The following is a 42061-nucleotide window of genomic DNA, read 5'->3' as shown; positions in this document are numbered from 1 at the left end:
CGCGCGGTGACTTCACCGCGCGGGCTCACGCCACCGACGACCCGGCCGACGTCGGCCCGGTCGACTTCGTCTTCCTGGGTCTGAAGGCGCATTCGTACGCGGCGTGCGGGCCGCTGATCGAACCGCTGCTGCACGAGCGGACGGCCGTGATCGCCGCCCAGAACGGCATCCCGTGGTGGTACTTCCACCGGCACGGCGGCCCCCACGACGGGCACCGGGTCGAGAGCGTGGACCCCGACGGCACGGTCAGTGCGGTGCTCGCGCCCGAACGGGCCATCGGCTGTGTCGTCTACGCCGCCACCGAACTCGAAGGCCCCGGAGTGGTGCGGCACTTGGAGGGCACCCGGTTCTCCATCGGGGAGCCCGACCGCAGTGTCTCGCCACGCTGTCAGGACTTCAGCGAGGCAATGCGGGCCGGTGGCCTGAAGTGCCCGGTCGAGCCGGACCTGCGCAACGACATCTGGCTCAAGCTGCTCGGCAACATCTCCTTCAATCCGATCAGCGCCCTGGCCCGGGCCACGATGCGGCAGATGTGCCTGCACGGCGGCACCCGGCGGGTCATCGAGATCATGATGCAGGAGACCCTCTCCGTGGCCGAGGCCCTCGGCTGCGAGGTCGGGGTCTCCATCGAACGCCGGCTCGCGGGTGCGGAGCGCGTCGGCGACCACCGCACGTCCACGCTCCAGGACCTGGAGCGCGGCAAACCGCTCGAACTGGACGTGCTGCTCGCGGCCGTCGTCGAGCTGGCGGAGATCACCGACGTGGACGTGCCCACCCTGCGCACCGTGCACGCGATCTCGGACCTGCTGGCGCTGCGGAGCGCCGCGTGAGCGCACGGCTACCGAGCGCCTCCTCCCGGCTCGCCCACCCGCTTGTCCGTGACTGGCGCGACCGGCGCGACCGGCGTGACTGGCGCGACCGGCGCGGCGGGCCGACGCGGCGGGCGGGCTGGGAGGAGGCGCCGGCGCGCGCCGCCCCGGGTCGCCCCGGGCCCGCCCGCGGCGACCCGGCCGAGGACGGTGTGCGCGTACTGCCGGGTAGGCCACGACGCCGCCCCGCGCGTGCAGGACAATGAGGCCGTGAAGGTCACCTCGCCGTACGACAGCCGGTGATCCACGGGAACCTCCGCATCAAGGGCCGTCTCGGCCGCCAGCACGTACAGAACCGGGGCTGATCACATGGGACGAGTCACGGAACGACGCAAGGTGATCCGGATCCGCGAGGGAGCCGTCTCCACCCGGCCGGACACCCTGGTCGCCGAGGAACCGATGGAGATCAGGCTCAACGGCAGACCGCTCGCCATCACCATGCGCACGCCCGGCGACGACTTCGCGCTGGCCGCCGGTTTCCTGGTGAGCGAGGGGGTGCTGGCCAGCGCCGCCGACGTGCAGAACATCGTGTACTGCGCGGGCGCCACGGACGGGGGCGCCGACCCGTCCGCGGCAGGCCCGGGACTTCGGGGAGGGTCCAACACCTACAACGTGGTGGACGTGAAGACCGCGCCCGGCGTCGTCCTGCCCGACATCACGTTGGAGCGGAACGTGTACACGACCTCCTCGTGCGGACTGTGCGGCAAGGCCAGCCTGGACGCGGTGCGTACGACGGCCCACTGGCCGATCGCCGACACTCCCCCGGTCCGGGTGGACCCCGATCTGCTCGCCTGCCTCCCCGACCGGCTGCGGGCGGCCCAGCGGGTGTTCGACCGGACCGGGGGTCTGCACGCCGCCGCCCTGTTCACCGAGGAAGGGGAACTGCTGGACATACGGGAGGACGTGGGCCGGCACAACGCGGTCGACAAACTGGTCGGCCGGGCGCTCCAGGACGGAACCCTGCCGCTGTCCCGCTCGATCCTGCTAGTCTCCGGCCGGGCCTCGTTCGAGCTGGCGCAGAAGGCCGTGATGGCGGGCATTCCGGTGCTCGCGGCGGTCTCGGCCCCGTCGTCGCTGGCGGTGGACCTGGCCGCCGAGACGGGCCTGACCCTCGTGGGTTTCCTGCGGGGCAGGTCCATGAACGTGTACGCGGGTGAGGCCCGGGTCGCCCTGCGGGCCGCGGCCGCCAAGGGCTGACCGGTTCCCCGCGGCACGGCGGCGGGGCCCCCGGCGGGGAGCGCCCCCTGCGCCGACGGGGCCCCGCCGCACCTGGACACCCGGCCGTCTCAGACCTGCCGCGCCACCCGGGCGAAGTCGGTGATCAGGGGCGCGCGACGGCTCGCCGCCCAGGCGAGGAACACCTGGTCCGGCTCGGCGTCACGTACGGGCACGTAGGTGATGTCGGGGCGCGAGTACTGCTCGGCGACCGAGGTGGGCACGAGGGTGATGCCGGCGCCGCCCGCCACGCACTCGAACTTCTCCTCGACGGTGCGGATCGGCAGGTCGCCGGGGAGCGGATCGGCGTAGCGCAGCCGGCGCTCGCCCGCCAGGTCGGCGAGGGCGAGGTCCTGCTTGCCGGCGAGCCGGTGGTGCGCGGGCAGCATCGCCACCCTCTCCTCCGTGTACAGCGGCACGAGGGTGAGCCCGCGCTCGTCGATCGGGCGGCGCACGTAGGCCAGGTCGACCGTCCCGTCCAGGATCAGCCGCTCCTGGTCGTCCCATTCGACGCGCCGGGCATGCACCTCAACGCCGGGGTGGGCGGCGCCGAAGACCCGCAGGGCGCGGGTGACCACCACCCCCGCCCGGAAGCCGACGACCAGCCGCCGCGGTCCGCGCGCGGCCCTGCGCACCCGGCGCCGGGTGGCGTCCGCCGCGGCGAGCAACTGCCGTGCGTCGTCGAGGAGTTGACGGCCCGCGGGAGTGAGGGTCACCCCGTGGCTGTCCCGTTCGAGGAGGGTGGCGTCCAGGTCCTTCTCCAAGGCCCGGACCTGGCGGCTCAGCACGGGCTGGGCGATGTGCAGGCTCTCGGCCGCCCGCCCGAAGTGCAGCTGCTCGGCGACGGCCGTGAAGTAGCGGACCTTCCGCAGGTCGAGGTCCATGTCCGTCCCTTCCGCCGATGCGGTGGCGATGCCTTCAGGGTATCGCCACGCCCGGAAGAGGTCTTGGACCACGAGGTGCCCGCGGGCGCAGGCTGGAACACATCGGACCGGCACGGAAGGAATGACGGGATGAGACTGCACGGACAGCGGGTCGTGGTCGTCGGGGGCACGTCGGGCATCGGCCTCGCGGTCGCGGAGGCCGCGGCCCGGGACGGAGCCGGCGTCGTGGTCGCCTCCCGGCGGCGGCAGAGCGTGGACACCGCGCTGGAACGGCTTCCGCGGGGCACCGAGGGACATGTCCTCGACGCCACGGACGAGACGGCGGTGCGCGCCTTCTTCGACCGGCTCGGCGCCTTCGACCACCTGGTCTACACCGCCGGGGAGGCACTGCTCATGGAGGGCCTGGCGGAGTCGGACCCGGCTCGGGCCAAGCGGTTCCTGGACACCCGGCTGTGGGGCGCGTACACGGCCGTCAAGTACGGCGCGCCCAAGATCCGCGAGGGCGGTTCCATCGTGCTGACGACCGGGACCGCGGGACGCAGACCGCTGCCGGGTACGAGCGTCGCCGCGAGCCTGTGCGGCGCGATGGAGTCGCTCACCCGGGCACTGGCCCTGGAGCTGGCCCCGCTCCGGGTGAACGTGGTCTCCCCCGGCCTGGTGCGCACCGAACTGTGGCGGGAGCTGTCCGAAAAGGACCGCACCGGCCTGTTCGAGGCCGGCGCCGCCTCGCTGCCCGTCGGCCGGGTGGGCACCCCGGAGGATGTGGCGGAGGCGTACCTGTATCTGATGCGCGGCGGGTACAGCACCGGTTCGGTGGTGGTCGTGGACGGGGGCGGACTGCTGGTCTGAGACCGGGCGGCACGCCGGGCCACCTGAGTGGGTCGGCCCGGCACCGGTATCCGGTTCAACAGGTCCGCGCGCGGGTCGCGTTCGGCGCTCACCGGCAGGGGCCGACGGCGTACGCCCTGCGTTCACCCCCCGAATGGCCGCACCGTTCTTGTGACCCGGTGCCGACGCCAACTAACGTCTGGGATGGGCACGTTGGACGTCGGATGTCCGAATGTCCCGATGCCCGTACGGCTCGACGCAGGAAGGGCAGGCCGCACATGCCGCCAAGAACCGGTGCACTCCCCCTGGTCCTCCGGCTCCGCAGGGGCAGGGGACATCGCGCGAGATCCGCTCTGGCCGCCGTCCTCACGGCGGCCACACTGTTGCTGCTGCCCCATCCCGCGAGCGCCCGGACGGCACCCGCCGGGGCGGCGCACGATCAGACCGCACCGGCCCGCACGGCACAGAACCGGGCGGCGCGGGTCCAGACGGCCCCCGGGTCCAGCGGCTTCGACCAGCAGGTCCTCTTCAAGGCGTCCCAGGACCCGGGGTACGCCTGCTTCCGCATCCCGGCGATGGTCCGGACGGCCGCCGGCACGCTGCTCGCGTTCGCCGAGGGCCGGGTCCTCAACTGCGGTGACGCGGCGGACATCGACATCGTGCTGAAGCGGTCCACCGACGGCGGCCGCACCTGGGGCCCGCTCCGGGTGGTCAACCGGGGTGCGGGCGACACCCACGGCAACCCGGCGCCGATCGTGGACCGCAGGACGGGGCGGGTCCTGCTCGCGGAGACGTACAACACGGGCCGCAAGGACGCCGGGAGCTGCTCCGTCCCCTGCGACCGCACCCCGCACCTGCAGCACAGCGACGACGACGGCCTGACCTGGTCGGCGCCGCGCGACCTGAGCCCCGAGATCCTGCCCGGGAACTGGAACTCCTGGTACGCGACCGGTCCCGTGCACGGTCTCCAGCTCAGCCGCGGCCGGTACGCCGGACGGCTCGTCTTCGGCGTCAACACCGAGACGTGGAACGGCAGCCGGGTCACCGCCAACCACGCGGCGCTCATCGTCAGCGACGACGGCGGCGACCACTGGCGGATCGGCGCCACGGACAGCTGGCCGATCGCCACCGACGGCACCTTCCGGCAGAAGCCGTCCGAGATGGCGCTCGCCGAACGCGCCGACGGCTCGATCCTGGTCAGCGGCCGGGAGCAGGACGGCACCGACCTCGGCCACCGTACCCAGGCGGTCAGCGGCGACGGCGGCACCGGCTTCACCGCCCCCTTCCGGAGCCTCCCGGACCTGTACGCGCCCCAGGTGCAGTGCTCGACGCTGCGGCTCGGCGGCCGGCTGCTGCTGGCCTGCCCCGGCGACCCGGACCGGCGCCGCACGATGATGATCCGCTCCTCCTACGACGGCGGCCGCACCTGGGACAGCGTGGACCGCGGCACGGTCGTCACCACCGACTGGTCCGGCTACTCCGACCTGGCCGCCGTCGCACCCGGCACGGTGGGGCTGCTGTACGAGGGCGGGGCGGCCGACGCCCGCGACGAGATCCGCTTCGCCCGCTTCGCCGAGGACCGGCTGCGTCCGCGCCGCGGCCCCGACCCCACCACCCCCGACCTCGCCCCCCGGGCCGCGCGCGCCGCGGTACTGGGCGGCGCGACCCGGACGGCCGGCGTGACGGGCGGCGCCCTGAAGTTCGACGGCGTCGACGACGCCGTACGCCTGCCGTACGACGGCCGGCTCCCGCTCGGCACCCGGGACTTCACCGCGTCGCTGTGGTTTCGCACCACGGCGGCCGGCGGCGAGCAGCCGCTGCTGTGGATGGGCGGCATCGGCACCGGCCAGCCGCAGGTGTGGCTGCGCGGCGAGCCCGACAGCGACCGGGTGCGCGGGCTGATCACGGTACGGGCGGGCGCGACGACGGTCCGGACGGCGGCGGTCGCCGCGTCCGGCGCCCACAACGACGGCCGCTGGCACCACCTGGTGCTGCGCCGCGGCGGCGGGCGGCTGACCCTCGTCCTCGACGGCGCGGCGTCCTCCGTCGCCGACGTGCCCGGCTCGGTGAGCCGCAACTCGCCGTTCGGTGTGCACATCGGCCAGCGCATGGACGGCCGGGCCTTCTTCTCCGGCGCGATCGACGACGTCCACGTCTGGGACCGTGCGCTGTCCGACGCCGAGCTGTCCGACCCGCGGGTGCTGCGCTCCACCCGGGACACCGTGCTGTGGCTGCCCCTGGACCAGGTGGCCGCTGGCGCTCCCTGAGGCCCCGGGCGGCGGGCGTCAGCCCGAACGCGTCCCCGTGCCGACCCCGGCGGGTGCCGCCGAGGCCGGCACGGCCTCCGCCGTGAGTGCCGCCTCGGGGTCGCGCGCCCGGCGCTTGGCGATGACCGCGCAGACCATGAGCTGCATCTGGTGGAACAGCATCAGGGGCAGCACGGCCAGCGAGGCGTGCGCGCCGAACAGGACGCTCGCCATGGGCAGCCCGGAGGCGAGGGACTTCTTCGAACCGGCGAACTGGATCGCGATCCGGTCCGCGCGTCCGAACCGCAGCGCCTTGCCGCCGTACCAGGTCAGCACGAGCATCACGGCGAGCAGGGCGGCCTCGACGACCAGCAGGCCGCCCAGCCGGGCGGGGCTCACCTGGTGCCAGATCCCCTGGACCACGCCCTCGCTGAACGCGGCGTAGACGACCAGGAGGATCGAGCCGCGGTCGAAGACGGCGAGCACCTTCTTGTGCCGGGTGACGAAGCCGCCGACCCAGGGGCGCAGCAGTTGTCCGGCGAGGAAGGGCACCAGCAACTGGAGCACGATCTGCAACAGCGAGTCGGCGGAGAACCCGCCGCCGCTGTTGCCGAGCAGCGCCGCCGCGAGCAGCGGGGTGAGCACGATGCCGACCAGCGAGGAGAAGGAACCGGCACAGATCGCGGCGGGCACGTTGCCGCGGGCGATCGAGGTGAACGCGATGGACGACTGGATCGTCGACGGCACCAGGGTGAGGAACAGCAGTCCCTGGTAGAGCGAGGAGCTCAGCAGCACCGGCACCAGTCCGCGGGCGGCCAGGCCGAGCACCGGGAAGAGGACGAAGGTGCAGGCCAGGACGGTGACGTGGAGCCGCCAGTGGCGGAGCCCGTCGATCGCCTCACGGGTGGACAGGCGGGCGCCGTAGAGGAAGAAGAGGAAGGCGATCGCGGTGGTGGCGGCGCCGGAGGCCACGTCGGCGCCGGTTCCCCGGGCGGGCAGTATGGCCGCGAGCCCCACGGTCCCGAGCAGCAGCAGGATGAACTTGTCGATCGGCATCCAACTCGGCCAGTGCAGGCGTCTCACGGTGCTCCACTTGCTGTGCGTCAGGGCGGTGATCAAGGGTCGCAGGACCCCTCTCCATCGTCCTCCCCGGAACGGCGATCGGGAATCCGGCATACCGCTCTCACTGTCATCATGTACCGCGATATCCTGACGCCGTGTACGAGCCCTCCCACCTTCGGACCTTCCTCGCTGTGGCGCAGACGCTCAGCTTCACGCAGGCCGCCAGGCGGCAGGGGCTGCGCCAGTCCACCGTCAGCCAGCACGTGCGGCGGCTGGAGGACGCCACCGGACGCCAGCTGTTCACCCGCGACACCCACTCCGTGGAGCTGACCGAGGACGGCGAGGCGATGCTCGGCTTCGCCCGCCGGATCCTGGAGGTGCACGAGCAGGCGACGACCTTCTTCACGGGGACGCGGGTGCGCGGCCGGCTGCGCTTCGGCGCGTCGGAGGACTTCGTGCTGACCCGGCTGCCGGAGATCCTGGAGGGCTTCCGGTACGACCATCCGGAGGTCGACCTGGAGCTGACGGTCGAGCTGTCCGGCACGCTGCACGAGCAGCTGGCCGCCGGGAAGCTGGACCTGGTGCTGGCCAAGCGGCGGCCGGACGATCCGCGGGGCGAACCGGTCTGGCACGACGACCTGGTGTGGATCGGCGCGGAGCGGCTGCGGCTGGACCCGGACCGGCCGGTGCCGCTCATCGTGTTCCCGCCGCCGGGCATCACCCGTGCCCAGGCGCTGGAGGCGCTGGAGCGGCAGGGCCGTCCGTGGCGCATCGTGTGCACCAGCGGCAGCCTCAACGGCCTCATCGCGGCGGCGCGGGCCGGGCTCGGTGTGATGGCGCACTCACGGGGCCTGGTCCCGCCCGGACTGTTCCGGGTGCCGGACCGGGCGGGCCTGCCGGAGCTGGGCAGGGTCGACTTCGTCCTGCTCCACGGCCGCCACCGCACCCCGGCGCGGAGCGCGGCGGACGCGCTCGCGTCGGCGATCCTGAGCGGCGGGGAACGCCTGCACCGGCGCGGCGCCTGAACGCTCCGCCCGCGAGAAGCCGCGGCCCCGGACCACCGGACGCCCGCGGTTGACTTCAAGCGCTTGAGGTGTGTTCTGCTGCCCGGCATGACAACCTTCACCATTCAGGACATGTCCCGGCGCAGCGGGCTGAGCGAGCCGACGCTGCGCTACTACGAGGACGTCGGGCTGGTCGGCCCGATCGACCGCGACGAGCACAGCGGGCACCGCCGCTACGGTCCGCGGGACCTCGATGTGATCGAGGCGCTGGCCTGCCTGCGCGCGGTCGGCGTCGGCATCGAGGACATGCGTACCTATCTGGCGAACCGGGCCCGTGGGCGGGCGGCGGCGGCCGAGCAGCGCGATCTGCTGCTGCGGCACGCCGAGCGCGTCGAGGAGGAGATCGCGGCCCAGCGCGCGCGGCTCGGCTATCTGCGGGAGAAGGCGGCGCTGTGGGACGCCCGTGAGCGCGGGGACGCCGCCGCGGAGGCCGGGGCGATGGAGCGACTGGCGGGCGCGATCGGCCGCCTGGGGGTGTTGCGATGAGCCCGGTCCTGGTCACCGGTGGATCCGGCTACCTGGCGACGTGGCTGATCGCCGCCCTGCTGCGGGCCGGCCGCCCGGTGCGCACCACGGTGCGTTCGACGGCCCGCGAGGCCGGCGTGCGCGCGGCCGTGCGCCGCGGGCACGCCGACGACGGCGGCCTGGAGGTCGTCGCCGCCGACCTGACCGCCGATGACGGCTGGGCCGCCGCGGCGGCCGGCTGCGCCGAGGTCCACCACGTCGCCTCGCCCTTCCCGGTCACGGATCCGGCGGATCCCGACGAGCTGATCGTCCCGGCCCGCGAGGGCACGCTGCGGGTGGTGCGGGCCGCGCGCGACGCGGGTGCCCGGCGGGTGGTGCTCACCTCCTCCTTCGCCGCGGTCGGATACTCGCCCAAGCCGGGCGCCGAGTTCACCGAGGCCGACTGGACCGATCCGGACACGCCGGGACTCGCGCCCTACCCCCGGTCCAAGGCGATCGCCGAGCGTGCCGCGTGGGACCTCATGGAGCGCGACGGCGGCGGCACCGAACTCGTCGTCGTCAACCCGACATTCATCCTCGGGCCCACCCTCAGCACCGGCCTGCACTCCTCGACACAGCTGGTCAAGGCGATGCTGGAGGGGACGATGCCCGTCGCACCCCGCCGGCGCTTCGGCGTCGTGGACGTCCGGGACGTGGCCGACCTGCACCTGCGCGCCATGGCCGCGCCGGAGGCCGCCGGCCGGCGCTACCTGGCCGTCGCCGACGGCCCGACGCTGAGTTTCCTGGAGGTCGCCGACGTCCTGCGCCGACGGCTCGGCCCGCCGGCCGCGCGGGTGCCCACGACGGAGGCTGCGGGGGACGGCCCGCCGCGTCCGGTCATCCACAACGACCGGGCCCGCGCGGAACTCGGCTGGCGTCCGCGACCGGCCGGCACGACGATCGTGGAGACGGCCGAGAGCCTGCGCGACCTCGGTCTGCTGGAGTCGGCAGGGTGAGGGCCGCCGGGGCTTCGCGCCGGGCACCGGGCCGAGCCGGGAACGGCGCCCGGCCGTCCGGGTGATACCGCGGGCCCGACGGCGGTTTCCGGACTCGACGCTTGCGGACCGCCCGACGGCGGTTTCCGGACTCGACGCTTCCGTCCCGCCCGACGGCGGTTTCCGGACTCGACGCTTGCGTCCCACCCGGCGCCGGCGCCCGCCTCGGCCGCCCCGGACGACCGCTGCGCGCCCTGCGCGACGGCGGACGCCCGAGCCCTCAAACCCCCGTAATCGGGCCGTACAGATTCAGTGGAGATTACGCCACCGAAACTTACTCAACCGTAAGTAATCTGTCCGCCCCTTCCCCGTGTGAGCGTTTTCTCCCGGGCGCGACCATGCGGTACGGGCGCATTGGCCGTTTTCGCACCCCCTCCCATCCGGCCAAACGGTGGGGTAGCTTTCACGGCGCTGTGCGGAGCGCCACCGAAGGAGCGGGAGCGGGGTTTGCGCGAGTTCACCAACCCTCCGTCGGCGTCGGCGCCACCGGTGGGTGGTCTGGCCGACGTCGTCTTCGAGCATGCCGTCCGGGACCCCCTCCATGTGGCGCTCGGCCGCAAGGACGAGTCGGGGCAGTGGCGGGACGTGACCTCCGCGGAGTTCCGTGACGAGGTCCTCGCCCTCGCCAAGGGGCTGCTCACCCGTGGTGTCCGCTTCGGCGACCGGGTCGCCATCATGTCCCGCACCCGCTACGAGTGGACCCTCTTCGACTACGCGCTGTGGGCGATCGGCGCCCAGGTGGTGCCGGTCTACCCCACTTCCTCGGCCGAGCAGTGCTTCTGGATGCTGTACGACTCGGAGGTGTCCGCGGCGATCGTCGAGCACGAGGACCACGCGATGACGATCGCCACCGTCATCGACCGGCTGCCACGGCTGCGCCAGCTGTGGCAGCTGGACTCGGGCGCCGTGCAGGAGCTGTACGACGCGGGCGCGCACCTCGACGACGAGATGGTGCACCGGCACCGCCGCGCGGTCACCCCGGACTCGGTCGCCACGATCATCTACACCTCGGGGACGACGGGCCGGCCCAAGGGCTGTGTCATCACGCACGGCAACTTCGCGTTCGAGGCGGAGACCGTCATCGAGCGCTGGGAGCCGGTGTTCCACTCGAAGAAGGGCGACGAGGCGGCCACCCTGCTGTTCCTGCCGCTCGCGCACGTCTTCGGACGGATGGTGGAGATCGCGGCGATCCGCGGCGGGGTGCGCTTCGGGCACCAGCCGCAGCTCAACGCGGCCGCCCTGCTGCCCGATCTGCAGGCGTTCAGGCCGACGTTCATCCTCGCGGTGCCGTACATCTTCGAGAAGGTGTTCAACGCCTCGCGGCGCAAGGCCGAGAAGGAGGGAAAGGCCGGGCCGTTCGAGAAGGCGGTCGAGATCGCGGTGCGGTACGCGGACGCGGTGGAGGCGAAGGCATGGGGCGCCGGTCCCGGCCCCTCGGCCTCGTTGCGCGTGCAGCACCAGATCTTCGACAAGCTCGTCTACGCCAAGGTCCGTGCGGCCATGGGCGGCCGGATCCGGAACGCGATGTCGGGCGGCTCGGGCATGGACCGCAGGCTCGGGCTCTTCTTCGCGGGCGCGGGCGTGCAGGTCTACGAGGGCTACGGCCTCACCGAGTCGACGGCCGCCGCCACCGCCAACCCACCCGAGCGCACCCGCTACGGCACCGTCGGCCAGCCCATCCCGGGCGTGAGCGTGCACATCGCGGACGACGGGGAGATCTGGCTGCACGGCGACAACGTCTTCAAGGGCTACCTCAACAACCAGAAGGCCACCGACGGGACCCTGCACGACGGCTGGCTGGCCACCGGCGACCTGGGATCGTTGGACGAGGACGGCTATCTGACCATCACCGGCCGCAAGAAGGAGATCCTGGTGACCTCCGGCGGCAAGAGCGTCTCGCCCGGGGCGCTGGAGGAGCGCGTCCGCGACCATCCGCTGGTCAACCAGTGCATCGTCGTCGGCAACGACCGCCCGTACGTCGCCGCTCTGGTCACCCTCGACCACGAGGCGATCGAGCACTGGCTGTCGATGCGCGGCAAGCCGCGGCTCTCGCCCGCGCAACTGGTCCGCGACCCGGATCTGGAGACCGAGGTGCGGCGCGCGGTGGTGGCCGCCAACACCCTTGTCTCGCAGGCGGAGTCGATCCGTACCTTCCGGATCCTGGGCCAGCCGTTCACCGAGGAACACGGCCTGCTGACGCCGTCGATGAAGCTGAAGCGCAAGGCGATCGAGAACGCGTACGCGAACGAGGTGGAGGCGCTGTACCGGGCGTGAGCGGGCACAGCGCCCCCGAAAGCGGGCCGCGGTGGTCAGCGCGGCGAGCCGCAGGGCGGACAGCGGGTCGCCGCGACGGTGCCCGGTCTCCTGCTCACGAGGCCAGTCCCGCAACCGTAGAGGTAGAGCCCGACCGGGTACGACCAGCCGCCGATGGTGCTAGGCGTGTAGCGGGCCATGGTGGAGTCGACCACGGCCGTGGACCAGTCGGGGGCGGCCGGCCGGGCCGTGGCCGCGGGGGCGGCCGTGGGCAGTGCGACCAGTGCGGTGGCGGTGAGCGCGACGGCCGTCAGTGCCGGACGGCTGCCGCCCCAGGAGTGCGGGACGGCCGGTGATCGTTCACGATGGAAGCAGCACCCGTCGGCAACCGAAGGGGCGAGCACCCGTGAGCAGCAAGGTTCCCCCGGTCGTCCTCAACAACGGCGTCGAGATGCCTCAGCTGGGTTTCGGCGTCTGGCAGGTACCCGACGACGAGGCCGAGCGGGCCGTCGCGACGGCCTTGGAAGCCGGGTACCGCAGCATCGACACGGCGGCGGTCTACGGCAACGAGGCGGGCACCGGCCGCGCCGTCACCGCCTCCGGTCTGCCCCGCGAGGACGTCTTCGTCACCACCAAGCTCTGGAACGCCGACCACGGGTACGACGCGGCGCTGCGCGCCTACGACGTCAGCCTGGCGAAACTGGGCCTGGACTACGTCGACCTGTACCTCATCCACTGGCCGCTGGCGCAGCGGGACACGTTCGTCCCGACGTACAAGGCGCTGGAGCGGTTGTACGCCGACGGCCGCGTGCGGGCCATCGGCGTCTCCAACTTCCTGCCCGAACACCTGGAGCGGCTGACCGCCGAGACGTCGGTCATCCCCGCGGTCGACCAGATCGAACTCCACCCCCGGCTCCAGCAGCACGCGGCCCGCGAACGCCACGCCGAACTGGGCATCACCACCGAGGCGTGGTCGCCGCTCGGCCAGGGCAAGGGCCTGCTGGAGGTGCCGGCGATCGTCGCCGTCGCGCAGAAGCACAACCGCACTCCGGCCCAGGTCGTACTGCGCTGGCACGTCCAGCTGGGCAACATCGCCATCCCCAAGTCCGTGACGCCGTCCCGGATCAGGGAGAACATCGAGGTCTTCGACTTCAGCCTGGACACCGAGGACCTCGCGGCGATCGGCGCGCTGAACGAGAACCGCCGGCTGGGCCCGGACCCGGCGACGTTCGGCATCTGAGCCCGCGCGCGCCGCGCCCGCCGCTCAGTCGGCGCGCACGTCCGCGTACACGACCTCGAACTCCTCCAGCCCGGTCACGGTCGCATGCGCCTTCGCCACCCCTTCGTGCCGCACCGCCGCCATGACCGCGCGGGACGCGGCCAGCGACTCGCGGTCGACGAAGAGGAGGCCGGACCTGGCGCGTCCGCGCTCCCGGTCCACGAACAGGGACGCGCCGGCGATGCCGCGCAGCGTGTCCAGCCGGGGCAACAACGACGTCCGGAACACGTCGGCGAGCAGATCCGTGTCCGCCGGGTCGAACTCCAGCCCGGTGACCCGCAGTCCGCCGCCCGCCCTCGGGTGCTGGAACACGTGGAAGGCCGCCACCTCGTAGTTGTCGACGGTCACCGTGCCCGCGAACGGCCCGAGGAGTTCGGCGCGCCGCAGGCTCATCACCTCGTCGCTGTTGTGCCGGTCCGCCGCGGAGGACCACCAGCTGGCCGAGAGCAGTTTGCCCAGCTCCCGGTCGACGAAGACGCTCGCTCCGCGGTAGCCGGGCCGCTCCATGAGCAGGTCCCGCCCCGCGGTGTTGAGGGCACGGAGCGCCGTGTCGATCTTCGTGGGATCCCCGGTCGCGTACACCGTGCGGACGAACATGACGACTCGCCTCCCCGGAAGCCAGGTAATGGTTCGGACATATCCGCCCCAAAAATGTGGAATGTCCACTGATGTCCAGTCTTGTCGTAGGAACGAATCATCGCAAATGGCACAGCGAGCACGTGCTTGCACCGAGGGACTTGACGAGGCCACGTAAAGAGGCCACCTTGTACGGCACCCGGTAAGGAAACTTTCCTAACAGACAGAAGGGTCCCCCACAGTGCGCATGCGACCACTGACCCTCGCCGCGGCCTCCGGGGCCGCACTGCTCGCGACCGGAGTGCTCCCCGCGAGCGCCTCGGGCGCCCCCACCGCCCCGACGTCGACTCAGGAGGGCACGGTCAGCGCGGCCGACCTGCTGGCCAAGGTGACGTCATGTCAGCAGATCTCGAACGGCAAGTACAAGACCGACGACGAGACGTCGGCCACGATCCCCGTGTGCGGCAAGAACGGCGCGGTGTTCTGGAAGGCCGACATGGACATCGACTGCGACGGCCAGCGCACCTCGAACTGCAACGAGGACACCGACCCCTGGTACCAGGACGACACGGCCTTCCACCAGTCCGACGACAAGCCGCTGAAGGCGGACACCCTGCCGTACGTCGTGGTGCCCAGCTCCAGCAGCATCTGGAACTACTCCGGCGCCGGCATAAAGGGTGGCGGTGTGGTCGCCGTCATCTACAACAACAAGGTCGAGTACGCGGTCGTCGGTGACACCGGCCCCACGCAGATCATCGGCGAGGCGTCGTACGCCACCGCCAAGGCGCTGGGCATCGACCCCGATCCGGAGACCGGCGGCGCCGACTCCGGGGTGACCTACATCCTGTTCAAGAACTCCCAGGTCTCCCCCATAGAGAGCCACAGCGGCGCGGTCAGCCGCGGGGACCAGTTGGCCAAGCAGTTCCTCCTGGACAACTGAGGCGGACGGCGGGCCGGTCGGGCTCCGTGCGGCCCCGCGCCTCCGCCAGGGCGTCGTGCGATGCCCTGACCGGGAACGCGGGGCCGCACGCGCGGCGTCCCCGGACGGCGGTCAAGCGGGCCGGACCGCCGTGTACAGCGTGTACGCGCTCAGGACGAACACGTCCGGGCGGCGGTGGACGCTCTCCGGGTCGGCCGGGTCGAGAAGCCGGCCGAGGGTGGCGCGGTCGTCGGCGTCGAGGCCGTCGGCCACCAGGTCGCGCAGCCGGGCGAGGGTGGCGGCGGCGTGGGCGCGGGCCCGGTCGGACGCCGGCGCGGGCAGGTCCAGCAGGAAGCTGCGGGTGCCGGTGTGCCGCAGACCGGCGGAGGTCAGCAGGGCCGGCCAGTCCTCCCGTTCGGCGACGCTGCCCGGGAGTTCGGCCCGCATCCGCGTGAACCGCTCCTCCTGCACCGCGTCGAGCCTGGCTTGCAGCCCCGGCCGTCCGATGCCGATGTCCCGGGGCAGGAACCGGCTGGGCAGGCCGCCCTCCAGCAGCGCGAGCGTGCCGCCCGGCACCAGCCTGGCCGCGAAGGCGGTGAGCGCCGCGCGCTGGTCGGCGAGGTGGTGCAGGCTGCGGCTGGCCCACAGCAGGTCGGCCGGGTAGGTCAACTCGTCGAGGACCGCGGGGAGTTCCCCGGCGAGCGTGTCGAACCGGTCGGCGACGCCCTGCCGGGCGGCCCGGTCGCGGGCCCGCTCCAGGAGCGGCTCGGTACCGTCCACGGCCAGCACCCGTGCGTCCGGGAACGCCTCGGCGAACAGGCACGACACCACGCCGGGGCCGCTGCCCGCGTCGACGATCAGCCCCGGCCCGGCCGCCTCCTCGGCGAGCCAGGCCATGGCCTGCCGGTACACGGGCGCGGTCAGCTCCGCCTGCGTCTCCAGCAGCGAGGCCAGCTCCGACCAGTCGATGTCGGTGCCCCGCTGCTCCTGCCCGGGGCCATGTTGGTGCCCGTGCTGCTGCTTGTGATGGTGATCGGGGTGGTGATCGTGATGTCCGTGCGCCATGGTGGTCAGCCTCTCGTCCGGGTGCCGCCAGCCTGCTCCGAAGCGTCGTACGCAGGCCAGTGCTGTTGCCGGGACCGCAAAACCGCGACGGCCCGGGACCGGACGGAAGGAGCGGGGGCGAGGGCAGGTGGGACGCGCGGCGCGAGCCGCCGCCGTGTCGCACGCACGGCGGGAGCCGCCGTCGTGTCAGGACGGCGGCGGCGGGCCCGGCGTCAGCCGTCCGCCGGCTTGGCGAAGGAGCGGCCGTGAACCGCGGGTCGGCGCGCGGGCGGTCCTGGTCCGGCAGCCGGGCGAGGCGCCCGGCGAACTCCTCGGTGCGCGGGTCGCCGGGCGGCAGCAGCGTGAACCAGCCGCGGCGCAGGTCCGCGACGGTGCCGCGCGGGCTGCGGCCCTGGCCGAGCCCCGGGAAGGAGGCCCGCCGGGCGGGGAGCAGACCGTGCTCGGCGGCGTACGCGGCCACCGTCCGGTCGTCGTCCCGGGCCGGCCGGCGCGGACGCGCCGCGAGCACGGCGCCGATGTCGCTGCCGACGTCGTGCGCCGCGGCCTTGTCGACGGTGGTGATGTACACCCCGCCGGGCCGCAGCACCCGGGCGCACTCGGCGACGACGGAGCGGACCTCGGCCGGGTCCTGGATCCGGGTCCTGGATCAGGTGCAGCACCCAGACGCTGGTGACCGCGTCGAACGTGCCGTCACGGAACGGCAGTCGGCGGCCGTCCGCCCGCAGCACCCGCCCCGGCAGCCGGACGGCGGCCAGCCGCACCATGGCGTCGGCGAGGTCGGTGCCGGTGACCCGCAGCCGGGGCCGGCCCGCCGCCGGCCGCCGGGTCACGATCCCGGTCCCGCAGCCCACGTCGAGGAGGCGGCCGGTGGTCGCGGGGACCAGGCCGAGCACCGCGTCGGCCGCCGCTCGGGCTCTGGGCTCACCGCCGCGTGACGCGTCGTAGCCGCCGGCCTCTTCCTCGTAGTCGAGCACGTACCTCAGCTTGCCCCGTGGGCCGGGGCCAGATCCGCCACCCGGCGGGCCAGCTCGAAGTCCAGCTCGGTGACGGCGCCGCCCACGCTGTGCGTGTTCACGCTCAGGGACACCGAGTGGTAACCAAGGGTGAGGTCGGAGTGGTGGTCCAGTTCCTCCTGGACCCGGGCGATGTGCACGACCATCGCGGCGGCCGCGAAATGCGAGCCGAGCCGGTACGTACGGGTGATCCGGTCCCCGTCGAGCGCCCAGCCCGGCAGCTCGGCCAGCCGGCCCTCGATCTCCTGTTGCGACAGCGGTGCGACGGCCATGGCCCGGCTCCCTTCGTGGCGGTACCGCCCCGGCCGGCCCGGTGCGGTCGTGCTACCCGTTCAGCCTGTCATGCCCGCCCGGCCCGCACGCCACTACGCGGGCCCACCCGGGTCGGCGCGGCCCCGCGTGCCGCCACGGGCGCCCGCCGGCCCCGTGCGGCACGGCGGCCCCGGCCTCCTCGACTACCGTCGTCGGTATGGCCATCACCGCCTCCGGCTCCGCAGCGTCCGCCGTCCCCGCCGACCGGTCGGGCGTCGGCCCGCTGCTGCGGGCCTGGCGGGAGCGGCGGCGGCTGAGCCAGCTGGAGCTGGCCCTGCGCGCCGACTCCTCCGCCCGGCACCTCAGTTTCATCGAGACCGGCCGGTCCCGGCCGAGCGAGGAGATGGTGCTGCGGCTGGCCGAGCACCTGGACGTTCCGGTGCGTGAGCGCAACGCGCTGCTGCTCGCGGCCGGTTACGCGCCGCGCTATCCGCAGACCCCGTTGGACGATCCGGCGCTCGACGCGCTGCGCGACGGCATGCGGCGGCTGATCGGCGGCTACGAGCCGTACCCGGCGCTGATCGTCGACGGCTCGTACACGGTGGTCGCCGCCAACCGGGGTGTCACGATGCTGCTGGAGGGCGTCCCGGAGTCGCTGCTGGCACCCGCGCCGAACGCGATGCGGCTGACCCTGCACCCGCAGGGCCTGGCGCCCCGGATCCGCAACCTGCGCGAGTGGCGGGGTCATCTGCTCGCGCAGATGGAACGGCAGCTCGCCCTGCACCGCTCGGACGCGCTGCGCGCGCTGTACGAGGAGGTGGCGGCCTATCCGGTCCCGGACCGGGACGCCGGGGCCGAGGACGAACCGGCCGGGCCCGTGGCCTACTTCGCGCTGCCGCTGCGGATCGAGCACGCGGGCCGGGTGCTGTCCTTCGTGTCGTCCATCGCCACGTTCAACACGCCGATGGACGTGACCGTCGCCGAGCTGGCCGTCGAGACACTCCTGCCCGCGGATCCGGCCACGGCCAAGTACCTGCACTCCCTGGCGGGTTGACGTGACGCGACGGCTGCCGCGCGACCGGCCAGCGTCCGCGACCGCACGGCGTGACACACTGCTCGCATGCAGGGGCGCGCAGGGGAGGTCGTGGCGTGAGTGAGCGGCGGCCCGCGCCCACCGTGGGCCAGGTGGTGCTGGGCAGGCGGCTCCAGGAGCTGCGGGAGGCGGCCGGGCTCGGGCGCGAGCAGGCGGCCCGGGTGCTGCGGGTGGCACCGGCGACCGTGCGGCGGATGGAACTGGCCGAGGTCGCCCTGCGGATCCCCTATGTACAGATGCTCCTCAGCGCGTACGGCGTGGCCGCGGAGGAGGCCGCCGCGTTCGTCCGGCTGGCCGAGGACGCCAACCGGCCGGGCTGGTGGCAGCGGTTCCACGACGTGCTGCCGGAGTGGTTCAGCATGTACGTCAGCCTGGAGGGCGCCGCCCGCATCATCCGCTCCTACGAGCCGCACTTCGTGCCCGGCCTGCTCCAGACCGAGGGGTACGCGCGTGCCGTGATGGAAGCGGGGACGGTCGGCCAGGACGGACCGGACTCCATCGAGCGCCATGTCTCCCTGCGCATGGCCCGGCAGCGGCTCCTGGAGCGGGACGACCCGCCCCACCTGTGGGCGATCATCGACGAGACGGTGCTGCTGCGCCGGGTGGGCGAGCGCGCCGAGGTGATGCGCGAGCAGGTGGACAAGCTGCTGGAGTTCGCCGAGCGGGACCGGGTCACGATCCAGCTCGCCGAGTTCGCGTCCGGCCCGCATCCGGGGACGTACGCGCCCTTCTCACTGTTCCGGTTCGCCGAGCCCGAACTGCCCGACATGGTGTTCACCGAGTACCTGACCGGAGCGCTGTACCTGGACTCCCGCAAGGAGGTCTCCGTACACCTGGAGGTCCTCGACCACATGACGGCGCACGCCGCGTCCGCCCAGCGCACCATGAAGCTCCTGCGGGAGTACCGCGAGAACCTCTGACCCGGTTCCCGGCGTCCGAGCTGGTTCCCCGGCCGTCCTGTCCGGGTTCCCGGGTGTTCCGGTCGGTTCCTGGGCGTTTTGTTCGGGGTTCCCGGCTCCGGGCGGCGTGCCGCCGTACCGGGTCCTGACCCGTACGGGTGCCGTGGACGGGTGCGCTCCCCCGTCCCGCCCTAGGTTCGAAGCCACGGGTGACCGAGGGAGCGCACGTGACCGACACGCGGACACCGCCCCAGGAACCGGGCGCGGCACTGCTGGGCGCGGGCCGGTTCTTCCGGCGCGGCACCGCCGCCGCCGATCTGCACAGCGTGCGGCTGACCGGCGGCCGGGAGGCGGACGCCTTCTACCGGGACCGCTGGAGCCACGACAAGGTGGTGCACTCCACGCACGGGGTGAACTGCACCGGCTCGTGCCGCTGGAAGGTGTACGTCAAGGACGGGATCATCACCTGGGAGACCCAGGAGACGGACTATCCGACGGTGGGCCCGGACCGGCCCGAGTACGAGCCCCGCGGCTGCCCGCGCGGCGCCGCGTTCTCCTGGTACACCTACTCCCCCACCCGGGTACGCCACCCGTACGTCAGGGGCGTCCTCCTGGAGATGTACCGCGAGGCCCGGCAGCGGCTGTCCGACCCCGTGCTGGCCTGGGCGGACATCCAGTCGGACCCCGAGCGGCGGCGTCGCTACCAGCGGGCCCGCGGCAAGGGCGGCCTGGTGCGGGCCTCCTGGGACGAGGCGCTGGAGCTGGTCGCCGCCGCCCACGTCCACACCATCAAGACGTACGGCCCCGACCGGATCGCCGGGTTCTCCCCGATTCCCGCGATGTCGATCGTGTCGCACGCGGCCGGGGCCCGGTTCCACTCCCTCATCGGCGCGCCGATGCTGTCCTTCTACGACTGGTACGCGGATCTGCCGGTGGCCTCGCCGCAGGTGTTCGGCGACCAGACGGACGTACCCGAGTCGGGCGACTGGTGGGACGCCGCCTATCTGATGATGTGGGGCTCCAACGTCCCGGTGACCCGTACCCCGGACGCGCACTGGATGGCGGAGGCCCGCTACCGCGGCCAGAAGGTCGTGGTGGTGTCGCCCGACTACGCGGACAACACCAAGTTCGCCGACGAGTGGCTGCATCCGCACCCGGGCACGGACGGGGCGCTGGCGCTGGCCATGGGCCATGTCGTGCTCAAGGAGTTCTTCGTCGACCGCGAGACGCCGTTCTTCGCCGACTACGTGCGGCGCTTCACCGACCTGCCGTTCCTGGTGACGCTCACCGAGCGGGACGGGGCGTACGTACCGGGGAAGTTCCTGCGCGCCGCCGACCTGGGGGCGGACGGCGAGGGCGTCGAGTGGCAGACCGTCGTCCTGGACACGGCGTCCGGCCGGCCGGCCGTGCCCAACGGCTCCCTGGGCTTTCGCTGGACCGAGTCGGGGCAGGGCCGCTGGAACCTGGACCTGGGCGACCTGGAGCCGCGGCTGAGCCTGTACGGCGCCGCGTCCGCCCGCCCGGTGGAGGTGCTGCTGCCGCGGTTCGACACCGAGGGCGGGGAGCACGGACAGGGGCGCGGTGAGGTACTGCGCCGGGGTGTGCCGGCGCTGCGGCCGGACGGGCCGGGCGGCCCGCTGGTGACGACGGTGTTCGATCTGCTGCTGGCGCAGTACGGAGTGGCCCGCCACGGGCTGCCCGGTGACTGGCCCGACGGCTACGAGGACGCCCGTACCCCGGGCACGCCCGCCTGGCAGGAGGTGCACACCTCGGTCCCGGCGGCCGCCTGCGCGCGGATCGCCCGGGAGTTCGCGCGGACCGCCGAACGGTCCGGGGGGCGCTGCATGATCCTGATGGGTGCGGGCACCAACCACTGGTTCCACTCCGAGACGATCTACCGCACCTTCCTCGCCCTGCTCCAGCTGACCGGCTGCCAGGGCCGCAACGGCGGCGGCTGGGCGCACTACGTCGGACAGGAGAAGTGCCGTCCCCTCACCGGCTGGGCCACCCTGGCGGCCGCCTCCGACTGGTCCCGGCCACCGCGGCAGATGATCGGCACCGCCTACTGGTTCCTCAACACCGACCAGTGGCGCTACGACCTGTTCGGCGCGGACGTGCTGGCCTCACCGCTGGGCGAGGGCCGGTTCGCCGGGATGACGGCCGCGGACTGCCTCGCCCAGTCGGCACGGGCGGGCTGGATGCCGTCGTACCCGACCTTCGACCGCAATCCGCTGGAGCTGGGCGAGGCCGACGGCGATCCGGTGGCCCGCGCGGTGGACGAACTGCGGGCGGGCACCCTCAGGTTCGCCTGCGAGGATCCGGACGCCCCGGAGAACTGGCCGCGGGTGCTGACCCTGTGGCGGGCCAATCTGCTCGGCTCGTCGGCGAAGGGCGCCGAGTACTTCACCCGGCACCTGCTGGGCACCCACTCCTCGCTGCGCGCCGAGGAGGCCGGGCCCGGACAGCGGCCGCGCGAGGTGACCTGGCACGAGGAGGCCCCGGAGGGCAAGCTCGACCTGCTGCTGTCGCTGGACTTCCGGCAGACGTCCTCCACGCTGCTGTCGGACGTGGTGCTGCCCGCGGCGACCTGGTACGAGAAGCACGATCTGTCGTCGACCGACATGCACCCGTATGTGCACGCGTTCACCCCCGCGGTGGATCCGCCGTGGCAGGCCCGTACCGACTTCGAGACGTTCAAGGGCCTGGCGGAGAAGCTGAGCGAGCTGGCCGCCGGCCATCTGGGTGTGCGCAGGGACCTGGTCGCCGCGCCGCTCCAGCACGACACCCCGGGCGAGACCGCCCAGCCCGGCGGGGTGGCCCTGGACTGGAAGCACGGGGAGTGCGAACCCGTGCCCGGCCGGACGATGCCGCATCTGACGGTGGTCGAGCGGGACTACCCGGCGGTCGGCGCCAAGTTCGCGGCGCTCGGCCCGCTGGTGGAACACCTCGGACTGCCCGCGAAGGGCGTCGTTCTCCGCCCGGACGAGGAGGTCGGCCGGCTGCGGGAGGCGAACGGTGGCGCGCACGGCGGTCCGGCCGACGGCCGCCCCCTGCTCGACACGGCCGTGAAGGCGGCGAACACCGTCCTGGCGCTGTCCGGCACCACCAACGGCCGGCTGGCCACCCAGGGTTTCCGCACCCTGGAGCGGCGCACCGGCAGGCCGATGGCCCAACTGGCCGCCGAACACGAGGGCAGGCGCGTCGACTACGCCGACACCGAGGCCGCGCCGGTCCCGGTGATCACCTCACCGGAGTGGTCGGGCAGCGAGTCCGGCGGGCGGCGCTACACGGCGTTCACGCAGAACACCGAGCAGCTCAAGCCGTGGCACACCCTCACCGGCCGGCAGCACTTCTTCCTGGACCACGACTGGATCCACGAGCTGGGCGAGGCGCTGCCGGTGTACCGGCCGCCGCTCGACATGCACCGGCTGTTCGGTGAGCCGCGGCTCGGCCCGGACGGGCAACGGGAGGTGACGGTCCGTTACCTCACCCCGCACAACAAGTGGTCCATCCACTCCGAGTACCAGGACAACCTGTTCATGCTGTCCCTCTCCCGGGGCGGTCAGACCATCTGGATGTCCCCCGAGGACGCCGACGCCATCGGGGTCCGCGACAACGACTGGGTGGAGGCGGTCAACCGCAACGGCGTGGTCGTGGCACGCGCGGTCGTCTCGCACCGGATGCCCGCCGGCACCGTGTACATGCACCACGCGCAGGAGCGGACGGTGAACGTGCCGCGGACCGCGACCACCGGGATGCGGGGCGGCACCCACAACTCGCTCACCCGGCTGCTCCTCAAACCGTCCCACCTCATCGGCGGCTACGCCCAGTTGTCCTGGGCGTTCAACTATCTGGGCCCGACGGGCAACCAGCGCGACGAGGTGACGGTGATCCGCCGCCGCGGCCAGGAGGTCGAGTACTGATGCGTCCGATGGCCCAGCTCGCGATGGTCATGAACCTCGACAAGTGCATCGGCTGCCACACCTGTTCGGTGACGTGCAAGCAGGCGTGGACCAACCGGCAGGGCATGGAGTACGTCTGGTTCAACAACGTCGAGACCCGGCCCGGACAGGGCTATCCGCGCCGCTACGAGGACCAGGAGAAGTGGCGGGGCGGCTGGGAGCTGAACCGGCGCGGCGCGCTGCGGCTGAAGGCGGGCGGCCGGCTGCGCAAGCTGGCCGGGATCTTCAGCAATCCCCGGCTGCCGGAGATCAAGGACTACTACGAACCCTGGACGTACGACTACCGCACGCTCACCGACGCCCCGCTGGGCGACGACTACCCGGTGGCCCGGCCCGTCTCCCAGCTCGACGGCAGGCCCATGGCGATCGAGTGGTCGTCGAACTGGGACGACGACCTCGGGGGCGCCCCGGCGTACGGCGATCTCGACCCGATGGTGGAGCGCACCCGGCAGCAGGTCTCGGACAAGGTGCGGTTCGAGTTCGAGCAGACCTTCATGTTCTATCTGCCGCGGATCTGCGAGCACTGCCTCAATCCGTCCTGCGTGGCGTCGTGCCCGTCCGGCGCGATGTACAAGCGGAGCGAGGACGGCATCGTCCTGGTCGACCAGGACCGCTGCCGGGGCTGGCGGATGTGCGTGACCGGCTGCCCGTACAAGAAGGTGTACTTCAACCACCGCACCGGCAAGGCCGAGAAGTGCACGTTCTGCTATCCGCGGACGGAGGTCGGGCTGCCGACGGTCTGTTCGGAGACCTGCGTCGGCCGGCTGCGCTACCTCGGCGTGCTGCTGTACGACGCCGACCGGGTCACCGCCGCCGCCGAGGTCGAGAACGAGCAGGACCTGTACGAGGCCCAGTTGGGCGTCTTCCTCGACCCCCAGGACCCGGAGGTGCGGCGGGCGTGCGAGGCGGCGGGGATCCCGGACGACTGGCTGGCGGCGGCCCGCCGCTCCCCCGTGCACACGCTGATCAGCCGGTACCGGGTGGCGCTGCCGCTGCATCCGGAGTACCGGACCCTGCCGATGGTCTGGTACATCCCGCCGCTGTCACCGGTGGTGGACGCGCTGACCGGGACCGGACACGACGGCGAGGACGCGGAGAACCTGTTCGGCGCGATCGACACGCTGCGCATCCCGGTGGAGTACCTGGCGGAGCTGTTCACCGCGGGCGACCCCGAACCGGTACGGGCCGCGCTTCAGCGGCTGGCGGCGATGCGCTCCCACATGCGGGCGGTCAACCTCGGTGAGGAGCCCGACGGCCGGATCTCCGCGGCCGTCGGCATGGACCGGGCGCAGATCGAGGAGCTGTACCGGCTGCTGGCCATCGCCAAGTACGAGGACCGGTACGTCATTCCGACGGCCGCCGTGGGCGACGCGGGCCGACTGGAGGAGTCGGCCCTGCCGGAGGGCTGCGCCCTCGACGGGGAGGGCGGGCCCGGCATGGGCGGGGACGGTCCGTTCGGCGGCGACTCCGGACGCCGCCTGCTGCCGCTGGTGTCGGTGGAGACCTTCCACGCCCTGAGCAGACGGCAGAAGTCCGACCGTGCCGACGACGCCCGGGAGGTCTGATGCCCTCGGACGCGGTGCTGTACCAGGCGGCGGCGCTCTGTCTGACGTATCCGGACGACGACCTCGTGGCCCGGCTGCCACTGATCCGCGAAGCCGCCCCGCAACTACGGGAGTTCACCGACCACGCGGCGGTCACCCCGCTGAACGAGCTGGCCGCGCACTATGTACGGGTCTTCGACTTCCGGAACCGGCACAGTCTCTATCTGAGCTGGTGGCGCGACGGCGACACCCGGCGGCGCGGGATGTCGCTGGTCCGTTTCAAGGAGCTGTACCGGCAGCACGGCCTGGAGTTCTGCGACGAGGAACTGCCGGACTTCCTGCCGGCGGTCCTGGAGTTCACGGCCCGCACCGGCAGCACGGACCTGCTCACCGGCCACCGCGACGTCCTGGTGGAACTGCGCACCAGGCTCACCGACTTCGGCACGCCGTACGCGTCCGTCCTGGGCGCGGTCTGCGCGGCGCTGCCGCCCGCCCGGACCAGGAGGCGTCCGTGAACACACTGCTGTGGGGTGCGCTGCCCTACGTCGCCATCGCCCTCCTCGTCGCCGGGCTGGTCTGGCGGCACCGCTACGACCGCTTCGGCTGGACCACCCGTTCCTCGCAGGTGTACGAGTCGCGACTGCTGAACATCGCCTCGCCCGTGTTCCACTACGGCATCCTGTTCGTGCTCGCGGGCCATCTGATCGGGCTGTTCGTCCCCGCGTCGTGGACCGGGGCGCTCGGCGTCAGCGAGCACACGTACCACCTGTTCTCCCTCTACGGCGGGACGGCGGCGGGAGCGCTGACGGTCGCGGGGATCCTGCTGCTGGTCTACCGCCGGCGCACCCGTGCCCCGGTGCTGCGGGCGACGACGGCCAACGACAAGCTGATGTACGTCGTGCTGCTCGCCGCGATCGTGCTGGGCATGACCGCCAAGCTCACCCACACCGCGGGGAGCGGCTACGACTACCGCACCACGATCGCTCCGTGGGCGCGCAGCCTGTTCACGCTGCACCCGCGTACGGAGCTGATGGCGGGTGTGCCGGTGCTGTACCAGGTGCACGCGGTGGTCGGCATGCTGCTCATCGCGTTCGTCCCGTACAGCCGTCTGGTGCACATGTTCAGCGCGCCCGTGCAGTATCTGTTCCGGCCGTACATCGTCTACCGCAGCCGTGACCCACGGCAGTTGGGGCCGCGGCCGGAGCGCCGGGGCTGGGAGCGGGCGGGTTCCTGAGCCGGACGCCCGCCCGGCCGCCGGGTGTTGCTCACAACTCCAGTGCGTCCAGGACCGTCCGGGTGACTTCTTCAGGTGTGCGACCGTCCGTCGCCACCACCGCGACGGCAACCTCCTCGTACAGGTGCCGCCGCGCCTCCATCAACTCCCGCCACTGCCGACGCGGATTGACCGCGAGCAGCGGCCGGGCCACGTTCAGACCCGTACGCCGCACCGCCTCCTCCACGTCCATCGACAGATAGACCACGCGGTGCCCCGACAACAGTGCCCGGGTCTCCGCGTCAAGGACCGCGCCACCACCCAACGCGAGTACGCCCCCGTGCCCGGCGAGCGCGGTGCGTACCGCACGCTTCTCCATCGCCCGGAAAGCGGCCTCGCCCTCGTCGACGAAGATCTCCGCGATACTCCGCCGCTCCCCCGCCACGATGTCCTCGTCCGTGTCCCGATAAGCAACCCCCAGCCGTTCGGCCAGCAGCCCCCCGACCGTGGACTTGCCCACACCCATCGGACCCACCAGAACAATCACCGGCACGACACTCACCGGATCACCAGAGCATCGAGGTACGACCGCACATTACGGCGGGTCTCGGACACACTGTCCCCACCGAACTTCTCCGCGACCGCGTCCGCCAGCACCAACGCCACCATCGCCTCCGCGACGATCCCGGCCGCCGGCACCGCACACACATCAGAACGCTGATGATGCGCCCGCGCCACCTCACCCGTCACCACATCGACCGTACGCAACGCCCGCGGCACCGTCGCGATCGGCTTCATCGCCGCCCGGACCCGCAGCAGCTCACCCGTCGACAACCCACCCTCCGTACCACCCGAACGACCCGACGCCCGCCGGATCCCCTCCCCCGTCGCCACGATCTCGTCATGCGCCTGCGAACCCGGCACCCGCGCCAGACCGAACCCGTCACCGAGCTCCACACCCTTGATCGCCTGGATCCCCATCAACGCCGCAGCCAGCCGAGCGTCCAGCTTCCGGTCCCAGTGCACATGCGACCCCAGCCCCACCGGCACCCCGTACGCCAGCACCTCCACCACACCACCCAGCGTGTCCCCGTCCCTGTGCGCCCGGTCGATCTCCGCAACCATCGCCTTCGACGCATCCGCGTCCACACAGCGCACCGGATCAGCGTCCAGCCGCTCCACATCGGCCGGCGTGGGGTAGACACCGTACGGCGCCTTCGCCGACGCCAGCTCCACCACATGCGAAACGACCTCGATGCCGGCGGTCTCCTTCAGGTACGACCGGGCCACCGCACCCAGCGCCACCCGCGCCGCCGTCTCCCGCGCCGACGCCCGCTCCAGCACCGGACGCGCCTCACCGAAACCGTACTTCTGCATCCCCGCCAGATCCGCATGACCCGGCCGCGGCCGCGTCAACGGCTCATTACGCGCCAACCCCGCCAACACCTCAGGATCGACAGGATCAGCCGACATCACCTGCTCCCACTTCGGCCACTCCGTGTTCCCCACCATCACCGCGACCGGCGAACCCAACGTCAGCCCGTGCCGCACCCCACCCAGAAACGTCACCTCGTCCCGCTCGAACTTCATCCGCGCACCCCGGCCGTACCCCAGCCGCCGCCGCGCCAGATGATCCGCCACCATCCCCGTGGTGACCGGCACACCAGCGGGAAGCCCCTCCAGCGTCGCGACGAGTGCGGGACCATGGGACTCCCCCGCGGTAAGCCAACGCAGCCTGCTCAACGGTGCTCCTCTGCCGGTCCGACGGGGTTCAGCGGGCGCCGGTGGCCGGGAAACAGCCGTCGCAGCTCCTCGTGGAAGCCCGGGAAGGTCTTCGCGACACAGGCCGGGTCGTCCAGCGAGATCGTCCCCGGCACCGCGAGCCCGAGGACCGAGAACGACATGGCGATCCGGTGGTCGCGCCGGCAGACGACATGGGCACGGCGCGGCACCCCGGGACGCACGGTGATCCAGTCCGGCCCCTCGGCGGTCTCGATGCCGCACGCGCGCAGGTTCTCGGCGACGGCGGCGACCCGGTCGGACTCCTTCAGCCGCGCGTGCGCGACACCGCGGACGGTGACCGGCGCGTCGGCCAACGGCGCGATGGCGGCGAGGGTCATGAAGGTGTCGGAGATGTCACCCATGTCCAGGGTGAAGCCGCCGCGCAGCCGGCCCGTGCCGGTGACCGTGGTGGCGTCCTCGGACACCTCCACCCGGGCGCCGAGCAGGCGCAGCGCCTCCACGAACCGCAGATCGCCCTGGACACTGCCGGCGCCGAGGCCGGGCACGGTCACCGTACGGCCCGTGACGGCGGCCGCGGCGAAGAAGTACGAGGCGGTCGAGGCGTCCGGTTCGATCGCGAGGTCCACGGCCGTGTACCCGCCCGGATGCACCACCATCGTGCCGTCCGGGCCGTCGGTGACCCGGGCCCCGAACCGCGCCATGAGGGCGCGGGTCATGTCGGCGTAGGGACGGCTGACCAGCCGGCGCGGGCGCAGGACCAGCGGTGTCCGCAGGCCCGGGGCCGCCATCAGCAGGCCGCTGAGGTACTGGCTGCTCAGGGAGCTGTCCACGGCGATCTCGCCGCCGTCGAGTCCGCGGGCGTCCACCTCCAGTGGCAGGGCGCCGTCCGCTGGGGTGCGCACGGTGGCGCCGAGGCGGGTGAGGGCGTCCAGCAGGGGGCGCAGCGGGCGGGCGCGCAACTGGTCCGTGCCGTCGAACACGAAGGTGCCCCGGCCCGTGGCGACGAAGGGCGGCAGGAAACGGGCGGCCGTGCCCGCGTCGGCACACCAGATCCGCGTGGGCGCGGCGGCCTGGTCGGGGGCACCGGCCAGGCCGTCGACCTCCCAGCACTCGTCGCGCGGAGTGCTGCGCACCGGGACGCCGAGGTCGGTCAGGGCGGTGCGGAACGCGAGGGTGTCGTCGCTGACCAGCGGGGCGTGCAGCCGCGTCGTGCCGGATGCGGCGGCGGCCAGCAGCAGGGCCCGGTTGGTGATGCTTTTCGAGCCGGGGACGCGGGCGGTGAGGACGGCGCTCCCCGGTGCGGGCGATGCGGTGACGGTGGCCGGGGCTGTGGCGGTGACGGTGGCTGTGGCTGTGGCTGTGGCTGAAGCGGACGATGCGGTGGCGGTGGCCGGTGCGGGCAGGTCGGTGCTCATCGGGGTCCTTCGGCAGGCGGGGTGCGGGAAGCGGTGGAGCGGCCGGGCGGGGCGCGCTCGGCCGCCCCCGCCCGGCCGGGTCTCAGGTCGTCCGCGCGGACAGCACCTCGGTCGACAGGGCCGCGACGAGGCGTACGCCGCCCTCGGTGAGCAGTGATTCGGCGTGGAACTGCATCGAGGCGAAGTGCGGGCCCCGCAGTGCGTGCACCTCGCCGGTGCCGGGGTCCCGGCTCACCCGTACCCGGCCGACGCCGTCGCACCGTGCCTCGTCCTCGGCGCTGTGGGCGGCGAACGTGTTGTAGAAGCCGACGCGTTCCCGGCTCCCGAAGAAGTCGATCTCCCGCTGCACGCCCTGGTTGGGGACCTCCCGGCGGACGAGCGGGAAGCCCAGCCGGGTGCTGAGCACCTGGTGGCTGAGGCAGACGGCGAGGAACGGGCGGCGTTCGCGCAGCAGGGTGTCGACGGTGCCGCGCAGGTGCGCGATCTTCGGGTCGTCGGTCTGCCGGGGGTCGCCGGGGCCGGGGCCCATGATGACGAGGTCGTGCCCGTCGACGTCGTACGGCTCGTCGAAGCGGCGGACCGTCACCGTGAGTCCCAGCGAGCGCAGTTGGTGGTCGAGCATCCAGGTGAAGGTGTCCTCGGCGTCCACCACCAGGGTGCTGCGGCCGCTGAGGTCCGGTACGGCGCGCCGGCGGGCGGTGTCCTTGGCCAGCCAGAAACCGGCGAGCGTGGCGTTGCGCCGCTCCAGGACCGACCGGACCTCCGGGTGGGCCGCGAACCGGACCGGCACGGCCGGGTCCGGGGTCCGGACGTGCGTGGCCCGCGGGTCCTGGTCGGGTTCGCCGCCCGCGGCCGGGGGGTGCGGGCCGGCGGGCCCCGCGTCCGCCCGGAGCGCGGCGAGCAGGCCGGCCGCCTTCGCCCGGGTCTCGGCGACCTCCGAGGCGGCGTCGGAGTGGCGTACGAGGGTGGCGCCGACGCCGATCCGCACCCGGCCCGCCGCGTCGATGTCGGCGGTGCGGATGACGATGGACGAGTCGAGCGCGGGTGCGCCGTTGGTGTCCCGGCCGATGAGGGCCAGCACGCCGCTGTAGTAGCCGCGGCCGTGCGGCTCGTACCGGCTGATGACCCGGCAGGCGCTCTCCAGCGGGCTGCCGGTGACGGTCGGGGCGAACATCCCCTCGCGCAGGATCAGGCGCGGGTCGAGTTCGCTGTGGCCCTCGATGAAGTACTCGGTGTGCGCGAGCCGCGCCATCTCCTTGAGCTGCGGGCCCGCCACGCGTCCGCCGGACCGGCAGATCCTGGCCATCATCTTCAGCTCTTCGTCGACGACCATGTACAGCTCGTCGGCCTCCTTGCGGTCGGCCAGGAAGTCCAGGACGCCGGAGAGGGTCGGACCGGTGGCCGGATAGCGGTAGGTGCCGCTGATGGGGTTCATGACGGCGGTGCCGCCGGTGAGGCTGATGTGCCGTTCGGGGGTGGCGCCCACGAAGGTGCGTTCCCCGGTGTGGACGACGAAGGTCCAGTAGGCGCCCGACTCGCCGAGCAGCAGCCGCCGGAAGAACGACAGCGCGCTGTGGTGGGTGTAGTCGGTGATGTCCGCGACGAAGGAGCGCTTGATGACGAAGTTGGCGCCCTCCCCCTCGCCGATCTCGTCGGCGATGACCTTTCGGACGATCCCGGCGTAGACGTCGTCGGTGATGTCGAAGTGTTCGCCGGTCAGCGCGATCGGCGTGGTCGGCAGCCGGTGCAGGGCCTCGGCGACCGGCAGCCGCCCCTGGCCGGTCACGGTCATCGCGAGGAGCGGTGCGCGGTCGTCCACGCAGGCGAAGCCGCGTTCGGCGATCTGCCGGTACGGGATGAGCGCCAGGACCTCGTGGTGTGCGGTGCCGGGCAGGGGCAGGTGTGCCGGATCGGGGAGGTCCGCGAGGGTGGCGGGGGCCGAGATGTCGCCGACGAGCACGTCCAGCGTGGCCGGGCCGGTGGCCTCCGGCCGGTGCAGCAGGGCGTAGGCGGGGGGCCGGGGGGCCAGGATCCGGTCGAGCAGTACGGCCGCCGGGACACCGGGCCGGGCTGCCGTCCCCTCCGCCGTCACGCGGTCACCTCGGGGGCGTCGGCGAGGCGGACCGCGGTGGCCGCCTCCAGGGCGGCGACGACGGTGTCGGTGGTGGTGACCACGGCGCAGCGCTGGGCCGCGTACTCGACGGCGAGGCGGTGGCGGTCGGCGGAGAAGTCGCCGACGGCGTCGGCCACCAGGAACGGCTGGATGTCATGGGTGAACGCGTCGACGGCGGTCATCAGTACGCCGACGTGGGCGTACACACCACACAGGAGGAGCTGGTCGCGGCCGTGCCCGCGCAGCCAGCCCAGCAGTCCGGAACGGAAGAAGGCGCTGTAGCGCCACTTGGTGAACACCGCGTCCCGCGGGGCGGGGGTGAGCGGTTCGACCACCTCGCGGTCTACGGGGTCGACACGCATGCCCGGCCCCCAGAAGTCCTTCAGCAGGCCGCGTTCCGATTCCGTCATGCCGCCGGGCTGGGCCGTGTAGCCGACCGGTATGCCCAGCTCGGCCGCCAGGCCGCGCAACCGGGCGGCGTTGTGCACGAGCGGGCCGCGGACGGAGTCCGGGAACGGTCGCAGGAAGTAGTGCTGCATGTCGTGGACGAGCAGGGCCGCCCGGTCGGGGTCCACGGTCCAGCGCGCGGTGTTGGGCGGCAGGTCCTGGGCCCGCGGCAGCGGGTAGGGCTCGATGGGGGGTATGCCCGCCATGTCATTCCTTTCCTGGGGTGCCTGATCGGTGCCGGAGGTGTGCGCCGCGGTCAGGCGGCGACCGCGGGCGCCGCCTGACGGCTCACCCACCAGGCGCCGACCGCGGCCAGGGCCTGGGCGGGGTTGAGGCGCGGGTCGCAGAAGCTGGTGTAGTCGGAGCCGACGGTGTCGAGGGCGGACTCGTCGGTGACGCACTCGCTGACGTCGTCGGGGGTGGTCTCCAGGTGCAGGCCGCCGGGTACGCCGCCCGCGGTCACGACCGCGGTCTGGAACCGTTCGATCTCCTGCGTGACCGTGCGTACGAGGCGGGTCTTCAGCCCGCCGGGAGCGGTGACGGTGTTGCCGTGCATGGGGTCGCTCAGCCAGATCACCGGGTGCCCGGCGGTGCGTACGGCCTCGACGAGCCCGGGTAGCCGCGCGGCCACCGCGTCGGCGCCCATCCGGGCGATCAGGGTGAGCCGGCCGGGGGTGTGCGCGGGGTCCAGGCGCTCGCACAGGGCGAGGAGTTCGTCGGCCGTCATCGTGGGGCCGACCTTGCAGGCGACGGGGTTGGCCACCTGGGCGAGCAGGCTCACGTGGGCGCCGTCGACCTGCCGGGTCCGCTCGCCGATCCAGGGCCAGTGGGTGGAGGTGAGCAGCGGCCGGCCGTTCGTGTCCCGGCGGACCAGGGGGATTTCGTAGTCCAGCAGCAGGGCCTCGTGGCTGGTCCAGACGGGGGCGCCGATCGGGGCGGTGCCCCGCGGGCCGTGCCGGTCGAGGTGCCCCATGACGGCGGCGGCCGCCCGGTAGCCGGTCAGGATGCGGTCCGGGTCGGGGACGCGCAGGACCGGATCGGGCAGCGGGCTGTTGACCATGTGGCCGCGGTAGGAGGGGAGTTCGATGCCGCCGACGGTCTCGAAGGACTGCGAACGGGGTTTGGCGTACTGGCCGGCGATCCGGCCGACGCGCACCACCGGTCTGCCGCTCTCCATCTCCAGGGCGCCGGCGAGCATGTTGAGCAGTCCCGCCTTGCGTGCGACGTGGTCGGCGGTGCTCTCCGCGGTGTCCTCGGCGCAGTCGCCCGCCTGCATCACCTGGGCCTCACCGGCCGCGACCCGGGCGAGCAGGCCGTGCAGGGTGTCGACGTCCTCGGCGGCCACCAGCGGGGGAAGTCCCGCCAGTTCCTCGCGGACCTGTCTGAGGCGGGTGGTGTCCGCCCATGGCGGCTGCTGGAGAGCCGTCTCGTAGCTGATGTCGAGCAGCAGGTCGTCCACTGTTTCTCCGATCATGGGTGGCCGCTTGGAAAAACTTTTCCGCCACTTTCCGTTCATACGGCATCAATGGCGGCTGGCAGGGAAATGAAAGAAGAACAAGTAATCGGCCACGGTGCCGGACTCGAACCCCCCCGTCCTAGGCCGACGTGCCTCGTCGGCACCACCGAGCATGTACAGCACGGAATGGGCTGCCAATGATTTCCGCTGTGATGTGTCAGGTGCCCGGAAGTCCGTCAAGTCCCGTGTTTCGTACGGGCGTCGGATGCCCTGTTCGCCGCGGCCGTTGCGTTTGCCGTGGGCGGTGACCCGCGGAAATCAAAGAAGGCAGGCGGTACGCGGACCGCCTGCCTTCATGATGTGTACGCGAATGAAAATCCGGAGAAAGGGCCGGAGACTGGGAAACGGGGGAATGTCAGCGGGGCCGGCCGGCGAGCGCGACGACGGTGTGCGCGGCCGAGGCGAGGGTGACGTGCCGGTGCCATCCGCCGAAGGACCGTCCGGTGAAGTCACGGATGCCCACGCCGTCGGAGATCTCCGTGACGTCCTGGTCGACCTTCTCGGTGAGTTTGCTCAGGCGTACCAGCACACCTGGTTGCGCCTGGGTCATGTTGGTCAGCCACAGCCAGGTCCGGCCGCGCCGGCGCTTGTCCTGTACGCCGAGCAGGACCAGGTCGCCGCAGCCGGTCTGCGCCGGGGCCGAGACGGGCAGGGCGACCCGTACCGTGGCGGCCAGGTGGGTGTGGCGTGCGAGGTCGAGGCGGGAGTCGGACCAGCTGGCGGGGCGCCGCAGGTCCCGGGCGAGGTCCATGATCTGAGCCGCCGGCAGCACCCTGCCGCCGCTCGCGGGCAGCAGCGGATCGGTCACGGTCAGGCACAGATCGCGGGCGGCGCGCACCAGGAGGGGTACGCCGGAGGCGGCGAACTCCTGGAAGATCGTGGCCGTATGGCCTTCGCAGGTGTCGACGACCAGGGGCCGCGTCGGCAGCCCCCAGCCCAGCACGGTCTCGGCACAGGCCCCGACCAGGCACTCGGTCAGGGTCTCGGGTCTCATGCCGTCGGGTATCGCGACCTGGGTGCGCCGATGGCTGTCCTTGAGCCAGGTCTTCGGCAGGTGCAGGCGCCAGTTGAGCGGTGCGGTCAGTTCGTCCGAGGCGGCCCATACGCCGATCGCCCGCTGGGCGTTGAGCACTTGTCCGAGATCCGGGAAGAAATGCCGGTCCACGCCCACGGAATGACGTCCGGACTTCGGGATGATCATGGGTTGGGCCACCCATGCCTGAGGCTGTGCCATGGCCAGTAAATGGCCGGCCAGTGCCTGCCGCATGGGCACCCAGTCCCAGGTGGAGGAGGAAATGAAATGGTGCAGGTTCTGTTCCGAGACGTGGTCTTCGAACAGTGCCGCGATGGCGCGTATGGATTTCCGTCCCTCGGCCTCCAGAAGGCCACGTAAATAGTAGATGCCCTTCCGGTACTGGTCACTTCGGGGCAGTGAGGCGAAAAGCCTGGAGCAGAGTTCGGCGAAGGTCACGTCGTGTGCGTGTGCGGGAGGTACGGGGATCGTTCCATGCCCCGTGGTCGCGGGAAGCAGGTCTACGTAGGTCACGGGTCTCCTTGTTGCCGCCTGGCTGCGAAGGGTGGGCAGGCTTCGGCGTGCCGCCGGCGGCCGGGACCGGTTCGCCCCGGCCGCCTCGGACGGACGTGACTCGGAAGGACTCGGGAACCGGCTCCGCGGGCTGGCCCGGCGGGCGGCGTTCGCGGGCGGCACCCGATCCACACGTGCGACGACATCGTTGCCGCGCCGGCAGGTCCCCCCGTACCCGACACGCCTGCCGACGGCCGCGACGCGGCCCCGGCGTCGCATGCGTGACCTGCGACACCATCCCCTCCTCCAGGAACTGCCGTGACGTCACCCCCATGACGGCCCTCCAGACTGTAACGACCACAGAAGGTGACGGCCACCATACGGAACGAGAGTGTCAAGTCGGGGTCAAGCGCACCCGTTTCCGGGCCTGGATCAAGCCACCGGCGTGGCGGGCGGCCTGACGTGACGGCAGCGGCCGGTCCGGCCGCCCAGGGCCTGGCGAACGCCGCGGGATCGCCAGGCCGCCGGACCGGCCCCGCGGGCTACTCGGCCGCCGCCTGCCGCGGCACCCAGCGCACCGCCAGACAGCCGAGCCCCAGCGACAGGGCGCTCGCCACCGCGATCGCCACGTGCATGCCGGAGACGAACGCGTCCTTGGCCTCCCGGGCCGCGGCCGCGGTGATGCCCGGCGCTTCCAGGGTCTCGCCCAGGGTGCCGGCGAGGTCCGGCCCGAGGAGCCGGAAGCAGACGGCCGCCAGCGAGCCGAGCAGCGAGATGCCGAGGGCGTTGCCGAGTTCGTTGCTCATCTCGGCGATGGATGCCGCCGATCCGGCCCGCTCGGCGGGCACGGCCGCGACGGCGGTCTCCGCGACGAGACTGAAGGACAGGCCGTAGCCGATGCCCGCGATCATCGTGGAGGCGATGAACGCCGTCACCCCGCCGCCGACCCCGGCGAACAGCATCAGCAACAGGCCGATGCCCATGGCGAAGTGCGAGGTGATGAGGGCCGCGCGCTTGCCGACGCGGTCGACGATCGCGCTGGTGCCGACGCAGGTCACGGTGAGGACGACCGCGCCGGGCACGGCCAGCAGGGCCGAGGAGAGCACGCTGTGGCCGAGAACCGACTGGAGGTAGACGCCGCTGAGGTAGCCGGCCGCGGCCCAGGCGACCAGCGAGAGCAGGCCGGTGAGGATCGCGACGGTGAAGACCCGGTCGCGGAACAGCCTCAGGTCGAGCAGGGGGTACTCCAGGGTGAACTGCCTGCGCACGAACAGCACCACGATCACCAGGCCGACGGCGCCGATGAGCAGTTGGGACGTGGAGAAGCCCGACGCGGCGGCCGACTTGACGGAGTACACGGTCAGCAGGATGCCGACGGCGGACAGCAGCACGCTCAGCGCGTCCACCCGCCCCGGGCTCGCCTCGCGCACCTCCTTCAGCAGCACGGGCGCGAAGGCGAGGAACAGGACGACGACCGGGATGTTGATCAGGAAGACGGATCCCCAGGCGAAGCGGTTGAGCAGCAGACCACCGACGATGGGCCCGACCGCGAACCCGGCGGCGAAGGTCGCCGCGAAGATGCCGATGGCCTGGGCGCGCTGCTTCGGGTTGCGGAAGATGTTGCTGATGATCGCCAGGCCCGAGGGCAGCAGCGTCGCGCCGCCGAGCCCCATGAGGGCCCGGCAGACGATGAGCACCTCGGGGTTCGGGGAGAACGCCGCGCCGACCGAACCGGCTCCGAAGACGACCGCCCCCGCGAGCAGGAACTTGAGCCGGCCGTAGCGGTCACCGAGGTTGCCGAACGCGATGAGCAGCGACGAGACCACGAAGCCGTAGATGTCGAGGATCCACAGGGCCTGGTCGGTGGTGGGGGTGATCGCGGAGGTGATGCTCGGCATCGCGAGGTAGAGCACGGAGCCGTCCATCGCGACGAGGGCAACCGGACCGAGCACGATCAGGAGGCCCAGCCAGGCACGCCGGTCGGCACGCTCCGCGACTAAATCCAGGGAAGTCACGGGCAACCTTTCAAGGGAAGGTGCGAAGTTGTTCACGCAAAGTCGGACACGTTCGTCGGCACAACATGCATACGGTGTACGCGAATATCAGGCGTACGACGTACGCGAAACGCCTTGCGTACGCCGTACGCGTTGGTGTGCGTACGGCGTACCCATGCCGCTGGTTAGACTACAGCATGACCATCAAGACGCAAGGCGGGCAGGCGAGTTCACTCGGGCTCACCCGACGCGCCATCATCAGCGCCGCGATCCGCATCGCCGACGCGGAGGGCATCGCCGCACTCTCCATGCGGCGCCTGGCCCACGACCTCGACTCCGGGGTCATGTCCCTGTACCGGCACATCGCGAACAAGGACGAACTGCTCACGGCGATCACCCGCTCGGTCTGTGAGGAGCACCCCTATCCGTCCCCACCACCACCGCACTGGCGCGACGCCGTACGGCTCGCGGTCGAACTCGACCGGGAGGTGTACCGCAAGCATCCCTGGACCCTCGTCACCCAGGCGTCCGCCCGCCACTTCTCCGACACCACGTGCCTCGACTGGATGACGGACGCGCTCGCCGACCTGACCGACGACCCCGAGCTGGCCCGCACGCTCACCCTCACCGTCTGGTCGTACGTGCAGGGCGCCTCCATCCAGCGCGTGGCGCAGCAACTCCTGCCCGGCGACGACGAACCCGGCCAGTCACCGATCAGACCCACCGAGGACGACTTCGCGGTGGGCTTGGAGGTTCTGCTCGACGGCTTCGCACAGCAGGCCGCGGACGCCTAGCCCGGCACCGGCGGAGTCCGGGGCCGGGGCGTTCGGCGAAGTCCGGGGCCGGGGCGTTCGGCGAAGCCCGGGGCCGGGGGTTTCAACGGGTCGCTGCGGAGAGTGTCCGCCCGGAAATCCCGTCGTTGTCCCGGTATGGCACTTCCTCAGGAATTCCTGGTCCGGCACAACGGCGAGACACCCACCGCACAAACCCTGGTTCCGCTCGCCTTCATGGGGTACGCCCACTTCACGGCGATGCAGGTGCGCGGGGGCCGGGTCCGCGGCTTTGACCTGCACCTGGCGCGGCTGCGGCACGGCTCGCTGGAGCTTTTCGGCCGCGCCACGCCCGACGACCGGGTACGGTCCCAACTGCGGGACGCGCTGCGGGACGCACCTGCCGACCTCTCCCTGACGGTCACGCTCCACAACCCGGCCGGCGAGTTCACCCCCACCGACCCCGGCACCTTCCCCGACGTGCTGATCCGCACCGCGCCACCCGCGGACGGCCCCAAGGGGCCGCTGGCGCTCTCGGCGGTGCGCCACGAACGGTTCCTGCCGTCGGTGAAACACGTCGGCGAACCGGCCAAGACGTTCTTCCTGCGTCAGGCGGTCGCCCAGGGCTTCGACGACGCCGCCTTCCTCGACCACCGGGGCCGGCTCAGCGAGGCGTCCATCTGGAACCTCGCGTTCTGGGACGGTTCCGGTGTGGTCTGGCCGTCCGCCGAGATGCTGCACGGAGTCACCATGGGCATCGTCCGCAGGCAGTTGGAGCGCCTGGACGTCCCGCAGCGCGAGGCGGACATCACCCTCGCCGACCTGCCCTCGCTGGCCGGCGGCGCCGTGCTGAACTCCTGGACCCCGGGCGTCGCGGTGCACCGGATCGGCCAGGTGCCGCTGCCTCAGGCCCCCGCCCTCCTCGACCTCCTGCACCGCGCCTACGAGGCCGAACCCCTCAGCACCGTGTGAGCACCGCGCAGGACGACCACCGCGAACCGCCGTACGGACACCGGGCATGAGCACCGCCGTACGAACGGCACATGACCCGAGCACCGCCGGGTGAGCGACGCCCTACGAACACCGTACGGAACGGCATCGGGCCCCGCACCGGAATACCCGCGCGGGGCCCTTCTTCTCTTCCGGGATTCCGAGGCCGGGAATAGCGCGCCGCCGCACCCGACCTGACGGATCCGTGGTCTTTTTCTCCGCGCGCCCGATCCGGTCTGCTTAGCATCTGGGCGAGGATCCCTGACCGGCGCTTTTTTCTCGCGGATCCCCGAGGACGAACCGCTCTGCCGATGCGCATCTTTCCTTTCCCCCCACGACACTGATCCGCCAACTATGCGACGCGGAGACAACATTGCGACTTGCGCAAGTAATGGAAGACGTCTTTGAGCGCCATGCGGACCGGCCCGCCGTCGCTGAACGCGCGAAGGAGTTCGTGCGGGACGCCCGGACCGGACGGGTGTCGGTGCGCCTGCTGCCACGCTACGAAACGACCAGTTACCGGGAACTGTGGGACCGCATCCGCGCGGTCGCGAGCGAATGGCACCGCCATCCCGAGCGGCCGCTCAGCGCGGGCGACCGGGTGGCCCTGCTCGGCTTCACCAGCCGGGACTACGCGACCCTGGACCTGGCCTGTATCCATCTCGGCGCGGTCAGCGTGCCGTTGCAGACCAGCGCCCCGGTCGAGCAGTTGGCGTCCATCGTGGCGGAGACGGAGCCGTTCCTTCTCGCCGCGAGCGTCGAGCGGCTGGACACGGCGGCCGAACTGGCCCGGCGTACGACGTCGGTGAAGCGCCTGGTCGTCTTCGACCACCACCCGGGCGCCGAGGACCAGGCGGACCGGATCGCCGCCGCCGCCGAACTCCTCGCCGAGGCGGGCCGGGACGTGGACGTCGTCGCCCTGTCGGACGTCCTGGCCCGCGGCGCGGGACTGCCCCACGCACCGCTGTACGCGCCCGGCGACGACGAGGACCCCCTCGCGATGCTCATCTACACCTCGGGGAGCACCGGCACCCCGAAGGGCGCCATGTACACCGAGCGGCTGGCCAGGGCGATGTGGGGCGGTGCCTGGTCGAAACTGTTCGCCGGCACCGAGGTCGTCACCGTCAACTACATGCCCATGAGCCATGTCGCCGGCCACTCCTCGCTGAAGAACGCGCTGGTGCGCGGCGGTGTCACCTGCTTCACCGCCACCAGCGACCTGTCGACGTTCTTCGAGGACATCGCGCTCATACGCCCCACGGAGCTGTCCCTCGTGCCTCGGGTGTGCGAGATGCTCCACCAGCGCTACCGGAGCGAGCTGAACCGGCGCACGGACGCGGGCGCCGCCCCCGAGACGGCCGCGGCCGAGGCGCGCGCCCACCTGCGCGACGACGTCCTCGGCGGACGCGTCACCTGGGCCAGCAACAGTTCCGCGCCGCTGTCCGCCGAGCTGACCGAGTTCATCGAGGCCCTGCTCGGCGTACCGCTGCACATCGTCTACGGGTCCACGGAGGCGGCGGGCATCTCCGTCGACGGCGAACTGCTGCGCCCGCCGGTGACCGACTACAAGCTGGCCGACGTGCCCGAACTGGGCTACTTCCGCACCGACACCCCGCACCCGCGCGGTGAGCTGCTGCTCAGGACCGACGCGATCATCCCCGGCTACTACCGCCGGCCCGAACTCACGGCGGACCTGTTCGACGCGGACGGCTACTACCGGACCGGGGACATCGTGGCGGAGACGGCGCCGGACCGGATCGCCGTCGTGGACCGCCGCAAGAGCGTCCTCAAGCTGTCCCAGGGCGAGTTCGTGGCGACCTCCCGGCTGGAGGCGTTCTTCGCTGCCGCGCCACTGGTGCGGCAGATCTTCGTCCACGGCAACAGCGAGCGCTCGTACCTGCTCGCCGTCGTCGTGCCCACCCCGGACGCCCTGGCCCGGTACGGGGACGAGGACGGGCGTCTCGAACAGCTGCTCAGCGAATCGTTTCAGCAGATCGCGCGGGACCGGGGCCTCAACTCGTACGAGATTCCCCGCGGCCTGCTCCTGGAGACCGAACCGTTCAGCCAGGCCAACGGGCTGCTCTCGGACCACCGCAAACTGCTGTGGCCCAAGCTCGTGGAGCGGTACGGCGAGCGGCTGGAGCAGCTGTACGCCGACCTCGCCGAGCGGGAGCGCCAGGAACTGCACGACCTGCGGCGTACGGGCGCCGGCCGGCCGGTCCTTGAGACGGTCCAGCGGGCGGCACGGGCGCTGCTCGCCGGCGGCACGGCTGAGGTGAGCCCCGCCGCGCACTTCCGGGACCTCGGCGGCGACTCGCTCTCGGCGGTGTCGCTGTCCGACCTGTTGCACGACACCTTCGGCATCCGGGTGCCCGTCGACGCCATCATCAGCCCGGCGCACGACCTGCGGCAGCTCGCCGCGTACGTCGAGGCCAAGCGGGCGACCGCCACGACCCGGCCCGCGTTCGCGTCGGTGCACGGCGCGGACGTCACCGAGGTGTACGCCAAGGACCTCGCCCTGGACCGGTTCCTCGACACCCGCACCCTGGACGGCGCCCGGTCGCTGCCGCGTCCCGCGGGTGAGCCGCGCCATGTCCTGCTGACGGGTGCGAGCGGATACCTGGGCCGGTTCCTCGCCCTGGAGTGGCTGGAGCGGCTCGCACCCGCGGGCGGGACGCTGACCGTCGTGGTCCGCGGCAAGGACGCGACGGCCGCCCGGCAGCGCCTGACCGACGCCTTCGGCACCGCCGACGCCCGGTTGACCGGGCACTTCGCGGAGTTGGCCACCGGGCACCTGGAGGTCCTTGCGGGTGACATCGCCGAGCCCGGACTCGGTCTGGACGAGGCGACCTGGGACCGGCTGGCCGAGCAGGTGGACCTGATCGTCCACGCGGGTGCGCTGGTGAACCACGTCCTGCCCTACAACCACCTCTTCGACGCGAACGTGGTCGGCACCGCCGAACTGATCCGGCTGTCCCTGACCGGCCGGCTCAAGCCGTTCACGTACATCTCCAGCGTGGCCGTGTCCGCGTCCCGGGCGGACGGGCCGCTCGACGAGGACTCCGACGTCCGCGCCGCGCTGCCCGCCCAGCCGGTCGACGACGGCTACGCCAGCGGCTACGCGACGAGCAAGTGGGCCGGTGAGGTGCTGCTGCGCGAGGCGCACGACCTGTGCGGACTGCCGGTGACGGTGTTCCGCTCCAACATGATCCTGGCGCACAGCCGGTACGCCGGGCAGCTCAACGTGCCCGACATGTTCAGCCGGCTGCTGTTCAGCGTCCTCGCCACGGGCCTGGCCCCGCGGTCCTTCTACCGGACCGTGGACGGCGAACGGCCGCGGGCCCACTACGACGGCCTGCCCGTCGACTTCACCGCCGCCGCGGTCGTCGCGCTGGGTCCGGCCGCCGCCGGGTACCGCACCTTCAGCCTCGTGAACCCGCACGACGACGGCGTCTCGCTGGACACGTTCGTGGACTGGCTGGCCGAGGACGGCCACCGCGTCGAACGCATCGACGACCACCGCGACTGGCTGATCCGCCTGGAGGCCGCCCTCCGGGCGCTGCCGGAGGCACAGCGGCAGCACTCGGTGCTGCCCCTGCTGCTCGGCTTCCAGGAGCCGGAGCCGCCGGCGGACGGCTCGGTCGTTCCGTCGGCCCGCTTCCGGGCGGCCGTCCAGGAGACCGGTATCGGCGCCCTGCGCGACATCCCGCACCTGTCCGCGTCCCTCGTCCGCAAGTACGCCGCGGACCTGCGACGCCTGCTGACCGACTGACCGGGCGCCCCCCGCCCTGGGCCCTCGCCGGCCGCGTACAC

Annotated in this window: 33 protein-coding genes and 2 pseudogenes; 20 read left to right on the top strand and 15 right to left on the bottom strand. The window is 72.3% G+C overall.

The genetic code is table 11. The features are described 5' to 3' along the window. The 3 genes and pseudogenes from ACFC09_RS41270 to fdhD all read left to right on the top strand — a co-directional run. Positions 1 to 830: 2-dehydropantoate 2-reductase (locus ACFC09_RS41270; protein WP_376537461.1), on the top strand; the 830-nt coding region annotated here is incomplete at its 5' end. A gap of 168 nt (positions 831 to 998) precedes the next feature. Beyond that, positions 999 to 1174, top strand: a pseudogene (locus ACFC09_RS41265) (Fe-S-binding domain-containing protein); the annotation flags it as partial. Between the two features lie 4 nt (positions 1175 to 1178). Continuing rightward, entirely contained in the window at positions 1179 to 2066 is an 888-nt protein-coding gene (fdhD, locus tag ACFC09_RS41260; protein ID WP_376537459.1) for a formate dehydrogenase accessory sulfurtransferase FdhD, read from the top strand. Positions 2067 to 2155: 89 nt separating this feature from the next. Here the strand turns inward: fdhD and ACFC09_RS41255 are convergent, their stop codons facing one another. Next, positions 2156 to 2968 carry a LysR family transcriptional regulator gene (locus ACFC09_RS41255; RefSeq protein ID WP_376537457.1) on the bottom strand — a complete coding sequence of 271 codons (813 nt, stop codon included), beginning with the start codon at positions 2966 to 2968 and terminating at the stop codon, positions 2156 to 2158. Positions 2969 to 3097: 129 nt separating this feature from the next. On the opposite strand from ACFC09_RS41255, the gene ACFC09_RS41250 reads away from it, so the two are divergent. Continuing rightward, entirely contained in the window at positions 3098 to 3817 is a 720-nt protein-coding gene (locus ACFC09_RS41250) for an SDR family oxidoreductase (protein ID WP_376537455.1), read from the top strand. Between the two features lie 257 nt (positions 3818 to 4074). After that, complete coding sequence (locus ACFC09_RS41245; protein WP_376537453.1) at positions 4075 to 6063, top strand: exo-alpha-sialidase; 1989 nt, start codon at positions 4075 to 4077, stop codon at positions 6061 to 6063. An 18-nt stretch (positions 6064 to 6081) separates the two neighbouring features. Here ACFC09_RS41245 and ACFC09_RS41240 read toward each other — a convergent pair whose 3' ends face one another. Beyond that, positions 6082 to 7098 (bottom strand): bile acid:sodium symporter family protein, encoded by a 1017-nt coding sequence (locus tag ACFC09_RS41240; RefSeq protein WP_376537469.1) that lies wholly within the window; start codon positions 7096 to 7098, stop codon positions 6082 to 6084. Positions 7099 to 7259: 161 nt separating this feature from the next. Here ACFC09_RS41240 and ACFC09_RS41235 point away from each other — a divergent pair, with 161 nt between their 5' ends. The 4 genes from ACFC09_RS41235 (at position 7260) to ACFC09_RS41220 (ending at position 11941) form a co-directional block, all read left to right on the top strand. Next, positions 7260 to 8129: a LysR substrate-binding domain-containing protein gene (locus ACFC09_RS41235; protein ID WP_376537451.1), complete on the top strand. Its 870-nt coding sequence runs from the start codon at positions 7260 to 7262 to the stop codon at positions 8127 to 8129. An 87-nt stretch (positions 8130 to 8216) separates the two neighbouring features. Continuing rightward, the gene (locus ACFC09_RS41230) at positions 8217 to 8654 is read left to right on the top strand and encodes a MerR family transcriptional regulator (RefSeq protein ID WP_376537449.1); all 438 of its coding nucleotides are present in this window, start codon (positions 8217 to 8219) and stop codon (positions 8652 to 8654) included. Then, positions 8651 to 9628 (top strand): NAD-dependent epimerase/dehydratase family protein, encoded by a 978-nt coding sequence (locus tag ACFC09_RS41225; RefSeq protein WP_376537447.1) that lies wholly within the window; start codon positions 8651 to 8653, stop codon positions 9626 to 9628. Before ACFC09_RS41230 ends, ACFC09_RS41225 begins: the two co-directional genes overlap by 4 nt. Positions 9629 to 10114: 486 nt before the next feature. Further along, entirely contained in the window at positions 10115 to 11941 is a 1827-nt protein-coding gene (locus ACFC09_RS41220; protein WP_376537446.1) for an AMP-dependent synthetase/ligase, read from the top strand. A gap of 35 nt (positions 11942 to 11976) precedes the next feature. Here ACFC09_RS41220 and ACFC09_RS41215 read toward each other — a convergent pair whose 3' ends face one another. Then, positions 11977 to 12324 (bottom strand): hypothetical protein, encoded by a 348-nt coding sequence (locus ACFC09_RS41215; protein ID WP_376537444.1) that lies wholly within the window; start codon positions 12322 to 12324, stop codon positions 11977 to 11979. A gap of 2 nt (positions 12325 to 12326) precedes the next feature. Here ACFC09_RS41215 and ACFC09_RS41210 point away from each other — a divergent pair, with 2 nt between their 5' ends. Next, complete coding sequence (locus tag ACFC09_RS41210; RefSeq protein ID WP_376537442.1) at positions 12327 to 13160, top strand: aldo/keto reductase; 834 nt, start codon at positions 12327 to 12329, stop codon at positions 13158 to 13160. 24 nt (positions 13161 to 13184) lie between these two features. On the opposite strand, the gene ACFC09_RS41205 is transcribed toward ACFC09_RS41210, so the two are convergent. Beyond that, on the bottom strand, positions 13185 to 13796 hold the full coding sequence (locus ACFC09_RS41205; protein WP_376537440.1) for a hypothetical protein: 612 nt from the start codon (positions 13794 to 13796) through the stop codon (positions 13185 to 13187). A gap of 220 nt (positions 13797 to 14016) precedes the next feature. On the opposite strand from ACFC09_RS41205, the gene ACFC09_RS41200 reads away from it, so the two are divergent. After that, the gene (locus tag ACFC09_RS41200; protein ID WP_376537438.1) at positions 14017 to 14715 is read left to right on the top strand and encodes a glycoside hydrolase family 75 protein; all 699 of its coding nucleotides are present in this window, start codon (positions 14017 to 14019) and stop codon (positions 14713 to 14715) included. A gap of 111 nt (positions 14716 to 14826) precedes the next feature. On the opposite strand, the gene ACFC09_RS41195 is transcribed toward ACFC09_RS41200, so the two are convergent. From ACFC09_RS41195 to ACFC09_RS41185, 3 genes and pseudogenes are all read right to left on the bottom strand, one after another. Then, entirely contained in the window at positions 14827 to 15759 is a 933-nt protein-coding gene (locus tag ACFC09_RS41195) for a class I SAM-dependent methyltransferase (RefSeq protein ID WP_376537436.1), read from the bottom strand. Positions 15760 to 15971: 212 nt separating this feature from the next. Continuing rightward, positions 15972 to 16733, bottom strand: a pseudogene (locus ACFC09_RS41190) (class I SAM-dependent methyltransferase). Positions 16734 to 16738: 5 nt separating this feature from the next. Beyond that, positions 16739 to 17044: a 4a-hydroxytetrahydrobiopterin dehydratase gene (locus ACFC09_RS41185; RefSeq protein ID WP_376537435.1), complete on the bottom strand. Its 306-nt coding sequence runs from the start codon at positions 17042 to 17044 to the stop codon at positions 16739 to 16741. Positions 17045 to 17241: 197 nt separating this feature from the next. On the opposite strand from ACFC09_RS41185, the gene ACFC09_RS41180 reads away from it, so the two are divergent. The 6 genes from ACFC09_RS41180 (at position 17242) to narI (ending at position 25756) form a co-directional block, all read left to right on the top strand. Continuing rightward, positions 17242 to 18078, top strand: coding sequence for a helix-turn-helix domain-containing protein (locus ACFC09_RS41180; RefSeq protein ID WP_376537433.1), 837 nt, complete (start codon positions 17242 to 17244; stop codon positions 18076 to 18078). Between the two features lie 95 nt (positions 18079 to 18173). After that, positions 18174 to 19037: a helix-turn-helix domain-containing protein gene (locus ACFC09_RS41175; protein WP_376537431.1), complete on the top strand. Its 864-nt coding sequence runs from the start codon at positions 18174 to 18176 to the stop codon at positions 19035 to 19037. A gap of 206 nt (positions 19038 to 19243) precedes the next feature. Next, positions 19244 to 22939 (top strand): nitrate reductase subunit alpha, encoded by a 3696-nt coding sequence (locus ACFC09_RS41170; protein ID WP_376537429.1) that lies wholly within the window; start codon positions 19244 to 19246, stop codon positions 22937 to 22939. After that, positions 22939 to 24543, top strand: coding sequence for a nitrate reductase subunit beta (gene narH / locus ACFC09_RS41165; protein WP_376537427.1), 1605 nt, complete (start codon positions 22939 to 22941; stop codon positions 24541 to 24543). Before ACFC09_RS41170 ends, narH begins: the two co-directional genes overlap by 1 nt. Further along, positions 24543 to 25037, top strand: coding sequence for a nitrate reductase molybdenum cofactor assembly chaperone (gene narJ, locus ACFC09_RS41160; protein WP_376537425.1), 495 nt, complete (start codon positions 24543 to 24545; stop codon positions 25035 to 25037). The genes narH and narJ overlap by 1 nt, the downstream gene beginning before the upstream one ends. Next, entirely contained in the window at positions 25034 to 25756 is a 723-nt protein-coding gene (gene narI / locus ACFC09_RS41155) for a respiratory nitrate reductase subunit gamma (protein ID WP_376537423.1), read from the top strand. The genes narJ and narI overlap by 4 nt, the downstream gene beginning before the upstream one ends. Before the next feature lie 31 nt (positions 25757 to 25787). Here narI and ACFC09_RS41150 read toward each other — a convergent pair whose 3' ends face one another. The 8 genes from ACFC09_RS41150 to ACFC09_RS41115 form a co-directional block, all read right to left on the bottom strand. Next, the gene (locus ACFC09_RS41150; protein WP_376537421.1) at positions 25788 to 26297 is read right to left on the bottom strand and encodes a shikimate kinase; all 510 of its coding nucleotides are present in this window, start codon (positions 26295 to 26297) and stop codon (positions 25788 to 25790) included. Next, positions 26294 to 27478: a chorismate synthase gene (gene aroC, locus ACFC09_RS41145; protein ID WP_376537419.1), complete on the bottom strand. Its 1185-nt coding sequence runs from the start codon at positions 27476 to 27478 to the stop codon at positions 26294 to 26296. Before aroC ends, ACFC09_RS41150 begins: the two co-directional genes overlap by 4 nt. Further along, positions 27475 to 28893, bottom strand: coding sequence for a 3-phosphoshikimate 1-carboxyvinyltransferase (gene aroA, locus ACFC09_RS41140; protein WP_376537417.1), 1419 nt, complete (start codon positions 28891 to 28893; stop codon positions 27475 to 27477). Before aroA ends, aroC begins: the two co-directional genes overlap by 4 nt. Before the next feature lie 82 nt (positions 28894 to 28975). Next, on the bottom strand, positions 28976 to 30985 hold the full coding sequence (locus ACFC09_RS41135) for an anthranilate synthase family protein (protein WP_376537415.1): 2010 nt from the start codon (positions 30983 to 30985) through the stop codon (positions 28976 to 28978). Next, on the bottom strand, positions 30982 to 31659 hold the full coding sequence (locus tag ACFC09_RS41130; RefSeq protein WP_376537413.1) for an isochorismatase family protein: 678 nt from the start codon (positions 31657 to 31659) through the stop codon (positions 30982 to 30984). The genes ACFC09_RS41135 and ACFC09_RS41130 overlap by 4 nt, the downstream gene beginning before the upstream one ends. A 50-nt stretch (positions 31660 to 31709) precedes the next feature. Beyond that, complete coding sequence (locus tag ACFC09_RS41125) at positions 31710 to 32912, bottom strand: 3-deoxy-7-phosphoheptulonate synthase (protein ID WP_376537467.1); 1203 nt, start codon at positions 32910 to 32912, stop codon at positions 31710 to 31712. A 412-nt stretch (positions 32913 to 33324) separates the two neighbouring features. Next, positions 33325 to 34515, bottom strand: coding sequence for an IS701 family transposase (locus tag ACFC09_RS41120; protein WP_376537411.1), 1191 nt, complete (start codon positions 34513 to 34515; stop codon positions 33325 to 33327). A gap of 521 nt (positions 34516 to 35036) precedes the next feature. Beyond that, positions 35037 to 36419, bottom strand: coding sequence for an MFS transporter (locus ACFC09_RS41115; RefSeq protein WP_376537465.1), 1383 nt, complete (start codon positions 36417 to 36419; stop codon positions 35037 to 35039). A gap of 266 nt (positions 36420 to 36685) precedes the next feature. Here ACFC09_RS41115 and ACFC09_RS41110 point away from each other — a divergent pair, with 266 nt between their 5' ends. The 3 genes from ACFC09_RS41110 to car all read left to right on the top strand — a co-directional run bounded on the left by ACFC09_RS41110 (position 36686) and on the right by car (position 42020). Continuing rightward, entirely contained in the window at positions 36686 to 37282 is a 597-nt protein-coding gene (locus ACFC09_RS41110) for a TetR/AcrR family transcriptional regulator (protein WP_376537409.1), read from the top strand. 135 nt (positions 37283 to 37417) lie between these two features. After that, positions 37418 to 38230: an aminotransferase class IV family protein gene (locus ACFC09_RS41105; protein ID WP_376537407.1), complete on the top strand. Its 813-nt coding sequence runs from the start codon at positions 37418 to 37420 to the stop codon at positions 38228 to 38230. A gap of 358 nt (positions 38231 to 38588) precedes the next feature. After that, positions 38589 to 42020, top strand: coding sequence for a carboxylic acid reductase (gene car, locus ACFC09_RS41100; RefSeq protein ID WP_376537463.1), 3432 nt, complete (start codon positions 38589 to 38591; stop codon positions 42018 to 42020). Positions 42021 to 42061: the final 41 nt, after the last annotated feature.

The organism is Streptomyces sp. NPDC056161 (genome assembly GCF_042268025.1).
Lineage (GTDB): Bacteria > Actinomycetota > Actinomycetes > Streptomycetales > Streptomycetaceae > Streptomyces.
This window is presented reverse-complemented; position numbering and strand designations above follow the sequence as displayed.

Bases quoted from the DNA above. Each gene is read 5' to 3' on its own strand.
- fdhD (WP_376537459.1), top strand. From the start codon at position 1,179: ATGGGACGAGTCACGGAACGACGCAAGGTGATCCGGATCCGCGAGGGA.
- ACFC09_RS41255 (WP_376537457.1), bottom strand. From the start codon at position 2,968: ATGGACCTCGACCTGCGGAAGGTCCGCTACTTCACGGCCGTCGCCGAG.
- ACFC09_RS41250 (WP_376537455.1), top strand. From the start codon at position 3,098: ATGAGACTGCACGGACAGCGGGTCGTGGTCGTCGGGGGCACGTCGGGC.
- ACFC09_RS41245 (WP_376537453.1), top strand. From the start codon at position 4,075: ATGCCGCCAAGAACCGGTGCACTCCCCCTGGTCCTCCGGCTCCGCAGG.
- ACFC09_RS41240 (WP_376537469.1), bottom strand. From the start codon at position 7,098: ATGCCGATCGACAAGTTCATCCTGCTGCTGCTCGGGACCGTGGGGCTC.
- ACFC09_RS41230 (WP_376537449.1), top strand. From the start codon at position 8,217: ATGACAACCTTCACCATTCAGGACATGTCCCGGCGCAGCGGGCTGAGC.
- ACFC09_RS41225 (WP_376537447.1), top strand. From the start codon at position 8,651: ATGAGCCCGGTCCTGGTCACCGGTGGATCCGGCTACCTGGCGACGTGG.
- ACFC09_RS41205 (WP_376537440.1), bottom strand. From the start codon at position 13,796: ATGTTCGTCCGCACGGTGTACGCGACCGGGGATCCCACGAAGATCGAC.
- ACFC09_RS41195 (WP_376537436.1), bottom strand. From the start codon at position 15,759: ATGGCGCACGGACATCACGATCACCACCCCGATCACCATCACAAGCAG.
- ACFC09_RS41185 (WP_376537435.1), bottom strand. From the start codon at position 17,044: ATGGCCGTCGCACCGCTGTCGCAACAGGAGATCGAGGGCCGGCTGGCC.
- ACFC09_RS41180 (WP_376537433.1), top strand. From the start codon at position 17,242: ATGGCCATCACCGCCTCCGGCTCCGCAGCGTCCGCCGTCCCCGCCGAC.
- narH (WP_376537427.1), top strand. From the start codon at position 22,939: ATGCGTCCGATGGCCCAGCTCGCGATGGTCATGAACCTCGACAAGTGC.
- narJ (WP_376537425.1), top strand. From the start codon at position 24,543: ATGCCCTCGGACGCGGTGCTGTACCAGGCGGCGGCGCTCTGTCTGACG.
- aroA (WP_376537417.1), bottom strand. From the start codon at position 28,893: ATGAGCACCGACCTGCCCGCACCGGCCACCGCCACCGCATCGTCCGCT.
- ACFC09_RS41130 (WP_376537413.1), bottom strand. From the start codon at position 31,659: ATGGCGGGCATACCCCCCATCGAGCCCTACCCGCTGCCGCGGGCCCAG.
- ACFC09_RS41115 (WP_376537465.1), bottom strand. From the start codon at position 36,419: ATGGACGGCTCCGTGCTCTACCTCGCGATGCCGAGCATCACCTCCGCG.
- ACFC09_RS41110 (WP_376537409.1), top strand. From the start codon at position 36,686: ATGACCATCAAGACGCAAGGCGGGCAGGCGAGTTCACTCGGGCTCACC.
- ACFC09_RS41105 (WP_376537407.1), top strand. From the start codon at position 37,418: ATGGCACTTCCTCAGGAATTCCTGGTCCGGCACAACGGCGAGACACCC.